This window comes from Streptomyces sp. NA02950 (assembly GCF_013364155.1).
Taxonomy (GTDB): domain Bacteria; phylum Actinomycetota; class Actinomycetes; order Streptomycetales; family Streptomycetaceae; genus Streptomyces.
Genome location: NZ_CP054916.1, coordinates 7,273,129 through 7,329,671, shown reverse-complemented (window position 1 = coordinate 7,329,671; position 56,543 = coordinate 7,273,129). Strand labels below are relative to the sequence as shown.

Here is a 56,543-nt window from a genome sequence, read left to right as displayed (position 1 = left end):
GCTGGACCTGGCGGTCCGTGCCGGCGATCTGTCGGGGGTGCACGCCCCGCAGGCCGGGGAGGAGGCCGACGGGCTGCTGGCGTTCCTGGCCACTCCGCGGGGCGTGGACGCCCAGGTGCTGTACACGGCCGGGCTGTTGCACTGGTTCCGCGCCGCGCTGCCCGAGGAGGAGGGCCAGGAGTCCTGGGCCCTGGCGGTGGTGCTGCTGATGCCGTTCTACATGAGCCGGGCGGAGGCGCTCCCCGCCCCGGTGCGCGCCTCGTTCACCCGGGCGCTCTCCCCGTCGGTGCGGCCCGCCGGGGAGGAACTGGTCCGTGCGCACGCGGAGGCCATGGGCAATCTGGCCATGCTGCTGGTGATACGGCTGGTGCGGCAGCGTGACCACCGGGCCGGGCAGGCCGGGTTGCGGCTGCTGCGGGACGCGGAGCAGGTCCTGCCGCCCGGCCATCCGTCCCGCCCTCTGGTGCTGTGCAACCTCGGCTACACCCTGGTCCTGAACGACCTCTTCGCGCACCAGGGCGAGGATCCGCCCCCGATGCCGCAGCTCGAGACAGCGATCACGGTGTTGCGCGAGGCGTTCGCCACCACCCCGCGCGCCCACCTCAACCATGCGCGGTGCGCCAACGGCCTGGCCCTGGGCTTGCGTTGCAAGGCGATACTGACCCAGGACCGGCCGCTGCTGGGCGAGTCGGTCGAGCTGCTGCGGACGGCGGTGGCCACCGCCACCGAGGTGGACGAGAACCTTCCGCAGATGTGCGCCGACCTCGGGGACGCGCTGCTGATGTGGGCGGAGTCCGGGGCCGAGCGCCCCGGCGACGTGGACACGGCCGTGCTCGACGAGGCCATCGCGATGCTGGAACGGGCGGTCATCGGGCTGCCGGACGGCAGCGAGGAACAGGACCGTGCGAAGACGGGGTTCACCCGGGCCACGATGCTGCGCGCCCCCAGCCGGGTCCGGGAGAAGCGCGATCCAAAGACCCGGAAGCATCTTGAGGTGATGGACGGCTTCGTCTCGTCGATGGTCCCCCGCCAGGGCGGGGAGGGCTCCGGCGACGGCGGCCATCCGCTGGCGTTCGTCGCCAAGCTGCTGGGCATGGTGTCCGGCGGCGGCAACAGCCGCAGCGCACAGCTGATGGACTTCGCGACGACCCTGATGCGCTACCCCGACGAGGCGGGGCTGGCGGAGGTGCACGCCAAGGCGATGGAGACGCTGGAGGCGCAGTTCAGCCATCTGCCCCCGGGCGAGCGCGAGGAAGCGATGCGGGCGTATCTGGACTCGGCCGAGGAGGCCCCGTCCCCGGCGTTCGGGCCCGCGGACACCACCGAACTCGACGCGCTGCTGGAGATCCACGAGCGGGTGCTGCGGGAGCTGCCCGAGGACCATCAGGACCGGGTCATGCTGACGTTCAACCGGCGTGGGCTGCTGCTGGCACGGCTTCAGTACGGCGGACAGGTGTCGCGGGAGAACTGGACGGAGGAGCTGGCCGAGCTGGGGCCGCTGATGACGGAGGCGGAGGGCGGGCTCCCGGCGATGCTGGGCCGGATGGGTCTGTCGCCCGACCACATGGAGTCGTGGGTGATGCTGGCCCACGCCCAGCAGTCGCCCTTCGAGGCGCTGGCCCGCACCGCGGCCGGCATCCGGCAGGGACGGCGGCGGCTGGCCGCCCTGCCGGCGGACGACCCGGCGTATCCGCAGGCCCAGAAGGCCCTGGCGCACGCGCTGTTCGCCCACTACCAGCTCGACCACGACGAGGCGCGCTACCAGGAGGCGGCCGGGCTTGCCCGCCGAGTGCTGGACACCCTTGCCGCCACCGATCCGTATCTGCCGTTCCTGCTGATGGCATGGGGCTCGGCGGTGACCAGCCGGTTGCAGCACAGCGCGCTCACCGAGGACGCGGAGACGGCTGAGCACGCCCTGCCGAGCAGCGCCGTCGCCCGGCTGGCCTCCAACTCCGCCGCCGACGCCCTGGGCTACCGGGACGCGCCCGGCGCGCTGGAGGCGCTGGAGGACGGCCGGGCGCATCTGCTGTCCGGCGCGCTCAACGCCCGGCGGGAGCTGGACCAGTTGCGCCGGACCGACGCCGGGCTCGCCGCGCGCCTGGTGGAGCTGCGCGAACAGGTGCACGACCTCCAGGCGCGGGGCGGCTTCGGACGGATGCCGCGCCCGCAGGACCTGGCCGAATACCGGGATCTCGCCGGGCAGTGGAAGGAGTTGATGGACCGGTTGCAGGGGATGCCCGGTTTCGAGCGCTTTCTGCTGCCGCTGCCGCTGGGTCTGCCGGATCTGCTCCCGGCCGCCGCCGAGGGCCCGGTGATCAGCGTGAACGTCAACCCGCGCCGCTGTGACGCCCTGGTGCTGCGCCCGGACGGGCTGGTGCCGGTCGCCCTGCCCGAGCTGCGCGCCGGGGAGCTGATCGAGCAGGCGGACGCGTTCCACGAGGCGGTCGCTGTGCTCACGCACGGCGGGGAAGGGCTGCTGGCGGGCCAGGCGCGGCAGGTGGTCCGGGAGACACTGGGCTGGCTGTGGGACGTTCTGGCCGAACCGGTGCTGGACGCCCTGGGGCTGACCGGTCCGCCGCCGCCGGACGGCTCCTGGCCCCGGCTGTGGTGGTCGCCGACCGGGCCGCTCAACTCCCTGCCGCTGCACGCCGCGGGCCATCACACCCGGCCCGGGGACTCGGTGCTGGACCGGGCCGTCTCCTCGTACACCCCGACCCTGCGCGCCCTGCTGCACAGCCGTGCCCATCCGGTGACGGCCCGGCGCACCGCGCTGGCGGTGGCGATGCCGGAGACGCCCGGCCACGCCCCGCTGCCGCGCACGGTGGACGAGGCGGGCGCCCTCGCCGCGCGGACCGGGGGCGCGGCGCCGCTGGTGGGGGCCGCGGCCACCCGGGAGGCGGTGCTCGCGGCGCTGCCCGGGGCGGCGGTGGCGCACTTCGCCTGTCACGCGGGCAGCGATCCGGCCGATCCGGCCGCCAGTCATCTGCTGCTCCACGACGGACCGTTGAGCCTGACCGCCATCAGCGCGCTGCACCTGGACGGGGCGGAGCTGGCGTATCTGTCGGCGTGCGGTACGGCGCGCGGCAGTGCCCGGCTGGCGGACGAGGCGATCCATGTGGCCTCCGCCTTCCAGCTGGCCGGGTACGCGCAGGCGGTCGCGACCCTGTGGGAGATCGGCGACGGGGTGGCGGCCGAGGTGGCCGCCGGTTTCCACGGTGCGCTGGACGGTGCGCTGGACGCCGCGGACCGGCTGCCCGGGGCGCTGGCCCTGCACACGGTGACCCGGCGGATGCGGGAGGCGATGCCGGGTGAGCCGTGGACCTGGGCGGCGCTGCTGCACGCCGGGGCGTGATGGCCGACCGGCCGGGCCGCTATCGATCCGGCACTGGTTCCCGACTGATTCCAGGCGATATTTCATCTTTCATCTATCGATGAAAAGGGAAAATGGAGGAGAGAGGTACAACGCGGGTAGGGGCCGGAGGGCCCGGCGCGGCGCCCGCGGCCGGAGGTGAGCGCATGACCGGGCAGACCCCCCTGGACGAGGCCGCTGCCGCCCGACTGCGTCTGATCGTCAAGGCAGGTGAGGAGCTGCACGGCGCCGACCTGCTGAGCTTTGTGCTCGAGCATGCGGTGACGGAGGCCGGCGGCCTCGGCGGCATGGTGCATCTGCGCGGCCACGACGGCCGGGAGCTGCTGCTCACCGCGGCTCACGGGCTGGTGCGTACCGTCGCCGGGTGCTGGGCGGAGATCCACATCGACAGTGCCACCGCCCCGGCCCGAGCCATTGCCCGCGCTCTGCCGGTGTGGGTGCCCGCCGCACCCGGCGAGAACGGCACCGGCCCGGTGCTGCCCGCCGGGACGGGGCTGCTGGCGGTGCCGCTGATCGCGGCGGACGGTGCGGCGGCAGGTGCGTTGTCGGTCCTGACCGCCGCCGAGGAACCCGACCCGAGGCGGCGGGCGGCTGTGGAGGAGCTCGCCGCGTGGACCGGACCGCGGCTGCCGGACCCCCGGGAGCGTCCGCCCGAGCCGTGGCACGGCCGGGAGAGCGCCGAGCACCGGATCGCCCCGGATTCGGTCAGCCGGGCGCTGTGGCACATGAGCGACGCGTTCTTCGCGGTCGACGCCCAGTGGCGGATCACCTTCGTCAATGTGGAGGCCGAGCGGCTGCTCGGCGCCTCGCACGCGCTGCTGGGCCGGACACTCTGGGAGTCCTTCGCCCGGCTGGGCGTCGAGGCCGCCGAACCCGGTCTCCCGGCGCGCTACCGCCGGGCCGCCGAGGGCGGCGCCCCGTCCGGTTTCGAGGTGCGCTGGCCCACCAACCAGCGCTGGTACTACATGCGGCTGGTCCCGGTGCCGGACGGGCTCGCGGTCTACGCGGCCGACATCACCGAGAGCCGGGCCCGGGAGGAGGAGCGCGCCGCCACCGAGCGCGCCGCGGCCGAGCGCAGCGCCCGGATCGGGCAGCTGACCGGCGCGCTGGCCCAGGCACTGACGATGCGGGACGTGGTGAGCGCGATCGCCGACCGGGTGCTGCCGCCGTTCGGGGCCTCGGGGTTCGTCGTCCATCTCATCGAGGGGGACGTGGTCCAGGTGGCCGGGGCAGTCGGCTATCCGCAGACGTTCCTGGAGGCGATGGACGGATCCCCGGTCGGCGACCTCTCGCCGATCTCGGAGGTTCACCGCACACGGGCGCCGATCTTCATCGACTCGATCGAGGAGTTCAACCGGCGCTACCCCACCCAGGCCGACCGCCCGCTCTCGGCCCGCAAGGCGGCCTGGGCCTTTCTGCCGCTGGTCGTCTCCGGCCGGGACATCGGGTGCTCGGTGATCTCCTTCGCCGAGCCGCGCCAGCTCACCGGTGAGGAGCGGGCCCTGCTCAGCGCGCTCAGCGGGCTGATGGCGCAGGCCATCGAGCGGGCCCGGCTGTACGACACGGAGCACACCCGGGCCAAGGAGCTCCAGCGCGGGCTGCTGCCGCGCGCCCTGCCGACGGTGCACGCGGTCACCACCGCCGCGCGCTATCTGCCCGCGAGCGAGGGCATCGAGGTCGGCGGCGACTGGTACGACGTGATCCCGCTGTCCGGCGCCCGGGTGGCGCTGGTGATCGGCGATGTGATGGGCCACGGGCTGTCCGAGGCGGCCACCATGGGGCGGCTGCGCACGGCCGTGCACACGCTGGCGGATCTGGAGTTCCCGCCCGCCGAGCTGCTCACCCGGCTCAACGACCTGGTGAGCGACTTCGGGGACAGCTTCTACGCGACCTGTCTCTACGCGGTGTACGACCCGGTCACCGCCACCTGCGCCTATGCCCGGGCCGGGCATCCGCCACCGGCCGTGGTCCGACCCGGAGAGCCGGTGCGATTCCCCGCCCACGCGCCGGATCCACCGCTGGGTGCGGCCCGACCCCCGTTCGAGACCACCGAGATCTCGCTGTCCGAGGGCAGTCTGCTGGTGCTGTACACCGACGGTCTGGTGGAGTCCGCGGCCCGGGACATCGACCGCGGGATGGAGCATCTGGCGCGCACGCTGAGCGGCGCCGCGTCCGGCCCCGGCTCCGGACCGGGGGCGCGGCACATCTGGCGGGAGCGGGCGCGCGGCGAGAGCGCGTCGCTGGAGCGGCTGTGCGACGACCTGCTGGCCGAGCTGGTGCCGGAGAAACAGGGCAGGGCGGACGACGCGGCGCTGCTCATCGCGCGCACCCACGTCATCGCCCCGGAGGACATCGCCACCTGGCCGCTCTCACCGGGCCCTGTCGCCGCGAGCGAGGCGCGCGACCACGTCCGGGAGCAGCTGCTGCGCTGGAAGCTGACACCGCTGACCACCACCGCGGAGCTGTTGGTCAGCGAGTTGGTGGGGAACGCGGTCCGGCACGGCAAGGGCCCGGTGGAGCTGCGGCTGCTGCGCGGCGAGGGGCTGATCTGCGAGGTGTCCGACGGCAGTCTGACCACCCCGCGGATCCGCCATGCCTCGGAGACCGACGAGGGCGGGCGCGGACTCCAGCTGGTCTCGGCCCTCTCCCAGCGCTGGGGGACCCGCTACACGGCGGCGGGCAAGTGCATCTGGACCGAGCAGCGGGTGCCGTGACCCCCGCGCAGGCCGCCGCGTCAGACCGCGCGGCGGGTCGGGCCGATGTCGTCGAGGTGCTCCTCGACCCAGCCGCGCAGTTGCCCCAGTGGCTCGGAGACACTGCGTCCGAGCGCGGTCAGCTCGTACTCGACATGCGGCGGGACGGCCGGATAGACGGTACGGTCCACAAATCCGGCGTCCTCCAGCCGGCGCAGCGTCTGGGTGAGCACCTTGGGGCTCACCCCCTGCAACCGCCGCTGGAGCACCCCGAACCGCTGCGGCCCTCCCTCCATCGCGCCGATCGCCAGCGCCGACCACTTGTTGGCGAGCAGGTCGAGCACCTCGCGGCAGGGACACTGCGCGGCGTAGACATCGTGCGGATCATGACGGCCCGAGTCACAGTTGGTGGTCATGGGACGCTCCTGGCGCGGCACTGACGTGGATACTTCCCAAAGGGAAGCAGGAGCCCTTGCGGGTAACTACGGGCGACTGGGTAGCTTCTGGCCACTGTTCAGGGCATGCGTTCAGGGCATGCGTTCAGGACGTTCGAGATGCCCGCGTTTTCCGAGGAGGACCCGTGTCCGCATCACCTTCCATGCGAGCCATCAGCCAGGACGAGTTCGGCGGCCCGGAGGTGCTGCGTCCGGTGGAGGTGCCCCGGCCCGAGCCGCTGCCCACCGAGGTGCTGGTGCGCGTCGTGGCCGCGGGGGTGAACCCGGTGGACCACAAGACCCGGGCCGGTGGCGGGATGGCCGGGGTCCTGGGCGAGCCGCCGTTCGTTCTCGGCTGGGACGTCTCCGGGGTGGTCGAGGAGACCGGCTTCGGGGTCCACACCCTGGCGGTGGGGGACGAGGTGTACGGCATGCCGTGGTTCCCGCGCGCCGCGGGCGGCTACGCCGAGTACGTCACCGCGCCCTCCCGGCACTTCGCCCGCAAGCCGAGGAGCCTCGGCCACGAGCGGGCCGCCGCGGTGCCGCTGGCCGCGCTCACCGCGTGGCAGATCCTCACCGACACCACGCAGGTCCGGCCCGGTGAGCGGGTGCTGATCCATGCGGCGGCGGGCGGCGTCGGCCACTTCGCGGTCCAGTTCGCCAAGCACCTGGGCGCCCATGTGATCGGCACCGCGCGCGCCGCCAAGCACGACTGGCTGCGCGAACTGGGCGCCGACGAACTGGTCGACTACACCGCCGTCCGGTTCGAGGAGGCGGTCCGCGATGTCGATGTGGTGGTGGACCTGATCGGTGACGACATCGACAGCACCAGCACCCGTTCGCTGGAGACGCTGCGCCCCGGCGGCCGGATCGTGGCGGTGCCCTCGGGTGTCTCCCCCGAGCTGATCGAGCGCGCCGAGGCCCGGGGTTTCCGCGCCTTCCCCTACCTGGTGGAGCCGGACGGCCCCGCGCTCACCAGGATCGCCGAGCTGATCGACGCCGGTGCGGTGGCGGTCGAGGTCGAGGACGTCCTGCCGCTGGACCGGGCCGCCGACGCGCACCGGCGGCTGGAGGAGGGCCGCACCCGCGGCAAGCTGGTGCTGCGGGTGGCGGGCTGACACCCCCGTATCGGTGATCGGCCATCGGTGATCGGCGGAGGCCCGGCACGGCTGGGGGGAGATTGCCGGACCTCCGCCATCGGACGTTCCGTCAGGGGGCCGAGGAACGCCGCGGGAACCGCGCTCCGTGCGACCGGGAAGCGGTTCCCGCCCTTGTCTATCCGCACTCCGCACACCCCGGCAATGATCATTTCAGGAAGCTGCCAGACCGCCTCCGCTCACGGCCGGGCCGGACGCGGTGGCCTCATGTGGCCCAGGCCCCCCTCGCCGCGGCCTCGCGGGCGCATTCGGTGAAGTCCCGGGGCGCACGGCCCAGGACCCGCTGGACACCGTCGGCCAGATGGGCGTTGCGCCCGTCCAGCAGAGTGGCGAACAGCTCGGTCAGAAACGCCACCAGCTCCCCCGGCAGCCCGTGTTCCGCCAGCGCCGCCCCGTACTCCTCGGCGGAGACCGGCACATAGCGCACCGCGCGACCGGTGACCGCCGCGAGCTCCGCCGCCGCCTCGGCGAAGGTCAGCAGCCGGGGTCCGGTGACCTCGTAGATCCGGCCCGCGTGGCCGTCCCCGGTCAGGGCCGCGGCCGCGACCTCGGCGATGTCCCCGGCGTCCACGAACGGCTCCTTGACATCCCCGGCGGGGAAGACGATCTCGCCGCCGAGCACCCCGTCCCGCAGTATGCCCTCGTCGAAGTTCTGGAAGAACCAACTGGCCCGGATGACGGTCCACTCGGCGCCGGGCACCGCCACCGCCCGCTCGGCGGGCAGTGCCGCGTCCTCGCCGCGGGCCGACAGCAGCACCAGCCGCCGTACGCCGCTCGCGACCGCCTCCTCGGCCACGGCCCGGATGACGGCGGCGGCGCCCGGGTCGCCGATGTCGGGGTAGTACGTGAGGTAGGCGGCGGCCGCACCGCGCAGCGCGGGCGCCCAGGTGGTGCGGTCCTCCCAGTCGAAGCGCACCTCGCCGGAGCGGGAGCCGATCCGCACCGGCACTCCGGAGCGGGTCAGTGCCTCCGCCACCCGGCGGCCGGTCTTGCCGGTGCCGCCGAGCACCAGTACGGGCCGGGTGGGGTTCACGGGGTCCGGGTATCGCTGTTCTGTGTCATACGGACAGTCAACTGCCGTGGTCTGAGACGGGCCATGGCCCAGAAGCTCGGCTCCATACGTCAGCGTCTAGGCTTGTCCGCATGGACGCTCTGGCGAGTCTGCTCGACGGACCGCGGGCCCGGGGGGCCTTTCTGCTCCGGGCGGTGATGGAGCCGCCCTGGTCGGTGCGGATCGAGGACCGGGCCCCGCTGTGTGTGATGACCATGGCGCGCGGCGAGGCATGGGTGGTGCCGGACACCGGCGCGGCGCTGCGGCTGCGCGCGGGGGACGTCGCGATCGCGCGCGGCCCGGACGCGTACACGGTCGCCGACGATCCGGCCACCGCGCCGCGGGCCTGGATCCTGCCCGGTGAGGTGTGCCGTACGGCCGAGGGCGAGGACCTGGCCGAGACGATGGCGCTCGGCGTCCGCACCTGGGGCAACAGCCCGGACGGCTCGGCCACCATGCTCATCGGCAGCTATCCGCTGGAGGGGGAGATCAGCGGGCGGCTGCCGGCCGCGCTGCCACCGCTGCTGGTGCTGCCCGCGGAGCAGTGGGACTGCCCGCTGATGCCCTGGCTGGCGGAGGAGATCGTCAAGGACGAGCCGGGGCAGGAGGCGGTCCTGGACCGGCTGCTGGACCTGCTGCTGATCTCGGTGTTGCGGGCCTGGTTCTCCCGGCCGGAGGCCGATGCCCCGGCCTGGTACCGGGCGTTGGGCGATCCGGTGGTGGGCCCCGCGCTGCGGCTGTTGCAGAACCATCCGGCCCACCCCTGGACGGTGGCCGGGCTGGCCGCGAAGACCGGGGTCTCCCGCGCGGCGCTGGCCCGCCGCTTCGCCGCGCTGGTGGGCGAACCGCCGATGGCGTATCTGACCGGCTGGCGGCTGGCCCTCGCCGCCGATCTGCTGCGGGACCCGGACGCCACCCTCGGATCGGTGGCCCGGCGGGTCGGCTACGGCAGCGCCTTCGCGCTCAGCGCCGCGTTCAAACGCGAACGGGGCGTCAGCCCGCGGGAGCACCGCGCTCACCACGCTGCGGCATCCGCAGACTGACCGGCGGCACCCGCAGACAGCCGTCCGGACCGCAGCTGGTGGCGCGGTCGTAGAGGTCCATCAGCCGCCGGGCGCCCCGGGCGATGTCATAGCGGTCGACCACGTCCGGCACCGGGAACCGGCGCGGGCCCGCCGCGGCGTGTTCCCGCAGGCCCTCGGTCAGACCGGCGGCGCCGGGGCCGATCCGGCGGGCGCCGGGGGCCGCGCCCGCCGGGAGTTCCTCCAGCGCCGGGCAGACGGTGTGCAGCACCGGCAGCCCGGCGGCCACCGCTTCCAGGGCCGCGAGGCCGAACGCCTCCTCGGCGGACGGGGAGACCAGCACATCCATGGCGGCCAGCAGCCCGGGCAGCCCCGCGGGCCGGTCGTCGGCCGGGGCCACCGCCCCGTCGCGCTCGCCCAGCAGCCGTACCCGCCCGGCCACCCCGAGCCGGGCCGCCAGATCCTCCAGCGCGGCCCGCTGCGGGCCCTCGCCGACCAGCAGCAGCCGGGCCCCGGGCAGTTCGGCCACGGCCCGCAGCGCGGTGTCGAAGCGCTTGCCCGCGACCAGCCGCCCCACCCCGCCCACCACAAAGGCCCGTTCGGGGATGCCCAGCCGGGCGCGGGCGGCGGTGCGGGCGGCGGGAGAGAAGCGGAAGTGGCGGGCGTCGATCCCGTTGGGCACCAGATGGATGCGCTGGTTGGGCACCCCCCACGCGCGCAGCCGGTCGGCGACGGCGGCCGAGACGGCGACGGTCGCCGCTCCCAGCCGCTCGGTGGCCAGATAGCGGGCGCGGACACCGGCGGTCAGCGGACGGCCGTCGATCTGCCGCTCCCCCAGGGCGTGCTCGGTCGCGATCACCGCCCGGACCCCCGCCAGCCGGGCGGCGGCCCGCCCCAGCACACAGGCCCGGTACAGATGGGTGTGCACCACGTCGTAACCGCCGGACCGGATGATGCGCACCAGCGAGGGCAGCGCGCTCCATCCGGGTTCGCCCCCGCCCGGGGGCAGATGGGTGACGGGAGTGCCGTCCGCCCGGATGCCGTGGGCGGTGGCACCCGGGCCGGTGAGGGCGAGGACGTCACAGCGCACCGGCAAGTGGCGCAGCAACAGCCTCAGTTGCTGCTCGGCGCCACCCGCGCCGAGGCGGGAGATGATGTGCAGAACTCTCATCGGGCGGTCGCGCCCCATCCTCCGCATTCCGCGGACTCGATTCCCGGACGACCCTGCCAGACGGCGGAATGTAAATCACGTAAGACGCGCGCTGATGGGCCGTCGGAGTGGATGTCTTTCGCACCGTCAACGGGGCGCGCCGAAAATACGATGTCCACAGTTCCGCTCCATGGGATTGTTACCTTCTCATCTCGCGCGATGACATGAAGAATGTGGTACGTCCGGGTCATCGTGGCGCGACATTCCCTTCCACTAAGCCCCCGCGGGAGTGCCCAGATGCCTGCACAGATCCCCGTCAGACATACGCGTCACCAGGCCGATGCGCCCGCCACCGCACATCGTGCGCACCCCGCACCCCCCGCCGCGCGCGCCGCCTCCGGCACCGGGCACCACCGCCCCGCCACGGTCTACGAGTACAAGCGCTACAGCGAGCTGGCGGGCCCGCTGACGGAAGCCGGTGCCGGCCGCCCGTACCGGGTGCGCACCCGCAGTCTGCTGGCCCAGGAGCCGCACCGGTACCGGGCGGCCCTGCTGCTGTGCGCGGCGCCGGTGTGCTCGGCGCTGCTGCTGCTGTGGCTGCTGCGCCCGGACCACTGGGTGCGGCGCGAGCACGTGGCGCTGTGGGAGACCGCGGCGGATCTGACCATGCTGGTCTCGATCGCGCTGATCGAGAGCTTCCGGCTGTTCACGGTGGTCTCCAACGCCCACGCCACGCTGGTGGCCCGGGATCCGGTGCCGGTGGTACCGCAGCCCGGCACCAAGGTGGCGTTCCTGACCAGCTTTGTGCCCGGCAAGGAGCCGCTGGCCATGGTCCGGGCGACACTCGAGGGCGCGGTGCGCATCCGGCACACCGGGCCGCTGGACGTCTGGCTGCTCGACGAGGGGGACGACCCGGAGGTCAAGGAGCTGTGCGCGCGGCTGGGTGTGCGCCACTTCTCCCGCAAGGGAATCGCGAAATGGAACCAGCCGAAGGGGAGTTTCCGGGCGAAGACCAAGCACGGGAATTACAACGCCTGGCTGGATGCGCACGGCGACGATTATGAATTCATGGCGTGTGTGGACACCGACCATGTTCCGCTGCCCAACTTCCTGGAGCGCATGCTCGGTTACTTCCGTGATCCCGATGTGGCGTTCGTCGTCGGTCCGCAGGTCTACGGCAATTACGACACGGCGGTCACCAAGGCCGCGGAAAGCCAGCAGTTCCTGTTCCACGCGCTGATCCAGCGGGCCGGGAACGCGTACGGCGGCCCGATGTTCGTGGGCACCAACAACGCCGTCCGGATCAGCGCGCTGCGCAGCATCGGCGGGCTGTACGACTCGATCACCGAGGACATGGCCACCGGCTTCGAACTGCACCGCCACCGCAACCCGGTGACGAGGAAGAAGTGGCGCTCGGTCTACACCCCGGACGTGCTGGCGGTCGGCGAGGGCCCGAGCACCTGGACCGACTTCTTCACCCAGCAGATGCGGTGGAGCCGGGGCACCTACGAGGCCCTGCTCAAGCAGTTCTGGAAGGGCCCGTTCACGCTCTCGCCGGGCAAGCTGCTCAACTACACGCTGATGATCACGTACTACCCGATGACCGCGCTCAACTGGGTGCTCTCCGCGCTGTCCTGCGCCCTGTTCCTGATGCTGGGCGCCTCCGGGGTGCACATCCCCGCCGAGATCTGGATGATGCTCTACAGCGACGCGGCGACGCTCCAGATCGGGCTGTACATCTGGAACCGTCGGCACAACGTCTCCCCGCACGAGCCGGAGGGCTCCGGCGGACTGGCCGGGATGCTGCTCTCCGCGCTGTCCGCCCCGATCTACGCCAAGTCGCTGTGCGACGCGGTGCTGCGCCGCACCAGCCGGTTCGTGGTCACGCCCAAGGGAGACTCCTCCAGCCCCGACCGGCTGTCCACCTTCCGGATCCATCTGCTGTGGGCGGGGGTCTTCGGCTCCTCGCTGATCGGCTCGTTCTTCTTCGGCCATGAGCACGCGGCGATGCGGACCTGGGCCTCGCTGGCGCTGGCGCTCTCCCTGGCTCCGGTGGCGATCTGGTACGGCGGGGTGCTGCGCCGCGGGCGCGGACGGCCCGCGGCGCCGGCCGTGCCCACCGCGCGGTCGGACAGCCCGTGCGCACCCGCCAAGGTGAGCATCGTGAAAAACAGGCCGCAGGACACCGCCCTGGACACCCCGCAGGACACGGGGCCGGACACGGCGGCGGAGGACAAGGAGGAGGCGGTCTGCGCGCTCTGACCGCACCGCGGGCGCCCGGCTCTCCCCAGGGGAGCCGGGCGTTTCTCATGGCCGCGGCTCCTCGGCGGACCCGGGGACCCACAGCGGATGCTCCCGGGCCGCCCACTCCGGATCCACCCGCCCGGTGCGCATCCCGCGCCGGGCCTCGGGGTCGGCCAGCGCCTTCCCGATGTGCCCGAGCAGGACGAGTCCGAGGAAGAGCGCGAGCCAGTCATGGACGAAGGTGGCGCTGGTGCGCCACACCAGCGGGGCCAGTCCGGTGAACCACATCAGCACTCCGGTGCCCGTCATCACCAGTACCGCACCGGCGAGATACGCCGCCCACAGCTTCTGCCCGGCGTTGAACTTGCCCGCCGGGCGCGCTTCGGGCCGGTGGTCACGCCGCAGCGCGGCCCGCAGCCAGCGGCGGTCGTGCGGTCCGAACCGGTTGAGGCGGCCCAGGTCGGCCCGGAACGCGCGGGAGGCGAGGCCCAGCAGCACCGGGGCGGGGGTGAGGATGCCGGACCAGGTGTGGACGGTGACGACCAGGGCCCGGCGGCCCACCAGTTCGGCCAGCTCGGGGAGGTACAGACAGGCCGCGCTGACCACGCACAGGCCCATCAGGACGGCGGTGGTGCGGTGGATCCAGCGCTCGGCCGGGGTGAAGCGCGGCACCCGCGGCCGGGCGGCGGTCCCGGCGGCGGTCTCCGCGGTGTCAGGCGGTGGGGTCATCGTCGCGTCCGTTCGACCGGCCGACCCAGGCGTCGACGTCATAGCCACGGCGCTCCCAGTAGCCGGGCAGCACCTCGTCGGTGAGGGTGATGCCGGAGAGCCACTTCGCCGACTTGTAGAAGTACATGGGCGCCACGTACAGCCGCACCGGGCCGCCGTGCGAGTGGCCGAGGGGCTTGTCCCGCATCCGCAGGGCCACCAGGACGTCCTTGCGGCGCGCCTGGTCGAGGGTCAGGCTCTCGCTGTACGCGCCGTCGAAGCAGGTGAAGCGGACCGCGGTGGCCTGCCGCCGGACCCCGGCCGCGTCGAGCAGGTCCGAGAGACGCACCCCTTCGAACGGGGTCTGCCGCACCCGCCAGCCGGTGACGCACTGGACGTCACGGACCAGGCGGTGCTGCGGCAGTGCGCGCAGCTCGTCCAGCCGGTAGCTGCCGGGCCGGTCGACCAGACCGCCGACCGTGAGCCGGTAGTTCCCGTCGTCCTTGTGCGGTACGGAGGAGGTGACGGAGTAGTAGCGGAAACCGCCGCCGTTGGGGAGGTACCCGGTGACACCGGTGGGGTCGTTCTCCGCCACCACCCCGAGGGCGCTCTCCAGCCGTGCCTGGAGCCAGGGGGCGGCGGCCATCGCGCCCGCGCCCAGCCCGAGCATTCCGAGCACGAGGCGGCGGCCGACGGGGGCGCCGGTGCGGTCGGCGTCGCCGGTGCGGTCGCCGGAGTGGGGGTCCATGTCCTCGATGAGAGCACCGGGCGGGGCCCGGCGCCATCTCCTGCGCGGATTCGTCAGACTTCCGTCAGACTTCGCGGCCGGTGCGCTACAGGCCGGGGTGACGCGGCCGGACGAGCGTCACACCACCGGGCCGGGGTCACGCCGCCGGGCCGGGGTCCCGCCGCCGGGCCGGGGTCCCGCCGCCGCGCGAGCCTCACGCCACCGCCTCGGCCGCCGCCCGGCCCGCGGTGCGCCCGGAGAACAGACAGCCTCCGAGGAAGGTGCCCTCCAGCGCGCGGTAGCCGTGCACTCCCCCGCCGCCGAAGCCCGCGACCTCGCCCGCCGCGTAGACACCGGGCAGCGGATCGCCGCCCTCGGTCAGCACCCGCGAGGACAGGTCCGTCTCCAGCCCGCCGAGCGTCTTGCGGGTCAGGATGTTCAGCCGCACGGCGATCAGCGGGCCCGCCTTGGGGTCGAGCAGCCGGTGCGGGGCGGCGGTGCGGATGACACGGTCGACGAGATAGCGGCGGGCCCCGCGCACCGCGGTGACCTGGAGGTCCTTGGTGTAGGGGTTGGCGATCTCACGGTCGCGGGCAGTGATCTCGCGACGCAGCTCCGCCTCGTCGATCAGCGGTTCCTTCGTGAGCTCGTTCATCCGGCGCACCAGCGCCGTCAGCGAGCGTTCGACCACGAAGTCGGCGCCGTGGTCCATGAACGCCCGGACCGGGCCCGGGGCCCCGCCCCCCGCGCGGCCGAACACCCCGCGGACGCTCTTGCCCGTCAGATCCGGGTTCTGCTCGGAGCCGGAGAGGGTGAACTCCTTCTCGATGATCTTCTGGGTGAGGACGAACCAGGTGTGGTCGTGGCCGGTGCGCATGATGTGCTCGAGCGTGCCGAGGGTGTCGAAACCGGGGAAGAGCGGCACCGGGAGCCGTTTGCCGCGGGCGTCCAGCCACAGCGGGGAGGGGCCGGAGAGAATCCTGATGCCGTGCCGGGGCCAGATCGGGTTCCAGTTCTCGATGCCCTCGGTGTAGTGCCACATCCGGTCGCGGTTGATGATCCGGCCACCGGCCGACTCGGTGATGCCGAGCATCCTGCCGTCCACGTGCGCGGGAACGCCGGAGATCATCCGCTCGGGCGGCCGGCCCAGCCGCTCGGGCCAGTTCTCCCGGACCAGGTCGTGGTTGCCGCCGATGCCGCCGGAGGTGATGATCACGGCCTGGGCCCGCAGTGCGAAGGCAGCGGTGACCTCGCGGCTGCTGGCGGTGCCGCGCTCGGTGTCACTGGGCTCCAGGATGTCGCCGGTGACGGTGTCGACGGCGCCCGCGCTGCGCGCGAGTCCGGTGACCCGGTGCCGGAAGCGCAGATCGACCAGACCGCGGGCGGCCGCGGCCCGCACCCGCCGCTCGAACGGGGCGACCACGCCGGGTCCGGTGCCCCAGGTGATGTGGAAGCGGGGCACGGAGTTGCCGTGCCCCGTCGCGTCGTAGCCGCCGCGCTCGGCCCAGCCGACGAGCGGGAACAGCCGCAGCCCCTGGGCATGCAGCCAGGACCGCTTCTCCCCGGCCGCGAAGTCCACGTACGCCTCGGCCCAGCGGCGCGGCCAGTGGTCCTCCTCGCGGTCGAACCCGGCCGTGCCCAGCCAGTCCTGCCAGGCCAGTTCCCGGCTGTCGCGGATGCGCAGCCGTCGCTGCTCGGGCGAGTCGACGAGGAAGAGGCCGCCGAAGGACCAGTGGGCCTGACCGCCGAGGGACTGTGCGGGCTCCTGGTCGAGCAGGATCACCTTGCGGCCCGCGTCGGCCAGTTCGGCGGTGGCCGCGAGCCCCGCGAGCCCCGCGCCGACCACGATCACATCCGCGTCGTACGCCATGGTGGTGTTCCGTTCCGGTCGGCCCGCCGACGGTGTCGTCGCTGTGATCCTCCCTACCGACCGGTATGCCGTCAACCCGCCGTGGGAGCGCTTTCCGGCCGCCCAACTCCCGGACGACACCGCCTTGTACAACAAAAGGCGACAATCGTTCACCGAGATTGGACAGCATTCGGCCAACGGTGCATCATCAACACCCATGGCTGACCGCTCCCTTGAGCACTCCGGGCCGCCGCCCCAGGCGGAACGTCGCGTGGTGAATCCGACCCTGATCACACCCGGCCCGCAGCCCGTCGAAGCCGCCGGGCCCGGCGCCGACGAGGTGCCGCAGGTGCTCCGGGGTGAGGTGGTCGGCCCCCGGCACGCCCGCCGCCGCCCGGCGGACAACCGCCGCAAGGCCGCGGCCGGGGCGATTCTGCTCTCCGCGACCGGCGCCGCCACCGCGCTGTTCCTGCTCATGGGCAAGGACGCGCGGCAGCCCGCCGCCGCGCCCGACACCTCCTCCGCCGCCCCCGACCGGCCCGACGCGCACACCGCCTCGCTTGGTGAGTCGGCGGTTGGCGACGCCCCGCTGCGCGGCTCGCGCGCGCCCGCACCGACCGCTCCGGCCGCCGCGGACCGGGCCGCCGCACCGCCGTCCGGCGGATCCGGGCAGAGCGGCACGGGTTCGTCGCCCTCCGGACAGGACCACTCCGCGACGGCCCGGCAGGACCGGCCGTCGCGGGAGCCGGGACGGTCCGGCGACTGGCAGGACGAGGCGGAGCAGCTGCGCCGCTGGGCCCGCGCGTACGCCGAGCGGCACGACGACGCGTCCGGCCAGGGCCAGGGCGGCCAGGGCCACGGCCAGCACCGGTACGACGGAGGACCCGGCGGCGGGAACGGCCAGGGGCAGGGCAACGGCCACGGCGGACCGGGCCACTGGGGCGGTGGCCACCGGCGCTGATCGCCCGCGATCTGCTTGTATGGCGGCATGCCTGATCAGGAGCCGCCTTCCGCCGACGAACTGCTGGACATCGTGGACGAGCGGGACCGCGTGGTGGGCCAGGCCCGGCGCGCCGACGCCATGGCCGACCGGCTGCGCCACCGCTGCGTTTTCGTGCTCGTACGGGACGCCCGGGGCCGGGTTTTCGTCCACCGACGCACTCCGCAGAAGATCGTCTTTCCGTCCCATTACGACATGTTCGTCGGTGGGGTGGTCGGCGCGGGCGAGAGCTACGACGACGCGGCCCTGCGCGAGGCGCGCGAGGAACTGGGCGTCACCGATCTGCCCATGCCCGAACCGCTGTTCTCCTTCCTCTACGAGACGCCGGAGCACACCTGGTGGAGCCGCGTCTACCAGGTGCGCTGCGAGCGTCCGGTCGCCCCGCAGGTCGAGGAGATCGCCTGGCACGCCTTTCTCACCGAGGAGGAGCTGACCCGCCGGCTCCCGGAGTGGGAGTGGGTGCCGGACGGGGCGGAGGCGTACCGGCGGCTGCTGGAGTGGCGCCGCGAGAGGCTCGCCCCGTGACCGGCCCCCGCCCGCCGAGGGGCACGCTCGCCGAGGTCAGGCTCTGGTTCGCCCCCGAACGCCTCCGCGAGGAGGGCCGGACCCCCGACTACCGCTTCTCGCTCGCCAACGAGCGCACCTTCCTGGCCTGGCTGCGGACGGCGATGGCGTTGGTGGGCGGCGGTTTCGCGGTCGACCAGTTCCTGACGGACACCACCCGCCCGCTGCGGCTCGCGCTGGCCCTGGTCCTGCTGGCGGGCGGCGCGCTGTGCGCCCTGCGGGCGATCAACCACTGGGTCCGCTGTGAACGGGCCATGCGCCGCGGCGCGGATCTGCCCAGCTCACGTTTTCCGGTGGTGCTGGGGCTGGCCGTCGGGGTGGTCGCGCTGGGCATGGTGCTGGTGGTCGCCTTCGGCTGGGGTGTGTGAGCCGGTGCCGGAGGGGAATGACCCGGGCGGAAGCGGAACGCGGGACCCCGGGCTCCAGCCGGAGCGCACCCGGCTGGCCTGGCGGCGTACGACGCTCGCGTGCGCGGTGGCCGCCTCGCTCGCCGGGCGCCAGACGGTGTCCTCGGGCACCGGCCCGCTCCCCCTGCTCGGCCTGGCCCTGGCCGTCCTGGCCTGGCTGACCTTCCTGGGCGTGGCACACCGCCGCATCCGGACCATGGACGCACCACGGCCGCCCGCACTGTCCCCGCGGACGGCCGTGGTCGCGGTCGGCTGCGTCCTGGCCATGGCACTCTTCGGCGCGGCGACGCTCCGCTGACGTGCCGCCGTGCGACTGTCCGCGCACGACGGCCGCCCCGAGGGCCCCGGCCCCGCCGCGGCGCACCCCCGCCCCACGCCGGTACCGCGGGGACCCCCACACCCGGCCTTGCCGGACGGCCCCCGCACCACGACCCGTGCCGCCCCACGCCGGTACCGCGGGGACCCCCGCACCCGACACCCGGCCCCGCCGCGGCGCACCCCCGCACCACGGCCAGTACCGCGGAGACCCCCACACCCGGCCTTGCCAGATGACCCCCGCACCACGACCCGTGCCGCCCCACGCCGGTACCGCATGGCGGCCGCACCCGACACCCGGCCCCGCCGCGGCGCACCCCCGCACCACGGCCGGTACCGCAGGACCCCCGCACCCGGCGGTACCGCCCGGTACCGCGGGGTCCCCGCACCCGGCGGTACCGGATGGCCCCCGCACGACGCCGGTGTCGCAGGGCGGCCCCCGGTCCGCACGTTCGGCGCGGGCCCGCGGCACTGCGCCACCGCTGCCGCGCGGGCAGCCGAACAGCAGCCGCGCGGCGTGGGCCGGACCGCCCGCCCGAGGCGACGGGCCGACCCCGCCGTGAGCCCCGGTCCTGCCACCGAGACGTGTAGTACCGCGTGGCGCCACTGGGCGATGCGTCGCAGACCGGATCCGTGTACGGTCCGGGTCCGCCCCCGCCCGGCCGCCGCGGATCACACGAGGTCCAGGAGCCCGCGGCTGCCTACCCTGCCGCCCGGGCCTAGTCCACCGTGACGGCGATCTTTCCTCGGGTGTGGCCCTCGGCGCTGAGGCGCTGGGCCTCCGCCGTTCTCGGGAGGGGGAGCACGGCGGCGAGTTCCACGCCGAGGGCGCCGCGCTCGGCGAGGTCGGTGAGGTCCTGGAGGTCGTTGGGGTCGGGGCGGACGAAGACGTAGCGGCCGCCGAGGCCCAGCACCTCCGGGTCGGCGATGGAGGCGAGCCGTCCGCCGCGGGCGAGGAGTTCCGCGGAGGCGGTGAGCGCCTGGCCGCCGACCAGGTCGAGCACCGCGTCCACCCCGCGGGGCGCAAGCTCCCGCACCCGGTCGGCGAGCCCGTCCCCGTAGGTGACGGGCTCCGCGCCCAGCGTGCGCAGATAGTCGTGGTTGCGCTCGCTCGCGGTGCCGATGACCCGCGTGCCCATGTGCCGCGCGAGCTGGACCGCCATCGAGCCCACCCCGCCCGCCGCCGCGTGCACCAGAACGGTGTCGCCCTCGGTGACCCGCAGCGCCCCGGTCAGCGCCTGGTAGGCCGTCAGCCCGGCCAGCGGGATGCCCGCGGCCTGGGCGAAGGACAGATTGCGGGGTTTGCGGGCGAGGGTGCGCAGGGGCGCGGCCACGTACTCCGCGAAGGTGCCCCGGGAGAGGAAGTCCTCGCGGACGTATCCGATCACCTCGTCACCGGGGTGGAACTCGGTCACCGCGGGGCCCGGCTGCTCCACCACCCCGGCGACGTCCCAGCCGGGGATGACGGGGAAGACCGCGTCCAGGACCGGGTCCAGATACCCGGCCTGCGCCTTCCAGTCGACGGGGTTCACGGCGGCGGCCCGGACCCGGATCAGCACGGAGTCGGGGCCGACCTTGGGGTCCGGGACCTCGCCGAAGTCGAGGACCTCGGGGCCGCCGTAGCGGTGGTAGCTGATGGCCTTCATGGTGGCGCTCCTTGCGGTTCCCTAAAGGTGCCAGGTGCCGGTTCGGTGCCGGTTCGGTGCCGGTCGGCCTCCCTTCGACGCTCCTTCTCCGGTCGCCTCCGCGCAAACCGGGGCCGCATGGGCTCCGTCACGGACCCCCGCACTGGACTACATACCGACTGGTCGGCATCATGAGTCGGAACCGTTCGCCCGTTCTCCCCCGGAGGAAGAGATTCGATGAACGCAGGCAACCCCCCAGGGCTCGACCTCGAGCGGCTCCGCGCCCATCTCGACCGCGAGCGGGCGGGGCTGGTGCGCGGGCCGCTGAGCGCCGGGCTGATCGAAGGAGGCCGGTCGAATCTCACCTACACCGTCACCGACGGCACCTCCCGCTGGGTGGTCCGCCGCCCGCCGCTGGGCCATGTGCTGGCCACCGCTCACGACATGGGGCGCGAGCACCGGGTGATCAGCGCACTGCATCCAACCAGTGTGCCGGTGCCGAAGCCGGTGCTGCTGTGCGAGGACGAGTCGGTCATCGGATCGCCGTTCTACGTCATGGAGTTCGTCGAGGGCACCCCCTACCGCACCGCCGAGGAGCTCTCCGCGATCGGCCCGGAGCGCACCCGGGGCGTGGTGCTGTCCCTGGTGGACACGCTGGTGGCGCTGCACTCGGTGGATCCGGCCGAGGTGGGGCTCGGGGACTTCGGGCGGCCCGAGGGCTTCCTCGAGCGGCAGCTGCGCCGCTGGGGCAAGCAGCTGGCCGCCTCGCGCAACCGTGACCTGCCCGGTATCGACGAACTGCACGCCCGGCTCGGCAAGGCGCTGCCCGTGTCCCCCGCGCCCACCGTGGTGCACGGCGACTACCGGCTGGACAACGTCCTGGTCGGCGCCGACGACCGGATCAAGGCGATTCTCGACTGGGAGATGTCCACCCTCGGCGATCCGCTGACCGACCTCGGTCTGATCGTGATGTACAGCAGTCATCCGACCCTCCCCGGCTCCCCGATCTCCAGCACCTCCGGCGCCCCCGGCCACCCCGGCACCGACGAGCTGGTCCAACGGTACGCCGAGGGCTCGGGCCAGGACGTCAGCGGCGTCGCCTGGTACACCGCTTTCGCCTACTTCAAGCTGGCGGTGATCCTCGAGGGCATCCACTACCGCTTCACTCTCGGACAGACCGTCGGCGCGGGCTTCGACCGCATCGGCGACATCGTGCCGGGCTTCATCGACCACGGTCTGACCACCCTCCAGGAGAACTGAGACCTCATGGACTTCGCATGCGACGCCCGTACCGAAGAGCTGCGGACCAGACTGCTCGCCTTCATGGCCGAGCATGTGCACCCGGCGGAGGCGGTCGCCGAGGAGCAGCGCGCCGCGCTCGCGTCCCCGTGGGACACCCCGGCCGTCGTCGAGGAGCTGAAGGCCGAGGCCCGCGGGCAGGGGCTGTGGAACCTGTTCCTGCCCGACGCGGAGTACGGGGCGGGGCTGACCAATCTCCAGTACGCCCCGCTCGCGGAGATCACCGGCCATAGCCCCCACCTGGCGCCCACCGCCCTGAACTGCGCCGCCCCGGACACCGGAAACATGGAGCTGCTGGCCCAGTTCGGCAGTGAGGAGCAGCGCAAGCAGTGGCTGGAGCCGCTGCTCGCGGGCGAGATCCGGTCGGCGTTCGCGATGACCGAGCCGGAGGTCGCCTCGTCGGACGCGACCAACATCGAGACCCGGATCGAGCGCGACGGCGACGACTATGTCATCAGCGGCCGCAAGTGGTACATCTCCGGGGCGATGAACCCGGAGTGCAAGATCTTCATCGTGATGGGCAAGACCGATCCCAAGGGCGCCGATGTGCGCCGCCAGCAGTCGATGGTGCTGGTGCCGCGGGACACCCCGGGGGTCGAGGTCCGCCGCGCGATGCGGGTCTACGGCTACGAGGACCACTCCCACGGCGGCCATGCCGAGGTGGTCTTCGACCGCGTCCGGGTCCCGGTGTCCAACCTCATCGGGGAGGAGGGCGGCGGCTTCGCCATCGCCCAGGCCCGGCTCGGCCCCGGCCGGATCCACCACTGCATGCGGCTGATCGGCATGGCCGAGCGTGCCATCGAGCTGATGTGCCGTCGCGCCCTGTCCCGTACCGCTTTCGGCACCACGCTGTCCCGGCAGGGCCAGGTCCACGAGTGGATCGCGGACTCGCGGGTGGCGGTGGAGCAGCTGCGGCTGCTGGTGCTGAAGACGGCCTGGCTGATGGACACCGTCGGCAACCGCCGGGCACACACCGAGATCCAGGCCATCAAGATCGCCACCCCGCGGACGGTGGTGGACATCCTGGACCGGGCGGTGCAGCTGCACGGCGCGGGCGGGGTCAGCCAGGACTTCCCGCTGGCCGAGCTGTGGGCGGCGGCGCGGACGCTGCGGCTCGCGGACGGCCCGGACGAGGTGCACCAGCGGTCGCTGGCACGGCGTGAGCTGAGGAAGTACCAGTAGTACGGACGAGCGATGGGGGCGCCCGCTCATGGAGCGGGCGCCCCCATCGCTGCGCGACCGGTCAGGGTCGCAGGGCACGCAGCAGCAGATCCGCCAGATGGTCGGCGACCTGCTGGGGACTGAGCGGTCCGCCGGGGCGGTACCAGGTGCCCAGGTGGTGGACCGAGCCGAAGTGGTAGTCCACCACCAGATCGGCCGGGGTGTCCGAGCTGAACACCCCGGACCGCTGGCCCTCCTCGATCAGCGCGCGGAACCGCTCGTGGTAGCGGCGGCGCTCGGCGCGCACCTGCTTGTGCTTCTCCGGGCTGAGGTGGTGCATCGACCGGAAGAAGATGGTGGCGTCGTCGAGGTTCTCGATGGTGGTGACCACCACGTCGGCCGCCGCGTCCCGCAGCCGCCGCTCCACCGGGGCGTCGGCGCCCGCGAAGGCGTCGAGCCGCTCCTGCTGGAGCCGCAGCACCCGGCCGTAGATCTCGTGGAGCAGATCGTCCTTGGAACCGAAGTAGTGGTAGAGCGCACCCTTGGTGACGCCCGCCGCCTCGACGATCTCCTGGACGGACGTCCGGTCGAATCCGCGCTCCGCGAAGAGGCGGGTGGCAGCGGCCAGCAGCCGCTGCGGCACCGGCTGTGCGTCGCTCTCCGTCGCTCTGGCCATCGTCGCCACCCCGATCTCTCTTATCCTCGCAGTTCCCGTCGGAGGATCTTGCCACTCGTCGTCTTCGGCAGCTCCGGCAGGATGTCCACCTCACGGGGGTACTTGTACGCCGCGAGCCGTTCCGCACAGTAGGCGGACAGCTCCTGCGGCGTGACGTCGGCCCCCGGCCGCAGGCTCACATACGCCTTGACGGTCTCCCCCCGGTACTCGTCGGGCTTGCCCACGACGGCCGCCTCGTGCACGGCGGGGTGAGTGTAGAGCACGTCCTCGACCTCACGCGGCCACACCTTGAAGCCGGATGCGTTGATCATGTCCTTCTTGCGGTCGACGACGAAGAGCCAGCCGTCGGCGTTCATGAAGCCGATGTCGCCGGTGCGCAGTTCGCCGTCGGGGAGGGCGGCCGCGGTCGCCTCGGGGCGCCGCCAGTAGCCGGGCACCACCATGGGGCCGCGCACGACGATCTCGCCGGGTTCGCCGAAGGGCACCTCCTTGCCCTCCTCATCCACGATACGGACGACGGTGTCCGCACCGGGGACACCGACCGCGAGGGTGCCGGAAACCGGGTCGACCGGGGCCCGGGTGTGGGGCGGGACACTGGCGCACGGGGCGGTGCACTCGGTGAGTCCGTAGCCGTTGTGCAGATACGGGCCCAGAGCGGACTCGAACCGCTCGACCAGCGCGGGCGGCAGCGGGGCGCCGCCGGAGGAGATGATCCGGAAGGACGAGAAGTGGTCGCGGGCGGCCTTGGGGTGGGCCATGAGCGCCATGAAGGCGGTGGAGGGGCCGACGGTGTAGGCGGGGCGGTGCTCGGCGAAGGCGTCGAGGACCACGCCGGTCTCGAAGCGGTAGGCGAGGGCCAGGGTTCCGGCGCCGGAGATACAGGAGGCGAGCTCGCAGACCATACCGGTGATGTGGAACAGCGGCGCCAATGCGAAGATCGTCGAGCCCTGGGGCAGCTCGTGCAGCAGGTGCTGGCGGTCGGCGTTGTAGGCGATGTTGCCGTGGGTGTTGACCGCTCCCTTGGGGGTGCCGCTGGTCCCGGAGGTGTAGCTGATCAGGGCGATGTCGTCACGGCCCGGGGCGGGGACGGCCGGTGGACGGGCGCCCTCGCGCGCGACCGCGAGGAGGTCGCGGGTGTCCTCGGGTACGGGTATCCGCCCGTCGCGCAGCACCCGCTCGTCGTCGCGCGACTGGAGGTCATGGGCGTCGGCGGTCAGCGCGATGCGCACCGGGGAGGCGGCCGCGGTGTCCCGGACGTACTCCTCCCAGGCGTGGCGGGAGCAGACCAGGGCGGTCACCTCGCCGTCGGTCAGGACATGGCGCAGTTCGCCCGCCTTGTACATGGGGTTGACCGGTACCACCGCACCTCCCGCCTTCCAGGTGCCGAGCAGCGCCAGGACGAACTGCGGGGTGTTCTGGAGCATGATCGCGAGCCGGTCGCCGGGGCGGAAGCCGCGTTCGGCGAGGTGGCCGGCGATGGCGTCGGAGAGTTCGTCGGTCTCGCGGTAGCTCAGCCGCCCGTCGAAGTAGGCGAGCGCCGGGTGGTCGGGGGCGGTGTGCACGGCCTCGCGGAAGGCGTGCAGCACGCTCGTCCGCGGCGTTATCGGCTCGCGCTGTTCCGGGGTGAGCTGGGACAGCCAGGGCTGGTCCTGGTAGGTGGTCATGAGGCGGCCCCTGTCGTGGATGAGGGTGGGGTGCGGAGGCGGAGCGGGGACGGAGCTGAGGGAGAGACTCCGGGCGACGGAACGGAACGGAATGAAATGGGGTAGAACGGGGCGGAAGTAAAGAGGAGATAACGGGCAGGACAGAACTGGATGAAGCGGAAGAGGGCGGCTCAGCCGACGGGCTGACCGGACGCACGCTGCCCCTCGAGCGTGCGCTGCACCCGGTTGATGCCGTCGAGCCACCGGTCGGGGTCGGTGGCCCGGGCAGCGTAATAGCGGGCCACTTCGGGGTGCGGAAGGATCAGGAACCGCTCGTCGTCGATGCCCTTCAGAACGGCCTCGGCGACCTGCTCCGGCTCGATCGCGGTGGGCGCCAGCACCAGGTCACCCGCGTCACCGGTGCTGCCCAGCATGTCGGTGCGCACGCCCTGCGGGCAGACGGCGTGGACGCCGATGCCGCGGTGGCGGTAGGTGGCCGAAAGCCATTCGGCGAAGGCGAGCGCGGCATGCTTGGTGACGCTGTACGGGGCCGAGCCGACCATGGTGAGCAGCCCGGCCGCGGACACGGTGGCCACGAACCGCCCGCTGCCCCGCTCCAGCCACTCCGGCAGCAGCGCACGGGACGCCCGGACATGGGCCATCACATTGACGTCCCAGGAGCGCTCCCACAGCGCCTCGTCGGCCTCGGGGCCGCCGGAGTGGGCGACCCCGGCGTTGGCACAGAAGATGTCGATGGTTCCGCCGAGCGCCTCACGGGCCTCGGGCACGATGCCGGAGGCGTCACCGGGGACCGCGATCGCGCCGATCTCCCCGGCCACGGACGCGGCCTTGGCGGCGTCGAGGTCGTTCACCACCACCTGGGCGCCCTCGTCGGCGAAACGGCGGGCCAGGGCGGCACCGATACCGCCACCCGCCCCGGTGACGACAACGCGCGCTCCACGCACGGTACCCACGATCGGACGCTCCTTCGGATCGACGCGGCAGGCTCGACTGCATCGGCAGACTAACCAGTCGGTATGTTGAAACGGAAGAGGTCTCACCGGCGAACATATGTCACGGAACGGATCCCGCCAGGGCCGATCGGGCCGGGAGCGCCGCCGTGGGGCCCGGGGGCGCGGCCACGCTACGCCCCGGACTTCTCCGGCCGGTCCTTGCGCATCACCCGGCGCCACCGGGCGTTCTCCCCGGCGAGCGCGCTCCACAGGACGTTCAGCGGATGGGCGGCGTCCTGGGCGGCCCGCTCCCCGGCCCGGACGAACACCCCGACCAGCACCTCGAGCTCCGGCCCGATGTCGTCCTCCAGCTCCAGCGTCCGCAGCCCGGCACCGGCCTGGAGCCGTCCGTCCGCGACCGCGTCCCCGATCCCCTGAGTGACCAGCACACAGCCGCGCAGCACACCTGAGGCCAGCAGATCCAGCCCGTACTGCACGGTGTCGATCTCGGCCGCGATATGCAGCTCCTGGCGGTAGCGGCCACCGAACCACCCGCGCAGGAAGCCCGGTATCAGCCCGTCGGCCGAGACCGCGAGCGGCAGCTCCGGCAGCCGCCCCACCGCCATCGAGGGCCCCGGCAGTTCCTCCGGGCTGAGATTGGTGACCAGCGACAGACCGCTGCGCCGCCACTCCATCACCTCGAAGCCGTCGAGCCGCCCGTCGTGGCCCGCGGGGGTCAGCACACTGCCGCAGACCAGGTCCAGTTCCTTGGAGTCCAGCCGCTCCAGCAGATCGCGGGTGCGGACGTGCTCGACCTTCAGCTCGACCCCCCGGCGGTCGAAGTCCTCGGTCACCAGCTCCACCGCGTTCAGCAGAAATCCGAGGGTGTAGCGGGTCGAACCGACCGCCAGCCGGCTGCCGAGCCGCCGACGGCAGTCGTGCACCCCCTCCTGCCAGTCCTTCAGCGTGCCGCGCGCGAGGCCGACCAGACTCTCCCCGGTCGCGGTGAAGAGCACGTTCTGACTCCGCCCCCGCTTGAGCACCAGCGGCTCCCCGCACAGCGTCCCGAAGTTCCGGTTCAGGGTGTCGAGTTGTTTCTGCACACTGGACTGCTCCCGGCCCAGCAGCCGGGCAGCACCCAGCGCGGTACCCGCCTCGTGGACCGCGAGCAGTGTGCGGAGCTGGTCCATCGTGGTGTCCAGCAGTACCGCGGGGAACCGCCACCGATCACTGAGGGGCATTCCGGCCTTCCGGTGAGAGCATTCCGTCACGCAATAACTGTTCGCAGCATAGTGCAGGGCCATCCGGAGAACTGATCGCGAGAACAGCGGGGCTATTCCGGAGATTTGTGGCCAGTAATTCAACCAACCCACGGTGCCGCGGAGGTCACACGACAGGACCACGCGCCCCGTGTGAAGATTGCTGTCGTGCTCAGTCGTGCTCAGTCGTGCTCAGGGGGACGGCTCGGCTTGGCCCGAGGGTTCGAGACACGCGGTGGGCGGACCCCTGGAGCCACGGATGTTCACGTTGCCGCATCACATCCCGGGCCGACCGCAACGGCACCTGCTACGCCTACGTCTACGACCACCGCGGACGCGTCCTGCGCGGCATCGGCCCGGACGGCATCCTCTCCGGCCGCATGCGCTACGGCGACGACGGCGGGCCGACTGGCGGTCGGAGCCTGACCGCCTCGCCCCAGGACGACCTTCTCCAGCACCGCTCCTCCACCTATCGTCCCGACGGCTCCATCACCGGGACCCGCGAACTCGACCACCCGTTCCCACGCCGTCGTCACGGACCTTGCCGGTACGCCTGCCGAGCGGGTCACCCCGGACGGCACCCTCGCCCGGCGGGCCCGTAGCACGCTCTGGGGCACTCCTCTCACCGGCCCGACCGGCAGCATCGTCCGCCCCCTTCGCTTCCCCCCTGCCACTACGCCGACCCGGATACCGGCCTCCGCTACCACCACCACCGCTACGACGATCCGGCCCGCCCGCTACCCGGAGGAAGGTGACCATGGATCGATCACGTCTGGACGCACTCGCGGCACGCTTCACCGGCGATGGATTGACCGAACGCGAAGAGGTGTTCCGAGAATTGCGTGACCTCGGAATGTCCCCCATCGAAACAATGTATGTGGCTTCCCAGGTTCTCCGCCTGCCGTTGCCGGAAACGAAAACAGCTCTCTACGAGAGCTCGCCCTGGCGGGATCAGCACGAGGGCTGGCAGAGTACTCAATCCTCCCTCGGCGACGGGCCGCAATCCGGGTAAGGCGAACGGCTGGCGGATTGATCGACGCGCGCCGTAGGTGTGTCGTATGGTCACCGGACGGGGTGGTTGGGACGATGCACGCGGATCGGACCAGCCGAGAGGAACAGCCATGACGGGGATGAAAGTGCGGCCGTACTGGGAGCTGAGATTCGATGCGGACGGGGATGTCGACACCCGGCAGCGTGACCGGCTGACCGAACAGGTCGAACAGCAGGGCATCACCGATCTGGTGGTGTTCGCCCACGGGTGGAACAACGACCGCGCGATGGCCACCGCGCTCTACGAACGCTTTTTCGCTCCCTTTCCCGGATTGCTGGGGAAGGCCGCGGGGGTGCGGCTCGGCTATGCCGGGGTGATGTGGCCGTCGATGCGGTTCACCGACGAGGCGGTGCCCGCGTTTCCGCCGACGGCGGCGGCCGGGGCGGAGCCCGGGCTCGACGAGGGCACGCGCGGCGCCCTGGAGACGGTCTTCCCCGGTCGGGGGCAGATGGTGGCGCGGCTGGCCCAGCTACTGGCCGAGCGGCCCGAACGGGCCTCGGCGCTGGACGAGTTCACGGTGCTGGTGCGCGGTCTGGCCCGGGTGCCCGAGGGGTCCGGCGCGGCGCTGTACGCACCGGATGTGGACGGGGACGAGCTCCCCGCGATGCTGGGCGAGGAGGGCACCGCCTACTGCGAGCTGTTCGCCACCGCGCTGGCCGAGGCGGAGGAGCGGGGCCCCGGGCTGTTCGGAGGCGGATTCGGCGGGCTGTGGGACGGGGCCCGGGAGCTGCTGCGGCAGACCACCTACTACGCGATGAAGCGACGGGCGGGCACGGTCGGGCGGGACGGTCTGGGCCCGGCGCTCGGCGCGGTGGCGGCCGGGCGGCCCGGGGTGCGAATCCATCTGGTGGGCCACAGTTTCGGCGGCCGTCTGGTGTCGTACGCGCTGGGCGGGCTGCCGGGGGACACCACCGTGGCGTCGCTGACCCTGCTCCAGGGGGCCTTCTCGCACTACGCGTTCGCCGAGCGGCTGCCGCACGCCGCCGACCGCGGCGGTGCGCTGCGGGCCGACCGGGGGCGGGTGCGCGGGCCGCTGGTGTCCTGTCACTCGCGCCATGACACCGCGCTGGGGGTGCTGTACCCGCTGGCGTCACGGGCGGCACGGGACGACTCCTCGCTGCTGGGCCGCGGTGACGCCCGCTGGGGGGCGATGGGCCACGGCGGGATCCAGGCCGTGGCCGGCTGTGCGCGGCTGGATCTGGCCGAGGCGCTGGAGGGGCCGTTCCCGCAGGACGGCTGTGTGAGCGTGGACGTGTCGTCCGTCGTACGGCACGGCGGGCCGCCCGCCGGTGCGCACAGCGACATCTGCCATGAGGAACTGGCGCGGGTGGTGCTCGCCGCCGGGCGGATCGCCGGACGCTGACCGGACGCCGGAACGCCCCCCCGGGCCGTGGGGCCCCGGGGGGCGGGGGTTCAGCGGTTCAGCGGTTCATCCGTCGTTTGCCGGAGCGTACGCGGCACCTCAGCGGTGTGCGGGGAACTCCACGACCTGCTGGTAGGTGGGGCGGTTCTGCCAGCTGATGGTGTGGTGGGTGATGCCGCCGACCGCCCGGTGGATGATCGCGTCGGCGCACCACTGGTCGCCCGCCTTGCAGCTGTCGTCGCCCGGATAGACCTCGGTGGCGCTCTTGGCGGCGGCCCGCTCGAGGGTGGTCAGCAGGGCGTCGCGGCAGGTGCCGAGGTCACCGCCGCCGCAGTAGGTCTTGGCCAGCGGGCCCTTGACGTCCTCGCCGAGCACCTTCCGCAGATCCTTGTCGACATAGGACCACCAGCCGTTCTGGAAGGAGGATCCGGCGTGCGATCCGGTGGGGCCGTGGCCCGCCGACGGCGGTTCGTCGATGGCCACATTGCTCTTCAGGGCGTCGTAGAGCTCGCTGCCCAGACCGGGTTTGAACGCGGACTCCACCAGCAGCGGCCACCACGCGTCCATGATCCGCACGGCGTCCGGGTGGCTGTAGGTGTGCGAACCGGCGCTGGTCTCCCGGCGCTGTGCGCCCGCGGTGCGCCAGGACTCCAGCTGCTGTACCGCCGTGGCCGCCGCCGGGTCGTCGATGGGCTTGGACCGCACCACCTTCAGCAGTTCGGGCAGGACGTCCTCACCGCGCAGATCGGTGACGGCTGCCTCGGCCATGGCGCGGGTGAGCGCGGCGCGGGTCACCCCGCCCTTCTTGACCAGTGCGCGCACCCGGTCGTCGAGGAGGTTGCCGCGGTGCACCGAGCCGTTGCCGAACCCGGCCGCGGCGTAGTCCTTGGCCAGCTTGTTGTTCCAGCTGATGTAGTAGTCCTGGTCGATGGACTGGGGATGTTCGGCGGGCGGGGTGTAGGCGGCGGTGTTGTCGGCCGGGTCGAAGTCCCGCCACTCATAGGCCGGTTCGGCCTTGACCGGCAGCGAGGAGTCGATGTCGGCGGCCCGGGCGGGGTTGAGCCCGCTGTTGTAGTACGCGGTCTGCCGGGAGTCGGCGTAGAACCAGTTGAAGGTGTAGTTGATGTTCTGGACCGCGGTCTGGAAGGACTTCGGGTCCTTCACATGTCCGGGGTCGTTGAGCATCTGGAAGCCGATGATGGAGTCGGCCTCGTGACGGTAGGTGGCGCGCAGCGAGGTGTAGGCGACGGGTTTGCCGCCGACGGTGGCGCGATGGGTCACCAGGCCGTATGCGGTGCGGTAGACCTGGAGCCGGTAGGAGCCCGCGGCGGTGGAGTCGGCCGGCGTGGGCTTCCAGGCGTTGCGCCGCTCCAGCTTCTCCATCGGTACGCAGTCGCCGTGGTAGCGGTAGTGGGTGGCGTCCTTGGTGGGGGTGCCGCCGTCCGGGGAGCACAGTTCGACCGCGTAGGTGTCGGTGATGTCCTGGCCGGAGGTGGTGGCGCTCCAGGCGTAGTCCTGGCCGCGGCCGAGCTGGACGTACATCCCGACGCCCGCGAACGAGGCGCCGCGTGCGCTGATCCCGGGCCCCTGGAGCTCCTGGAGCATCAGCAGCTGCGGGGCGAAGTAGCCGGTCTGCGGGCCGAAGACGGCGACGGGGTGGCCGCCGGCGGTGTACTTGCCGGAGACCACGAGCGCGTTGGACATGCCCTTCTTCCGGCTGAACAGATCGCGGGGCAGTACGCCGTTGTCGTAGATGCCGCGCAGCTTCTCCAGGGAGCGCGTCGGGGCCTTCACCTTGACGCGGTCCTTGGTGGCGCCGCCCGTGCGGTCGTAGACGAGCTGTTCGGGGCTGACCGAGCCGCTGTCGGGCATGGCCGTGCCCTTGGCGTCGGCCGGTTTGCCCCCGTAGGGGAAGCTGCTGCCGTCGTGGACGGTCTGCACCGCCTCGGGGTCGTTGCGCTGCCGGAAGGACTCCCACACCTTGGTGCCCTCGGCGAGGCCGTACTTCTGCTGGGCGGCGAGCAGCGAGAGCGCGCCCTGCACCTCACCGCCTCCGCCGTTGCCGAAGAGGGCGCCGACGACGGAGGCGAGGGCTATCAGATCGGTGAGTTTGAACGGCTGGATCTCACCGGCGTTGGTGATCGCGTCGATATGGCCGGTGAGCACGTACTCGCCGGGGAAGTAGCGGCCGTCCTTGGACTTCTTGGCATAGGCGTTGATGCCGTCCACATACGCCTGGGCGTCGGCCAGCGCCTGTTTCCCGCGCTCTCCGCCGTGGGCCAGGATCGAGTCGATCTGGGCCTGGTAGTCCTCCTCCTTGTAGGGCGCCTGGCGGAAGAAGTCCTGCTCCAGACCCTGGTTGGCGGCGGCGCCACCGGCGAAGGAGGTGAGTTCGCCACGGCCGACGTGGCGGAAGAGGTCCATCAGCCACAACCGGTCCTGGGCGGCGGCGTATCCGGCGCCGAACTCGGTGCCCTCGCGGGTGGTGCCCTGGATGTGGGGGACCCCGGTCTTCTTGTCCCGGGTGATGGTGACGTCGTTGCGGGGCGTGGTGACGGACGCCACCTGGTCGGCGGGGACACCGAAGGAGGAGTCGTTGAAGAAGCTGGTCAGCTTGTCATCGGTGAGGGCCGGATAGGCCCCGGCCAGGTCGTTGTACGGGCCGAGCTGGTCGGTGCTGTGCGCGGGGTGGGTGCCGAACGCCCGGTTGCCGAGGATCTCGACGAGGGTCGCGTTGCCGTTGGCCCCGGGCGGGAGGATGTCGGCGCACTGGCCGTGGCAGTAATCGGTGGCCGCCGGGGCGGCGGGGGCCGCCCGGGCCGGTTGCGGCAGGGGTGCCGCGAGCGCGGCCCCGAGGCCCAGCACGGCGGCCGCGGCTATCACGGTACTGGTGAGCTTGCCGGTCCTTGGTCGCATACTCGCTCCTCCCGGTTGCCGATGCGACGGAGGTTACCGGCGGTATGACACGGCTGGAAGATGAGCAGCCGTCAACTTCACGGTGCATTCACGGTCATTGAGGGCACGGATCGGCCTATTCGCCAACTTCCGGGGAATCCGATGGATCCGGATCGCGCTCCGTTACGTCCATTCCACAACGAGTCGGGTCCGCGATTGCGGAGGTGGTACGAAGTGGCCGGTTTCAGAGCACTCGCACGAGAAGTTCGCAATCCTCGCAGACACATCACCGCCCGGCGCACCTCGCTGCGCAAATGCCTCGAGCGGTTCGCGCCGTACGGGCACCGGGCGACCTGGCACCATCTGTGCACCAGGACGGGAATCCTCCCGGAGGACCGGGAGCCCGAACCGCTGCGCCTGATCACGGCCCTCGAGGAACTCGAGGAGGCCCGCACCCTCTGGCTCGCGTACGAGGCGGACTTCGCCGCCCGGCGACGCGAGGAGAAACTCATCGGCATCCGCCAGCCCAGCGCCGTCGACGACTGGCACCTGCACACCTGGGGCGGATGCGACATCATGCCGTGCGAGAGCCCCTCGACACACCCCGAAGGCCCGCTCCCCGATGTGCTGCGCCGACTGATATCGGCGATGGAGTCGGGGCCCGGTTCCGCCTGCCCGGTCTGCGGACAGGAGCGGCTGGCCTGGCGCGAGGACCTGGACCGCTACCCCTCGGCCGGACCGGTCTGCGGCGACTGCGGCATCGTGGTGCCGGTTCCCCTGCTGACCACCGAGGCACTGTCGGCCGCGCGGCGCGCCCGGTGCGACAGCCGGCGGTACGCCACCGTGTGACGCCCGGGCCGCCCTGAGCCCCGTCGTCACGGCGCGCTCGCCCAGGATGCCCGTACCCCTCGGGCCCGGCGGGCGCGCCTCTCCGTCCGGGCCACACCGTCCGGGCCGCGCCGATGACCGCCCTGCGGCTCCCGGCAGCCGCCGACAGAGGGAAGGACGCCGGGGCGCGTTGACACGGCGAAGGTCACCCGAGATGCTGAGCAAGCGCTTAGTAAGCTGCTCAGGAGGCATCAGCATGGCAGAGCCCAGGATTTTCACCTCGACCGATGAGCTGCGGTCCGCGATCGGCCAGGAACTCGGCCCCAGCGACTGGCTGGAGATCGACCAGAAGAGGATCGACCTGTTCGCCGACGCGACCGACGACCACCAGTGGATCCATGTGGACGCCGAGAAGGCGGCCCAGGGTCCCTTCGGCACGACGATCGCCCACGGCTATCTCACACTGTCCCTGCTGCCCGCGTTCACCCCGCAGCTGATGCGGGTCGACGGGGTGCGAATGGGGATCAACTACGGCGTGAACAAGGTCCGTTTCCCCTCCCCCGTCCCGGTCGGCTCCCGGCTGCGGGCCACCGCCCGGATCAGGGAGCTGACCGAGGTCACCGACGGCGTCCAGTTGACGCTGGTGGTCACCCTCGAACGGGAGGGCGGCGACAAGCCGGCGTGTGTGGCGGAGATCGTGGTCCGCTACTACCCCTGACGGCGGCCTTCCGGGTGGGGGCTCGTCAGCGGCCCTCGGCCCCCACCATCCGCAGGACGAGTCCGGCGTACAGCTCGCCGACCTCGTCCGGGGTGCTGCGGCCCTGAGCGTTGAACCAGCGGGCGACGTCGATGCACAGCGACAGCACCGCCACCGTGGCGCCCCGGACGTCCGCTACGTCGAACTCCCCGGCCCGCACCCCGTCCTCGAGGATCGCGCGCACCGCGCCGTCCGTCGCCTTGCGGATGGCGATGACCTCGGCGTGGTGCTCCTCGCCCAGCGCGCCCAGCTCGTACTGGACCACCCGCGCGGTCGTATGGTGCTCGGCGTGCCAGCGGACGAAGGCGTGTACGGCGTGGGTCAGCCGCTCGGCGGGGGTGCCACCGGCGTCCCGGGCCTTCTCCACGATCTCCAGGGCGCGCTCATGGCCGACCTTGCTGATCTGGTAGAGCAGCTCTTCCTTGGTCTTGTAGTGGATGTAGAGGGCGGCCGGGCTCATCCCGGCGCGGCCCGCGATGTCCCGGGTGGTGGTGGCGTGGTAGCCGCGCTCCGCGAAGGCGTGCACGGCGGCGGTCACCAGCCGCCGGGCCGCGTCCGGGGTGATACCGCCCCACACCTCGGCCGCACCCTCGTCCTTCTTCGGCTCCGCGTTCATGGCGGACACCCTACACGGAGAGTGAGCAAGCGCTTAGAGGGCGGCGGGCACTGTCCCGCCCGGCCGGGTGGAGCCCCCGTTCAGAAGGCCGAGACCCCGGTGAGGGAGCGACCGATCAACAGCTTCTGGATCTGGCTGGTGCCCTCGTAGAGGGTCATCACCCGGGCGTCCCGCAGCAGTTTGCCCACCGGGTACTCATCGATGTACCCGTAGCCGCCGAAGACCTGGAGCGCGTTGTTGGCGCAGCGCACCGCCGCCTCGCTCGCGTAGAGCTTGGCCACGGAGGACTCGGCGGTGAACGGCAGCCCCCGGTCGATATGGTCGGCCACCTGCCAGGTCAGCAGCCGGGCGGCGGCCACGTCCACCGCGATGTCCGAGATCAGCTCCTGGACCAGCTGGTGATGGGCGATGGCCCGGCCGAACTGCTCGCGCTCCCCCGCGTACCGCACCGCCGCGTCCAGTGCCGCCTGGGCGATGCCGACACATCCGGCGGCCACCGACATCCGCCCCTTGGCGAGGGCGGACATGGCGACCGAGAATCCCTTGCCCTCCGGGGCGATCCGCGCCGAGGCGGGCACCCGGACGTCGTCCAGGACCAGTTCGGCGGTGGCCTGGCCGCGCAGCCCCAGCTTGCCGTGGATCTCCCGGCGGACGAGCCCCGGGGTGTCGGTGGGCACCAGGAAGGCGCTGATCCCCCGGTGGCCTGGCTCGGCGCCGGTGCGGGCGAAGAGCAGCACCACATCCGCCCAGGTGCCGTTGGTGATGAAGGTCTTGGTACCGCTGATCACATAGTCGTCGCCGTCGCGGAGCGCGCGGGTGGTCAGCTGGGCGGCGTCCGAACCGGTCCCGGGTTCGGTGAGCCCGAAGCAGCCCACCGCCTCGCCCGAGCACAGCCGCGGCAGCCACTGGCGCTTCTGCTCCTCGCTCCCCCAGGCGGCCACCGACTTGGCGACCAGGCCGAGGGAGACGGAGACGATGCCGCGCACCGCGGAGTCACCGCGTCCCAGCTCCTCGGTGACCAGGACATAGCTGAGGTGATCACCGCCACTGCCGCCGTAACTCTCCGGGACGGTGAGCCCCAGGAAGCCGAGCGCGCCCAGTTTGCCCACGATCGCCCGGTCCACCCGTTCGGCACGGTCCCATTCGGCGGCGTACGGGGTGACCTCGCGTTCCACGAAGTCCCTGGCCAGCTGCCGTGCCGCGGTCTGCTCCTCGGTGAGCGCGAGATCCATGGGCCACCTTCCACCCTTTAATTAGCACTGCTAGTTTTACCTGCGGAGCCTCTACTATGTGCCGCATGGCCCGTCCCCGCAAGCCCCTCCTCAGCCGTGAGCGCATCGTCACGGTCGCCCTCGCGCTGGTGGACTCCGAAGGACTCACGGCGGTGTCCACCCGGCGGCTGGCCGCCGAGCTCGGGGTCAGCGGACCGTCCCTGTACAACCACTTCACGACCAAGGACGAGATCCTGGACGCGGTCGCCGACACCGTGATCGCCCAGGTCGACATCTCGATGTTCGAAGGCGGCGAGGACTGGCGTACGGCGCTGCTGGAGTGGGGCCGCTCCTACCGCGCGGCGCTCACCGCGCATCCGCACATCGTGCCGTTCCTCGCCCAGGGGCCCGGCCGCCGCCCGGCCGGGCTGCGGATGGCGGACGCCGTCTTCGGCGGCATGGTGAAGGCGGGCTGGCCGCCCGCGCACGCCACCCGGATCGGTGCCCTGATGCGCTACTTCGTCGCCGGATCGGCGCTGGGCTCCTTCGCCCGCGGCTTCGTCAACGACGCGGGCGCCTACGACCCGGCCGACTATCCGCATCTGGGCCAGGCGCATCTGCTGGCCGGGCACCAGGAGCAGGTGGACGAGGGCGCGTTCGAGACGGGCCTGCGGGCGCTGGTGGCCGGGCTGGACCAGCTGTACGGAGAAGATGCCAGGTGAGGTAGGGCCGGTGCTGGCCAAGGGCTGTCCTGTGATCCCCAGTGGATCAGCGAGCGGCGCCGGATGCGGTCATCGCAAGGCGGAGGGCCGTCCTCGTACCGGGCGTACTCGGGCGATCCCGACAACGCGGCAGGGGGCACCTCCCGGGCGAAGCCTGGGGGCGGCCGTAGCCGGCGTCGGGAGCCCGCTGAGGATGGCGGGACAGCCCTTAGGATCGGCCCCATGCCACAGCTCGTCCAGGTCAACTACACCAAGTACGACGGCACTCTGCACTGGAATCTGCGGATGCGCAGACTGGGCGAGGACGAACACGGCGTCTGGCTGGGCCTGCCCGGCGGCTCGGTGATGCGCAAGGGCCACGGCCCCGACGTCCCCCTCGCCGTCGCCCATGTGATCCTCTTCCCGCGCGGGGCGTGGTGGACCGCGGCGTTCAACGCCGCACCGCGGGAGACCGAGGTGTACTGCGACATCACCACGCCTCCCGAGTGGGTCTCCCCGGACGAGGTCACCATGGTGGACCTGGACCTCGACGTCGTGCGCAAGCGCAAGGACGGGGACACCCGGCTGGTGGACCAGGACGAGTTCGCCGAACACCAGGTGCGCTTCGGCTATCCGGCCGATGTCGTCGCCGAGGCCGAGGCGGCCGGACGGTGGCTGCTGACGGCCGTCACCCAGGGGGCCCGGCCGTTCGGCGGCGAACGCCACCGATGGCTGGACATGGTCGACGGCGCCCCGTCCTGAGCGCCGCCGTCCCGAGGCCATGGGTGGCCCCGCACCCCTCACCGGGGCGCGCCCGTCAGAACACCACGAGCGCCCGCCCGCCGCGGCCGCCGACCATCGCGTCGAACGCCGCCGGGATCCCGTCCAGCCCGATCCGCCCGGTCACCATCACCGACAGGTCGAGGCGGCCCTCGCGGATGTGCTCGGCGAGCACCGGCAGATCGCGGGCCGGGTCGCTGTTGCCGTAGACACAGCCCGAGAGCGTCCGGCCGAAGTAGAACAGCTCCAGGGCGGAGAAGGACACCTGCTGGTCCTTGCCGCCGATCCCGACGACGGTGGTCCGGCCCCCGCGCCGGGTGGCGGACCAGGCGGTGCGGATGGTCTCCGCGCGGCCGACGCACTCGATGGCCACGTCCGTCCCGTGGCCGCCGGTGAGGGAGCGGATCCGCTTGGCGGTGTCGGCATCGGCCAGCAGGAACTCGGTGGCACCCGAGGCGCGGGCCAGCTCCTCCTTCTCCGGGGAGACGTCCACCGCGATCACCGTGCCCGCGCCCGCGATCCGCGCCGCCTGGAGCACCGCGAGCCCCACCCCGCCGACACCGAAGACGGCGACCGACTCCCCGGCGCGGACCGCGGCGCTGTGGTGCACCGCGCCGTAGCCGGTGAGCACCGCACAGCCGAGCAGCGCGGCGTCGGCCAGCGGCACCCCCTCGGGCAGCGGGAGGACGGCGTGCGCGGGCACCACGGTCTCCTCGGCGAACGCGGCGGTGCCCAGGCCCGGGTACAGCTCGTCACCGCCGTCGGCCAGCTTGGCGTACGGCACGGTGGCGGCAGTGCCCGCGCCCGCGCACAGCCACGGCTCGCCGAGCCCGCAGTGGTGGCACTCCCCGCAGGACGGGGCCCAGTTGAGGACGACCCGGTCACCGGGGGCGACCGCGGTGACGCCCTCGCCCACGGCGCTGACGGTGCCCGAGCCCTCGTGGCCGAGGACGGCCGGAACGGGCTGGCGCAGGGTGCCGTTGGACAGCGACAGATCGGAGTGGCACACCCCGGCCGCCGCCAGCCGCACCCGTACCTGCCCCGGGCCGGGGGCCGGTAGGTCGATCTCGGCAAGCCGGAGCGGGGCGCCGACGGCGGGGAGTACGGCGGCTCGGGTCATGGACGGGCTCCTCTGGATGGTCGTCGGCTCGTACGTATCACGGACGGCGGCGCGGGCACACGGGCGGCGCTCATGGATCAGAACGGTCGTGGATCAGAACGGTCGCGGGTCAGAACGGTCGCGGGTCAGAACGGTCGCGGGTCAGAACGGTCGCGGGTCAGAACGGTCGCGGGTCAGAACTGGAGCGACTTGGTCTGGAGGTACTCCGCCAGTCCGTGCGCGCCCAGTTCACGCCCCACGCCCGACTGCTTGTAGCCGCCGAAGGGGGCGAGCGGGTTGAAGCGGCCACCGTTGATGTCGACCTGGCCGGTGTCCATCCGGCGGGCGAAAGCCGCCGCCGTGGCGTCGTCGGCCGCCCAGACCGCGCCCGCCAGCCCGTAGACGGTGCCGTTGGCGATCCGCAGCGCCTCCTCCTCGTCCGTGTAGCGCATCAGGGAGATGACCGGGCCGAAGATCTCCTCCTGGGCGATGGTCATGCCGGGGGTGACGTCCGCGAAGACCGTCGGGGCGATCCAGTACCCGCGCTCCCGGTCCCCGGGGGCCTCCGGGCCGCCGGCGACCAGCCGCGCGCCCTCCTCGACGCCGCGCTCGATGTAGCCGCGCACCCGGTCGCGCTGGGCGGCGCTGACGACGGGGCCGAGCCGGGTGGTCTCGTCGGCCGGATCGCCGGGGGCGTACTTCGCGGCGGCGGCCGCGGCCAGTTCCACGGCCTCGTCGTAGCGGTCGGCGTCCACCAGCATCCGGGTCCAGGCGCTGCACGTCTGGCCGGAGTTGGCGAGCACATTGGCCACTCCGACCTTGACCGCCTTGGTCAGATCGGCGCCCGGCAGGATGACGTTGGCGGACTTGCCGCCCAGTTCGAGGGCGACGCGCTTGACGGCCGCGCCCGCGGTCGCGCCGATCCGCCTGCCGACGGCGGTGGAGCCGGTGAAGGAGACCAGATCCACGTCCTCGTGTCCGGCCAGTGCCTCGCCCGCGACCGGGCCGAGCCCGGTGACCAGGTTGAACACTCCGGCCGGGAGCCCGGCCGCGTCGACCGCCTCCGCGAAGAGCTGCGCGGTCAGCGGGGTGTTCTCGGCGGGCTTGAGGACAACGGTGCATCCGGCGGCCAGGGCCGGTGCGACCTTGGCGACGATCTGGTGCAGCGGATAGTTCCACGGGGTGATCGCGCCGACGACGCCGACCGGCTCCTGCCACACCGTGGAGTTGCCGACCGTCTCCTCGAAGGCGTACGAATCCGCGAGCCGGGCGTACGTACCGGCCACGGTGATCGGCAGATCGGCGTGGACCGCGCGGGAGAAGGCCAGGGGTGCGCCGAGTTCGGCGGTGACGGTTCCGGCGATCTCCTCGCGGCGCTCGGCGAGCGCGTCGTGCAGGGCCGTGAGCCGGGCGGCGCGTTCGGCGGGCGGGGTGGCCGCCCAGGCGGGGAAGGCGGCGCGGGCGGCCCGCACGGCGGCGTCCACGTCCTCGGCCGTCCCCGTGGGCACGGTGGCGATGACCGTCTCGTCGGCCGGATTCACGACCTCGATCGTGTCGGCACCGGCGGACGGCCGCCATGCCCCGTCGATGTACATCCCGTCATGGGCCTTCATCGCACCCTCCCGCGTCGGCACTTACTGGCAGAACAACAAACTAGCGACGGTAGTTTTCGCGCGACAGAGGGGGTGCCGGGTGCCGTTTGTCACCCTGCGGGCCGGTGACACCGCACCGGCCCGGCCACGGGGGCCCTCCGGCGGTGTCGCCGCCGGTCGCCCGCGCCCCGGTGGCCTCCTCTCCCGGCCAGAGGTGCCACCGGGGCGAGCCCACCTCACCTGGCCCGATCGACCGGCTGATCGCCCGCCGTGACGTCCATCGCCGGGAGAAGACGCTGTGGGGGATGCTGTAGGAGACGTGCGCGCGGGCGGAGGAGGTCCTCGGCGTCAACGGCCCCGTGAGGTCGAAGGGCGCCGGCCTCGCACCCGGCGCCGGGGCGCCCCGCGCGAGGACTTCGCGCTGGAGAGCCCGTCCTCTGCCCCGCCTGATCAAGGGCCGCACCCGCGGACGGTGTTCGTCACCCACCGCGAGCCGGGCCCCGGCAAGGTCGTCAGCCCGCGCGACGGCTGCCCGGATACCGGACTCGCGCGGCTGCCGTACGGGCAGGCTCGCGCCATGCTCGACGCCCACACGGCACTGCCCGGCGTGCAGGACGCGGGCTGGGACCCGCACGAATGGCGCCACTCCGGGCTCACTCATCTCGGCGAGGCCGGAGCCGGCCTGCCCAGCTTGCTTGCCCCTGGAGACAGTCGGCGCCGACCTCGTCAGCGGCAGTCAAGTCGAGCGATGGCCATGGCCACCACGCGCCGGGGTTCTGGACGAGCACCTCCTGGTCGACGGGCGCGTCAGGTTCCGGCCGCGCACCGAGCGCGGCGGCCGGCCGCCGTCGCGGGGGCGGATCGAGGCCGCCCGCGCCAGTCGACCATTTACATAAACTATGAATATAAAAATGCTATGCTTCGAGCATGAGTCGTCAAGACACCACTCCGGTCTCGTCCGCCGCCATCGGGGCAGCCCTCTACAGCCTGGCCACCAGGGCCGCGAGACGCCTGCCCCGGGACATGAGCCTGACGTCCGCCGCCACCCTGGCCACCCTGGACCGGACCGGCCCGCGGCGCATCACCGATCTGGCCGCGGTCGAGGGCGTCACCCAGCCCGCGATGACCGCCCTGATCCGGGTGATGGAGGAGTCCGGCCTGGTCGAGCGGCGGGGCGACGCGTCCGACAAGCGGGTCACGCTGGTGTGCCTGACCGAGGCCGGCGCCTCCTATGTCCGGACGCGGCACCAGGCGGGCGTCCACGCGTTCGAGCGGTTGATCGGCGAGCTCACCGACGACGAGGTCGAGGCGCTGGTGGCGGCCCTTCCGGCGCTGAAGCATCTGGCAGAGCTCGAAAGCCAGGACCGCGAAGGGCCGAAGCGGTGACCGGGGAACCGGTCGGCGGGGTCGCGGTGAAGGCGCTCCCGGCGGCGCGTTCCGAGGCGCGGCTGCTGGTCCCCGCTCTGATGTTCATCGCTCTGGTCGTGGCGGCGGTCGCCAGCCTCGGGGCGCCGCTCATCACCAGCGTGGCGACCTCGTTCCACGTCTCGCTCGGCAGCGCGCAGTGGACGCTGACCGTCGCGCTGCTCAGCGGCGCCGTCGCCACGCCGGTCCTGGGCCGGCTCGGAGCCGGCCCGCACCGGCGGGCCACGATCCTCACCACGCTGGCGGTCGTCGTCGCCGGCAGCGCGCTCACCGTGCTGCCGCTGCCGTTCGCGTGGCTGCTGGCCGGCAGGGCGGCCCAGGGAGTCGGGCTCGGGCTGACGGCGCTGATGATGGGCGTGGCCCGGGACCACCTCCCCGAGGAGCGCGGGGCGGCCGTGATCGCCCTGATCTCGGTGGTCTCGATCATCGGGGCCGGCGTCGGCTACCCGCTGGCCGCACTGCTCGCCGAGTTCGGCGGGGTACGGGCCGCCTACGGCCTCGGCCTGGTCGTCACCGCCGCCGCCCTCCTGGCCGCGTGGCGTTCCATGCCCGAAGCCCCCGAAGGCCGCTCCGCCCACGTGGACGTGGCGGGCGCGGTCGTCCTGGCCGCTGCGCTGCTCCTGGCGCTGTTCCTCGCCGGCGAACGGAATCTGTGGAGCCGGCACCTCGCCGTGGCGGCGGGCCTCGCCGTCGTCGCGGTGGTGCTGCTCTGCGTCTGGGCCGTCATCGAGCTGCGCAGCACGACGCCCCTGGTCGATGTGCGGGCGGTGCGGCACCCGGCGGTCGCCGGGGCGAACCTCGCCATGTTCGTGGGCGGGATCGGCATGTACCTCCTGCTCACGCTCATCACCCGGTACGCGCAGACGCCGCACGGCGCCGGCTACGGCTTCGGGCTGACGACCTTCGTCGCCGGGCTGGTCCTCATCCCGTTCTCGGTGCTGGGGTTCGTCGCCGGCAAGCTCACGCCGCGGGTCCGGAGGCGGATCGCCGACCCCCTGCTCCTGGCCGGCAGCGCCGTCGTGGTCGGCGGCGGGTTCGCCCTGTTCGCGGCGGCCCGGTCGGACCTGGCCGAACTGTTCGCGGCGATGGCCGTGCTCGGCTTCGGCGTCGGCGGCTTCTCGGCCGCGATGCCCGGCGTCATCCTGGCCGTCACCCCCAAGAGCGAGACGTCGAGCGCCATGAGCTTCAACTACGTCGTCCGCAGCGTCGGGTACTCCCTGGGCAGCGCCATCGGCGGCCTGATCCTCGCCGCGGGCACCGGCCCCGGCCACCTCTTCCCCGACGACAGCGCCTACACCACCGCGGCGCTGGTCGGCATCGGCGCCATGGCGATCACGACGCTGACAGGCCTCGCTCTCGCCCGCCGACGCTCGTCCGAGACCAACCCGTAAGTCAGACGCACTCATCCCAACACTGGAGGTTCCATGCCCAAGGGCTACTGGGTCAGCGCCTACCGCACCGTTTCAGACCCTGAGAAGCTGGCTGCTTACAACAAGCTGGCCGGTCCGGCCGTCGCGGCCGGGGGCGGTCGGATCCTCACCCGTGGCAGTCGGGTCGTGGCGCATGACGCCGGATTCGCCGAGCGCACCGTCCTGATCGAGTTCGACAGCTTCGAGCAGGCCGTCGCGGCGCACGAGAGCGCGGCCTACCAGGAGGCGCTGGCCGCCCTCTCCGACGGCGTCGAGCGCGACTTCCGCATCGTCGAAGGCGTCGACTGACCGAGGTCCAGTCGGATCTTCGCCGAAGGACTCTGTCGGGAATCCTGAGGACGGGCAGCAGTTAACGATCGTGACGTTGCGTCAGGTCCGGTTGCGTCAGGCTCGGAGGAACATGGTGCCCATGTTCCCGGAGGAGGGCCGATATGTTCGCTATGTCCCTCCAGCCCCAGCCCGGATCGGAGATCCCGCCGCTGACCGCGCGGGTCGCCCGCGCCGGCAACCCCCACCGGCACTACCGCGATGTGGATCCGCGACCGCCTCGACGGCCTCTGGAACGACGAGGACTTCGGGGCTGGCGCGACCGGCCGGACCCAAGCCCCCTGGCCGCGCCGGGATCGCCACACCGATGGCAGGAGTCCGCGCACCGCCCAGGGCGCGGCTCTGGTGGGAGGGTCCCGAACGGGACGGAAGGGGCGGGTCAGTGGCCGGAGGTGTCCGCGTTACGGGCAGCGGGGTCGGTGGTGTCCCGTGCGAGGGAGGGGGATCCCGTCTTCCGGGCGGAGACATCCGCGGTCCCGCCCGTGCGCAGCGGGCGTATCGCGATCGCGGCCGAGACCAGCAGCAGCCCGCCCAGCATGACGAAGGGGGCGGCGGTGCCCGCGAGCCCGGCGAGCACCCCGGCGGAGGCGGGCGCCCCGACCTGGCCCAGCCGGTTGCCGGTCAGCCGCAGCGCGAGCGCGGTGCTCCCGGCTCCGTCCGGGGCGGCCTGGACGACGGTGGTCATCGACAGCGGCTGGCCGACGCCGAGGCAGAAGCCGAGCCCGGCCAGCAGCGCACCAAGCGCCCAGGCGGGCAGCGGCAGGGCGATGCCCGCGCACAACAGCGCCGCGCCCAGACAGCCGGCGGCCATCAGCGCGGTACGCCCCAGCAGCCGGATCATCGGGGTGATGGCCAGCCGGCAGCCGACGGTGGCCGCGGCGCGCAGGCTCAGCAGCAGTCCGACGACCGAGGGCGAGATCCCGCGCTGTTCGCCGACGACCGGCAGATAGGCGGTGAGGATGTCGGTCGCGGAGAGCACGGCGAGGCTGATGAAGATGCCCGAGGCCACCCCGCGGGTCGTGAGGATGGCGCGCACCGGCACCCGCCGCGCCTCCGCCGCGGACGCGGCCGCCGGCCGGGCGTCCCGGTCCCGGTGCTCGATACGCCACAGCGCGGTGACCGAACAGGCCGCCACGGCGGCGGAGACCGCCAGCGCGGCGGCACTGGTGCGGGCCATCGCGCCGTCGTGGCCGGAGACCACCAGCCCGGCCGCGACGGGCCCGATGAGCTGACCGAGCGAGGCGCCGATGGTGAAGTGGCCGAAGTTGCGGTCCTGTTCGGCCGGGGCGCTCTGCCGGGCCACGATGGACTGGGCGCCGATCACGAACGCCAGATGGCCCAGGCCCATCACCCCGCTCCACGCGGCCATGCCCGGCAGCGTTCCGGCCGTGGCGCTGAAGGCGCAGCCGGTGGCGATCAGCGCGACACCGACGGGCAGCAGCGGGGCGCACCGCCCGTGGTCGGTGCGGCGCCCCAGCGGTACGGCGGCGAACAGCGGCAGCAGGGCGTAGATCCCGGCGATCACCCCGACCGCCCGGGCGTCGGCGCCCAGCGCCAGGGCCCGGTAGGAGACGGCGGGCCGGGCCATGCTCACCGCCGCCTGTGCGAAGGAGAAGGCGATGACCAGGCGCAGCAGCCAGCCCCTACCGGGCCGTGGAGGCGTCCTGTGCACGGATCAGATGATTCCGAAGACGAGTCCGGAGGCCAACACCACCAGGGAGGTGAGCGCCGCCCACTTCACGGTGAAGCGGGTGTGGTCGCCGAACTCGACCTTGGCCATGCCGACGAGGACGTAGACGGCGGGGACCAGCGGGCTGGACATGTGCAGGGCCTGCCCGACGAGCGAGGCGCGGGCGATCTCCAGGGTGGAGACCCCGTGGGCGGCTCCGGCCTCGGCGAGGATCGGCACGATGCCGAAGTAGAAGCCGTCGTTGGACATGAAGTAGGTCAGCGGGATGGACAGCACACCGGTGACGATGGCCATGTGCGGGCCCATGCCGTCGGGCACGCCGTCGACGAGCCAGCGGGCCATGTGCTCGACCATGCCGGTGCCGGTGAGGACACCGGTGAAGACGGCGGCGGCGAAGACCATGCCGGAGACGTTGACGACGTTCTCGGCGTGGGCGGCGACCCGGGCCTTCTGGTCGTCCATGTGGGGGAAGTTGACGGTGAGGGCGATGGCGGCGCCGAGCAGGAAGAGCACCGGGATCGGCATCGTCTCCATGACCATCATGGTCAGCAGGCCGAGGGTGAGCGCCGCGTTGAACCAGTAGAGCTTGGGGCGGAGGGTGGGGCGGTGCGGGTCGAGCCCCTGGAACTCGTCGTCGGTACCGTCCTCGGTGGAGCCGGTCGAGCCGGTGGCCTGGGTGTTCTCGGCCACCTCGGCGTCCGTGCCGCCACCGGAGCCGCCGGTGGCCGTGGCGGGAGCGTGGGCGGCGGCCTTGGAGCCGCCCTTCTTCCCGGCGCCCGCCTTTCCGGCCCCGGCCTTTCCGGCACCCGCGCCGACGAGCACCTGCTCGGACTCCTCCGCCGGGGTCCCGTCGAGCGTCAGCAGCCCCAGCCGCCTGCGCTCGCGCACCCCGAGGGCGTAGGCGAGCACGAAGACGAAGAGCAGGCCGACGGCGAGGGCGGGGATCATCGGCACGAAGATGTCGCTGGCGTCGACCTTGAGCGCGGCGGCGGCGCGGGCGGTCGGTCCGCCCCAGGGCAGGGTGTTCATCACGCCGTTGGCCATGGCGGCGACGCCGGTCATCACCACCAGGCTCATCTTCAGCCGCCGGTAGAGCGGCACCATCGCCGACACGGTGATCATGAAGGTGGTGGAGCCGTCGCCGTCGAGCGAGACGATCGCCGCGAGCAGTGCGGTGCCGACGACCACCCGCATCGGATCCGCCTTGCAGAACCGCAGGATGAGCCGGACGATCGGGTCGAAGAGCCCGACGTCGATCATCACCCCGAAGTAGATGATGGCGAACATCAGCATCGCGGCCGTGGGCGCGAGGTCACCGACGCCGTCGATGACGTAGTCCCCGAGATGCGCCCCCTTCCCGACGAGGACGCAGAACAGCGCCGGGATGAGCACCAGAGCACCCATCGGGGACATCTTCTTCATCATGATCAGCACCAGGAATGTCGCGATCATGACGAATCCGAGGACTGTCAGCATGGTGGCTACCTCACGTTCGCCGGTGAACTCCCCCAGATGTGGCGGTCGAGGCGACGTTAGGTGGCGCAACTTTGCGTTAACAAGGCCTTGACGCGTGAGCAATAAGCGCAAAACCCCTGGTCAGTCCGGTAGCGGTGCGCTGGGCTCGGTGAGCGGGGCCAGCTGCACCGGGCAGCCGTTCAGCACCGCGGTGCCCGACAGCGGATCCAGCCGTGAGCCGTCGATGAGCTGGTTGGCGTTGGCCCCGGCGTGGGCCCCGGCCACCGACATCCGGGTGCCGGGGCGGCCGTGGCCCCAGCCGTGCGGCAGGCTCACCACTCCGGTGCGCACCGCGTCGGTCACCTCCACCGGCACCTCCAGCTCCCCCGCGTCGCCCTTGACCCGGGCGAGGCCGCCGTTGGCCAGGCCCAGCCGGGCGGCGTCCTCGGGGTGCACCTGGAGGGTGCAGCGGTTGCTGCCTCCCACCAGCGAGGGGACGTTGTGCATCCAGCTGTTGTTGGAGCGCAGATGGCGGCGGCCGATGAGGACCAGACCGGTGGGCCGGTCGGCCAGCGCGCGCCGCAGCCGGTCCACATCGCGCACGATCGGCTCCGGGCACAGCTCCACCGTGCCGCTGCGGGTCTTCAGCAGGGCGGGCAGCCGCGGGCGCAGCGGGCCGAGGTCGATACCGTGCGGCCGGTCCAGCACCGCCTGAAGGGTCAGCCCGTCGGGGTCGGCGCCGAATCCGTCGCCGTACGGGCCCAGCCGCAGCATCATGTCCAGCCGCCGTTCGGCGCCGGTGCGACCGGTCAGCAGCGCGGTCAGCTCGGCGGTCTCCCGTCCGTGCACCGGCGACTCCGGGTCGGCGACGGCCTTGCCGAGCGCGGCCTCGATCGCCATGGCGTCCACGGTCGCCGGGTCGGCGCCGCCGTGTCCGCTCGCGCACAGCACCAGCCGGGCCAGGATGTCGCCCTCGCTCATCCGGTCGTCGTCCAGCGGGACCGCGGGGCGCGAGTAGCGGACCTGGTTGCGCACGGCCAGGTGGTTGAAGGTGAAGTCGAAGTGCGGGCTCTGGCTGGGCGGGGGCGGCGGCAGCACAACATCGGCGTGGCGCGCGGTCTCGTTGAGGTACGGATCGACGCTGACCATGAAGTCCAGTTCGGCCAGCGCCCGTTCCAGCCGGTCGCCGTCGGGTGCGGACAGTACGGGGTTGGCGGCGATCGTCAGCAGCGCCCGGATCCGCCCCTCCCCCGGGGTCTCGATCTCCTCGGCGAGGGCGACGGACGGCAGTTCGCCCTTGGCCTCCGGATGGCCGCTGACCCGGCTGTGCCAGCGGCCCAGCGCGAACCCCTTGCCGGGGCGCGGCGTACGCTCCCGGCGCGCGGTGGCGGCGAGCGGGAACATCATGCCGCCGGGCCGGTCCAGGTTCCCGGTGAGCGCGTTGAGCACGTCGACCAGCCAGCTGGTGAGGGTGCCGAACTCGACGGTGGTGGAGCCCATCCGCCCGTAGACCACGCCCTTCGGCGCCGCGGCCAGCTCCCGGGCGAGGGCGCGGATCTCCTCCGCGGGTACGTCGCAGGCGTCGGCGACCGCCTCCGGTGGGAAGTCCGCGGCCAGCCGCCGGACCTCGGCCACCCCGCTGAGGTGGGCGTCCAGCTCCCCCGTCGCCACCAGGTCCTCGTCGAACAGCACCCGCACCATGGCGAAGAGGAGCAGGGCGTCGGTACCGGGACGTATCGCCACATGCCGGTCGGCCATCCTGGCGGTACGGGTACGCCGGGGATCGACCACGATCAGCTTGCCGCCGCGCCGCCGCAGCGCCCGCAGCCGGCCGGGGAAGTCGGGGGCGGTGCACAGACTGCCGTTGGAGTCCATCGGGTTGGCGCCGATCACCAGCAGATGGTCGGTGCGGTCGACATCGGGCACCGGCAGTGCGTTGGCGTCCCCGTAGAGCAGTCCGCTGGAGACGTGCTTGGGCATCTGGTCGAGAGTGCTGGCGGTGAACACGTTGGGGGTGCCGAGGGCACCCAGCAGCAGCGCGGGGTAGAGCCCTCCGGCCACGGTGTGGACGTTGGGGTTGCCGAGAACCACCCCCGCCGAACGCCCTCCGTGCTCGCGCAGGACCGGCCACAGCCCGGCCTCGACGGCGGCGAACGCCTCGTCCCAGTCGGCCTCCTGGAGCCGTCCGCCGCGCCGGACCAGCGGCCGCCGCAGCCGGTCGGGGTCGGCGTCCAGGTCCCCGAAGGACGCACCCTTGGGGCAGATGAAGCCGCGGCTGAAGACATCGTCGTCATCGCCGCGCGCCCGGGTGACCCTGCCCTCCTCGACGGTCAGGGTCAGCCCGCAGGTGGCCTCGCAGAGCGGGCAGATACGCAGGGCCGTACGGGCAGTGGGACTCATGGCTACTCCCTCTGTGGGGGCTCGGTCCGCCGGGACCCCTCACCATACCGACTGGTACGCATGCCCGGGAGGCGCCGGAGTGAACTCCTTCCCTCCACGGGATGGCGCTCCCCCGACAGTTCCTCCACGCGACGGCCAGTCCCTCCACGGGACGGCGGGCCGGCGGCTCAGTCCAGGACACGCGCCAGATAGGCGCGCAGCAGCTCCTTGGTCTCCGCGACGATGGCCGGATCGCCCTCGGGGTCCACCCGGAACGCCAGCCGCAGCAGGGCGTCGGCGGCCTCGACCGCCAGCAGGAAGGCGATCCGCAGCCGCTCCCCGGCCTCGCCCTCGCCGTCGGCCCCCTCCACCCCCTCACCGCGGAGCCGATCGGCGAGCAGTGTGCGCAGCCGGTCCGCCACCAAGTAGTTGGGCTGGTCGGCCACTCCGGTGGCCGGGACCGGCATCCCGAACTCGATCAGCGCGAAGCCGGGCGCCCCGCGCTTCATCCCCAGGTACTCGTCGACGACGATGTCCATCGCCTCGCGCCAGCCGCAATCCGGACCGGAGTCCGCCAGTCGCCGGGTGATCCGCTCGGCGTACTCGTCGAGATTGCGGTGGGCCAGGGCCTCGGCCATGGCCCGCTTGTTGGAGAAGAAGCGGTAGACCGAGCCGATGGGGACGTTGGCGCGCTCGGCCACCGCACGGGTGCTCAGCTGCTCGTAGCTGATCTCGTCGAGCAGTTCGGCGCAGGCGTCGAGGATCCGTCCGAGGCGCTCGGCGCTGCGGCGCTGAACCGGATTACGGCGGAGGGGCGGTATGGGCACGCCACCATCCTGCCCGATCATTGACGTTCCCGCCTTCGATTCCTATCGTCTGACATAGGAATGGTTGGGCGGCGAGGTCGAGCTTCGGGAGCGCACGATGGACGACGGCACGGGGACCGAGCAGGCACGGAAGACGGCCGAAGGGCTCGTCTACTCCTCCGGATTCGGCAATGAGCACAGCAGCGAGGCCGTGCCCGGCGCACTGCCCATCGGGCGCAACTCCCCGCAGCGCGCCCCGCTGGGGCTGTACGCGGAGCAGTTGAGCGGCACCGCCTTCACCGAGCCGCGTGCCCACAACCGCCGCTCCTGGCTGTATCGCATCCGCCCCTCGGCGGCCCACCCGCCGTATCTGCGGATCGACAACGGATCGGTGCGGGGCGCGCCGTTCACCGAGACCGTGCCGGACCCCAACCGGCTGCGCTGGGACCCGCTGCCGGAGCCGCCCGTGGGCACCGACTTCCTGTCCGGGCTGTGGACCCTCGGCGGCAACGGGGACGCCGCGGAGCGCTCGGGGATGGCCGTCCACCTCTACGCCGCCAACGCGTCCATGACCGACCGGGTGTTCAGCGACGCCGACGGCGAACTGCTGATCCTCCCCGAGCGCGGCGGGCTACTGCTGCGCACCGAGTTCGGGCTGCTGCGCGCCGAGCCGGGGCACATGGCGCTGATCCCGCGCGGGGTGCGGTTCCGGGTGGAGCTGCTGGACCCGACCGCGCGCGGCTACGTCTGCGAGAACTACGGGCGTCCGTTCGTCCTCCCCGACCTCGGCCCGATCGGCGCCAACGGACTCGCCAACCCGCGGGACTTCCTGGCACCGGTGGCCGCGTACGAGGACGTCGAGCGGCCGGTGCGGGTGGTCAGCAAGTTCTGCGGCAACCTCTGGGCGGCGACCTACGACCACTCCCCGCTGGACGTCGTCGCCTGGCACGGCAACCACGTGCCGTACGTGTACGACCTGCGCCGCTTCAATGTGCTGGGCACCATCAGCTACGACCACCCGGACCCGTCCATCTTCACCGTGCTCACCTCGCCGTCGGACACCCCGGGGCTCGCGGGCGTGGACTTCGTGGTCTTCGCGCCGCGCTGGCTGGTGGGCGAGGACACCTTCCGCCCGCCGTACTTCCACCGCAATGTGATGAGCGAGTACATGGGGCTGATCGAGGGCGCGTACGACGCCAAGACCGCGGGCCCCGGGGGGTTTGTGCCCGGCGGCGGCTCCCTGCACAACATGATGTCGGCGCACGGCCCGGACCACGAGACCTTCGAGCGCGCCAGCGCCGCCGAGCTGGCACCACGCAAGGTGGACGACGGGCTGGCCTTCATGTTCGAGACGCGCTGGCCGGTCACCGCCACCCCGCAGGCCATGGCGGCGGACCACCTCCAGACGGGCTACGACGACGTATGGCAGGGTCTGGAGCGCCACTTCCGCCCGTGACGGGCCCCGCCGCGGTGCTGCCCCGCACACCGCGGCGTCCGCCACCCGCCACCTGCCCCCAGGACCGTGACCGTGACCGCGACCGGAGACCGCGCCCCCGTGACCACCTTCGCCCCCGACTCCGTGGCCCTGAACCGCAAGCTGCCGCTGTGGTACCAGGTCTCGCAGTCGCTGCGCGCCTCGATACTCGGCCGCGGGCCGAACGACCCGCTGCGGCTGCCGACCGAGGACCGGCTCGCCGAGCACTACGGCGTCAGCGTGCTCACCATGCGGCAGGCGCTGAAGGAACTCGAGACGGAGGGCCTCATCAGCCGCCACCGGCGGCGCGGCACCTTCATCGAACCGAGCGCGCGACGCGGTTCCCCGGTACGGCTGCTGGGTTCGGTGGACGCGATCGTGGCCCAGCAGTCCGGTGAGCGGACGACGGTGCTGGACCACGGTCCGGCGGCGGTCCCGGCGGAACTGGCGGAGTACTTCCCCGGCCTGGACGAGGCGGCCGGGTACCGGCGGCTGCGCCGCGACGGGCGGAGCGACGAGCCGACCAACTGGGCGGAGAACCTGGTCCGCCCCGATCTCGCCGACCGCATCGACCTCGCCGATCTGGAGCGCTGGCCGATGACGAAGGTGCTGCGCGACGTGGTCGGGGTGCGGATCAGCCGGATCACCGACACCGTCGAGGCCCGGCTCGCGGACCCGGAGACCTCCCGCCTCCTCGAGGTCCCGCTGCTCAGCCCGATCCTGCACTACACCGGGGTGACCTACGACGAGGCCGGCCGAGTGGTGGACGTGGCACGGATCCACTACCGCGGCGACCGGTTCTCCTTCACGGTCACCCTCGAGGCGGAGTGACTGCCGTCGGCCGAGTGGTTCGTTGTCCGTCCGCCGAAGGCGGGCCGACACACGCCCCGAGCCGGGGCACGCCGGTTTGCGTGGCCGCGCGGGGCGCTACGCGGGCCGCGGCACCAGGCGCACCGCCGTCAGCCGAGTGGCGCGCCGCGGATGCGCTCACGGCGGTCCGCATCCCGCCGCCGCGGTCCGGGACGACGGCCGACGGACGCGGCAGCACGAGCGACCCGCCGCCGGCCGAGTGGTTCGTTACCCGTCCGCCGAAGGCGGGCCGACACACGCCCCGAGCCGGGGCACGCCGGTTCGCGTGGCCGCGCGGGGCGCTACGCGGGCCGCGGCACCAGGCGCACCACCGTCAGCCGAGTGGCGCGCCGCGGATGCGCTCACGGCGGTCCGCGTCCCGCCGCCGCGGTCCGGGACGACGGCCGACGGACGCGGCAGCACGAGCGACCGCGGTAGCCGCTTGGCACGCCGTGGGTGCGCCGGTGGCACGCCCACGCGCGCGCCGCGCTCGGCCCCGCCGGGAAGCGCCGGTGCGCGTTCCGGCGCGGCGGGCCGGGACGGCGGGCGCGGGCCGCGGCCCCGACGGGCGGGGGACGCGGGGTTCGGGGGTGCGTGGATACCATGCCGGGCGTGGGAGAACGGGACGTACCGCTTGGGGACCTGATGCCGTGGTCCGTGGCCCCGCTGCGGCTGGGCCGGGCGTGGGTGATGGCGCCCGACGCCGCCTCGCTCACCGCGCGGTGGGAGCGGCTGGTGGCCGCCGGGGACACGGCGGAGCGCGCCGCGCTGTTCCGGCCGTCCCGCGCCCGGTCCCTGCACACCTCCGTGGCCCAGCTGCCCGGCCAGCGGACCTCCACCGCCCGGCTGGTGCGGGCCGGCGGTCCGTGCCCGGAGCCGGTGCGGGTGGCGTACGGGCCGTTCGACCAGCAGTGGCTGATACCGGACCACCGGCTGATCGACGCCGCCCGGCCCGAACTGTGGCGGGTCGCCGACGACCAGCAGATCCATGTGGTCGAAGCGGCGGCCGGGCCCGATCCCGAGCCGGTGCTCACCTTCTCCGCGGTGCTGCCGGACGGCTGGTCCGCGGCGGGTCGTCCGGGCCGGATCCGTCCGCTCTACCGGCGGCCCGGCGGCCGGGAGCCCAATGTCGCGCCGGGGTTGCTGGACCACCTCGGCGCCCGGCTGGGCCACCCCGTCTCCGCCGCGGATCTGCTCGCCTGGACCGCCGCCACGGCGCACTCCGCGCCCTGCGCCGTTCCGCTGACGGCCGATCCGGAGGTCTGGGCGCAGGGCGTGGAGCTGGGGCGGCGTGCGCTGTGGCTGCATACGCGCGGGGCGCACAGTGGCGAGCGCCCGCGTATGCCGGGCGGCCAGCGCCCGTACGTACGCGCTCCGCTCCCCGCGCGCGGCCTGCCGGACTCCCTGGACTACGACCCGGAGACGGCGGCCCTGTGTCTGGGCGAGGGCCGGATTTCCCCGGTGCCGCGTGGCGCGTGGGAGTTCCCTGCCCACGGGGTGCGGGTGCTGGAGAGCTGGTTCGAGCGGCGTACGGCCCGGGGTGAGCCGGGGACCCTGGAGGCGGTCGTACCGGGGGTCTGGCCGTCCGCCTGGACCTCCGAACTGCTCGAGCTGATCACCGTGCTGGCGCTGCTCGCCGAACTCCGCCCTCACCGCCGCGACCTGGCCACCCGGCTGCTGGACAGCCCGCTGATCGCCGCCGCGGAGCTGCGCGAGGCGGGTGTGCTGCCGGTGCCCGCCGCGGCCCGTCGCCCGGCCTCGGTGCTCGACCACCACGAGGAGGGCCCGGAGGGCCAGTTCGCCCTGGTGTGAGGGGGCGCCCCCCGGGGTGCGGACCCGGGGAATCAGCAGGCGGCCGCGTATCCGGCCAGGACGCGGCCGAGGAGCCGGTCGAAGGTCTCGTCCGGATCGCCGGCGGCGGGGGCTGCGGCGAAGGTGCGGGAGAGGTGCGGATAGTCGCCGCTCGCGACGATCCGCGCGAGATAGCCGGCCTGGGCCGCCTGGCGCTGTTCGGCCGTGTGCTCCGAGGCCCGCCGCTGCCGGGCGGTGGCCAGCTCGGAGGAGACGTACGAGATCACCGCCCCGTTGACCATGCCGATCAGTTCGATCTTGAGGCCGTCGTCGAGGCCCGAGCCCTCCAGCGCGGCGAGGCAGAACTCCATGTACCGCAGCCCGTTGGGGCCCAGGGCGCCGGTGGGCAGGACGGCGGCGGGCAGCCAGGGGTGACGGTGCATCAGGGCGCGGCCCTGACGGGCGAGGCCGAGCATATCGGCCCGCCAGTCCCCCGACGGCTTCCCGGGCAGCTCGTACTCGCCGGCGACCCGGTCCACCATCAGATCGACCAGGTCCTCCTTCCGCGGCACGTAGTTGTAGAGCGACATCGTGCCGCAGCCGACGGCCGCGGCCACCCGGCGCATCGACACCGCGTCCATCCCCGCCTCGTCCGCGATCCGCACCGCGGCCTCGGCGATGTCGTCACGGGTGTACGCGGGGCGCGGGCCACGGCCGGTGCGCTCGGGGAGCGCCCAGATCACGTCCGGCCCGGCCGCCCGGCCACTGGCTGCCATTGATCATCACCTCGCCCACCATCCTAGTTACGTACAGCGTACGTAGTGAGCTACAGTGAGTCGCATGCCACATACGTACGCTGTACTTAGTGACAGCCTGCACAAGATCTTCGGCGATGTGCACGCCCTGCGCGGACTCGATCTCGCCGTCCCGCCCGGCACCGTCTGCGGTCTGCTCGGCCCCAACGGCGCGGGCAAGACCACCGCGGTCCGCATCCTCACCACCCTGAGCGCCCCGGACTCCGGCACGGCGCGCGTCGCGGGCCACGACGTCGTACGGAACCCCCGTGCGGTGCGCCGCCGGATCGCCGTCACCGGCCAGGACGCCTCGGTGGACGGGGATCTGACGGGCCGCGAGAACCTGCGGCTCTTCGCCCGCCTCCAGCGGCTGCGCGGAGCCGCCGCCGGGCGGCGCGCCGACGAACTGCTGGACCGCTTCGACCTGACCGAGGCGGCCGACCGCCCCGCCCGCACCTACTCCGGCGGGATGCGCCGCCGGCTGGACCTCGCCGCCTGTCTGCTCACCGAACCGGCCGTCCTCTTCCTCGACGAGCCGACGACCGGTCTGGACCCGCGCAGCCGGGGCGCGATCTGGGACGGCGTCCGCGCACTGGCCCGGGCGGGCACCACCGTGCTGCTGACCACCCAGTACCTGGAGGAGGCCGACCGGCTGGCCGACGACATCGTGGTGATCGACCAGGGCCGGACCGTCGCCACCGGCACCCCCGACCAGCTGAAGACCACGATCGGACAGCGGATCGAGGTGGTGGTCGCGGAGGCGGACGCACTCGAGGGCGCAGCCGTTGTCCTCGGCAACCTCACCGGTTCACGGCCGGAGCTCAACGCCGAACACCGCACCGTCGGCGCGGCGTCGGGCGACCCCGCCCTCACCCTGCCCCGGGTGGTCCGGGAGCTGGACGCGGCCGGGGTGCCGCTGGCCGACGCCTCGGTGCGGCGCCCCACCCTGGACGAGGTCTTCCTCCGGCTCACCCACCGCACCGCGACCCCCGAGGAGGCCGCCGTATGAGCGACACCACGATCCGCTGGGCCGCCCGCGACACCGCGGCCATGCTGGGCCGTCAGCTGACCCGGCTGCGGCACGCCCCGGCGCTGTTCACCATCACCCTGGTCGCACCGCTGATGATGCTGGTGCTCTTCGGCTATGTCTTCGGCAGCGCGATCCAGGTGCCGGGCTCGGGCGACTACCGCGAGTACCTGGTTCCGGGGCTGTTCGTCTCGATCGCGGCGGGCGGCATCCTCACCGGGATGATCGGCACCGCGCAGGACATGCAGCGCGGGGTCATCGACCGCTTCCGCACCCTGCCGATGAGTCGCGCCGCCGTACCGCTGGGCCAGGTCGCCTCGGATGTGCTGATCGCCGCCGTGGGGCTGGTGCCGCTGGCGCTGCTCGGACTCGCGGTGGGGTGGCGGATACGGGGCGGGCCGGGGGCCGCACTCGGGGCGTTCGCGCTGCTGCTGCTGTTCCGCCTGGCCACCGCCTGGATCGGGCAGTACCTGGGCATGGTGGTGGGCAAGGAGGAGGCCGCGGGCCAGCTCTCCAGCCTCACCTTCTCGCTGCCGATGGTGTCCAACACCTATGTGCCGACCGACGGGATGCCCGGCTGGCTGCGCTGTGTCGCCGACTGGAATCCGATCAGCGCGGTGGTGGCCGCCTGCCGTGATCTGTTCGGGAACGTGGCGGCGGACCCGGACGCGGCCTGGCCGCTCGCACACCCGGTGGCGGCGTCGATCGGCTGGTCGCTGCTGCTGGTGGCGGTGTTCATGCCGCTCACCGTCCGCCGCTACGCGCGCGGCGGACGGTGAGCCGGAGCGTCATCCTTCGTCGGCATCCCGGAACGGCCCGGGTGTGCGGTGCCTCACAGCACGGCCACACCGGCTGGAGCGGGCCGGGTGTTCTCGTGCCTGCCCGGGATGCGGACG

The 56,543-nt window shown here is 72.8% G+C and carries 47 protein-coding genes (1 of these 47 running past the window's edge); 26 read left to right on the top strand and 21 right to left on the bottom strand.

Features of this window, described 5'->3' with window-relative positions:
• A protein-coding gene (locus HUT19_RS32245; RefSeq protein WP_176183829.1) for a CHAT domain-containing protein crosses the window boundary here: on the top strand, positions 1-3,352 show its 3' portion. 35 nt of this gene lie to the left of the window's left edge; 3,352 of the gene's 3,387 nt are visible here — the last part of the coding sequence; its start codon lies off the left edge, out of view; it ends in the stop codon at positions 3,350-3,352.
• Positions 3,353-3,516: 164 nt separating this feature from the next.
• On the top strand, positions 3,517-6,084 hold the full coding sequence (locus HUT19_RS32240) for a SpoIIE family protein phosphatase (RefSeq protein WP_176183828.1): 2,568 nt from the start codon (positions 3,517-3,519) through the stop codon (positions 6,082-6,084).
• Between the two features lie 20 nt (positions 6,085-6,104).
• Here HUT19_RS32240 and HUT19_RS32235 read toward each other — a convergent pair whose 3' ends face one another.
• Positions 6,105-6,479 (bottom strand): helix-turn-helix domain-containing protein, encoded by a 375-nt coding sequence (locus tag HUT19_RS32235; RefSeq protein ID WP_176183827.1) that lies wholly within the window; start codon positions 6,477-6,479, stop codon positions 6,105-6,107.
• 182 nt (positions 6,480-6,661) lie between these two features.
• On the opposite strand from HUT19_RS32235, the gene HUT19_RS32230 reads away from it, so the two are divergent.
• On the top strand, positions 6,662-7,615 hold the full coding sequence (locus HUT19_RS32230) for an NADP-dependent oxidoreductase (RefSeq protein ID WP_176187550.1): 954 nt from the start codon (positions 6,662-6,664) through the stop codon (positions 7,613-7,615).
• 244 nt (positions 7,616-7,859) lie between these two features.
• On the opposite strand, the gene HUT19_RS32225 is transcribed toward HUT19_RS32230, so the two are convergent.
• A complete protein-coding gene (locus HUT19_RS32225; RefSeq protein ID WP_176183826.1) occupies positions 7,860-8,687 on the bottom strand; it encodes an NAD(P)H-binding protein in 828 nt (275 codons plus the stop codon).
• A gap of 110 nt (positions 8,688-8,797) precedes the next feature.
• Here HUT19_RS32225 and HUT19_RS32220 point away from each other — a divergent pair, with 110 nt between their 5' ends.
• Positions 8,798-9,748: an AraC family transcriptional regulator gene (locus tag HUT19_RS32220; protein WP_176183825.1), complete on the top strand. Its 951-nt coding sequence runs from the start codon at positions 8,798-8,800 to the stop codon at positions 9,746-9,748.
• Here the strand turns inward: HUT19_RS32220 and HUT19_RS32215 are convergent.
• On the bottom strand, positions 9,699-10,898 hold the full coding sequence (locus HUT19_RS32215) for a glycosyltransferase (RefSeq protein WP_176183824.1): 1,200 nt from the start codon (positions 10,896-10,898) through the stop codon (positions 9,699-9,701). The genes HUT19_RS32220 and HUT19_RS32215 overlap by 50 nt on opposite strands.
• Positions 10,899-11,174: 276 nt before the next feature.
• On the opposite strand from HUT19_RS32215, the gene HUT19_RS32210 reads away from it, so the two are divergent.
• On the top strand, positions 11,175-13,139 hold the full coding sequence (locus HUT19_RS32210; RefSeq protein WP_176183823.1) for a glycosyltransferase family 2 protein: 1,965 nt from the start codon (positions 11,175-11,177) through the stop codon (positions 13,137-13,139).
• 45 nt (positions 13,140-13,184) lie between these two features.
• Here the strand turns inward: HUT19_RS32210 and HUT19_RS32205 are convergent, their stop codons facing one another.
• The 3 genes from HUT19_RS32205 to HUT19_RS32195 form a co-directional block, all read right to left on the bottom strand.
• Positions 13,185-13,850, bottom strand: coding sequence for a cytochrome b/b6 domain-containing protein (locus HUT19_RS32205; protein ID WP_176183822.1), 666 nt, complete (start codon positions 13,848-13,850; stop codon positions 13,185-13,187).
• The gene (locus tag HUT19_RS32200; protein WP_176183821.1) at positions 13,834-14,577 is read right to left on the bottom strand and encodes a molybdopterin-dependent oxidoreductase; all 744 of its coding nucleotides are present in this window, start codon (positions 14,575-14,577) and stop codon (positions 13,834-13,836) included. Before HUT19_RS32200 ends, HUT19_RS32205 begins: the two co-directional genes overlap by 17 nt.
• A 193-nt stretch (positions 14,578-14,770) precedes the next feature.
• Positions 14,771-16,426: an FAD-binding dehydrogenase gene (locus HUT19_RS32195; protein ID WP_176183820.1), complete on the bottom strand. Its 1,656-nt coding sequence runs from the start codon at positions 16,424-16,426 to the stop codon at positions 14,771-14,773.
• A gap of 196 nt (positions 16,427-16,622) precedes the next feature.
• Between HUT19_RS32195 and HUT19_RS32190 the strand changes: the two genes are divergently transcribed.
• From HUT19_RS32190 to HUT19_RS32175, 4 genes are read left to right on the top strand one after another with little or no spacing between them, the layout of a single operon-like run.
• Positions 16,623-17,366: a hypothetical protein gene (locus HUT19_RS32190; RefSeq protein WP_176183819.1), complete on the top strand. Its 744-nt coding sequence runs from the start codon at positions 16,623-16,625 to the stop codon at positions 17,364-17,366.
• Between the two features lie 27 nt (positions 17,367-17,393).
• On the top strand, positions 17,394-17,930 hold the full coding sequence (locus HUT19_RS32185) for an NUDIX hydrolase (protein ID WP_176183818.1): 537 nt from the start codon (positions 17,394-17,396) through the stop codon (positions 17,928-17,930).
• A complete protein-coding gene (locus HUT19_RS32180; RefSeq protein ID WP_176183817.1) occupies positions 17,927-18,337 on the top strand; it encodes a YidH family protein in 411 nt (136 codons plus the stop codon). The genes HUT19_RS32185 and HUT19_RS32180 overlap by 4 nt, the downstream gene beginning before the upstream one ends.
• Positions 18,338-18,341: 4 nt before the next feature.
• Positions 18,342-18,674: a DUF202 domain-containing protein gene (locus HUT19_RS32175; protein WP_176183816.1), complete on the top strand. Its 333-nt coding sequence runs from the start codon at positions 18,342-18,344 to the stop codon at positions 18,672-18,674.
• Positions 18,675-19,410: 736 nt separating this feature from the next.
• On the opposite strand, the gene HUT19_RS32170 is transcribed toward HUT19_RS32175, so the two are convergent.
• Positions 19,411-20,337 carry an NADP-dependent oxidoreductase gene (locus tag HUT19_RS32170; protein WP_176183815.1) on the bottom strand — a complete coding sequence of 309 codons (927 nt, stop codon included), beginning with the start codon at positions 20,335-20,337 and terminating at the stop codon, positions 19,411-19,413.
• Positions 20,338-20,553: 216 nt separating this feature from the next.
• Between HUT19_RS32170 and HUT19_RS32165 the strand changes: the two genes are divergently transcribed.
• Both HUT19_RS32165 and HUT19_RS32160 read left to right on the top strand, forming a co-directional pair.
• Entirely contained in the window at positions 20,554-21,576 is a 1,023-nt protein-coding gene (locus HUT19_RS32165; protein ID WP_176183814.1) for a phosphotransferase family protein, read from the top strand.
• A 6-nt stretch (positions 21,577-21,582) separates the two neighbouring features.
• Positions 21,583-22,797 (top strand): acyl-CoA dehydrogenase family protein, encoded by a 1,215-nt coding sequence (locus HUT19_RS32160; protein WP_176183813.1) that lies wholly within the window; start codon positions 21,583-21,585, stop codon positions 22,795-22,797.
• A gap of 61 nt (positions 22,798-22,858) precedes the next feature.
• Here HUT19_RS32160 and HUT19_RS32155 read toward each other — a convergent pair whose 3' ends face one another.
• The 4 genes from HUT19_RS32155 to HUT19_RS32140 all read right to left on the bottom strand — a co-directional run bounded on the left by HUT19_RS32155 (position 22,859) and on the right by HUT19_RS32140 (position 27,289).
• Entirely contained in the window at positions 22,859-23,452 is a 594-nt protein-coding gene (locus HUT19_RS32155; RefSeq protein WP_176183812.1) for a TetR/AcrR family transcriptional regulator, read from the bottom strand.
• 20 nt (positions 23,453-23,472) lie between these two features.
• The gene (locus HUT19_RS32150) at positions 23,473-25,116 is read right to left on the bottom strand and encodes an AMP-binding protein (protein WP_176183811.1); all 1,644 of its coding nucleotides are present in this window, start codon (positions 25,114-25,116) and stop codon (positions 23,473-23,475) included.
• Between the two features lie 170 nt (positions 25,117-25,286).
• Positions 25,287-26,069 carry an SDR family oxidoreductase gene (locus HUT19_RS32145; protein ID WP_176183810.1) on the bottom strand — a complete coding sequence of 261 codons (783 nt, stop codon included), beginning with the start codon at positions 26,067-26,069 and terminating at the stop codon, positions 25,287-25,289.
• A gap of 170 nt (positions 26,070-26,239) precedes the next feature.
• Entirely contained in the window at positions 26,240-27,289 is a 1,050-nt protein-coding gene (locus HUT19_RS32140; protein WP_176183809.1) for a LysR family transcriptional regulator, read from the bottom strand.
• Between the two features lie 775 nt (positions 27,290-28,064).
• Here HUT19_RS32140 and HUT19_RS32135 point away from each other — a divergent pair.
• Positions 28,065-28,319, top strand: a complete 255-nt coding sequence (locus HUT19_RS32135; protein WP_176183808.1) for a hypothetical protein — start codon at positions 28,065-28,067, stop codon at positions 28,317-28,319.
• A gap of 109 nt (positions 28,320-28,428) precedes the next feature.
• Positions 28,429-29,721, top strand: a complete 1,293-nt coding sequence (locus HUT19_RS32130) for a serine-threonine protein kinase (protein WP_176183807.1) — start codon at positions 28,429-28,431, stop codon at positions 29,719-29,721.
• A 99-nt stretch (positions 29,722-29,820) separates the two neighbouring features.
• Here the strand turns inward: HUT19_RS32130 and HUT19_RS32125 are convergent, their stop codons facing one another.
• Positions 29,821-32,637, bottom strand: a complete 2,817-nt coding sequence (locus HUT19_RS32125) for a penicillin acylase family protein (protein WP_176183806.1) — start codon at positions 32,635-32,637, stop codon at positions 29,821-29,823.
• Positions 32,638-32,850: 213 nt separating this feature from the next.
• Here HUT19_RS32125 and HUT19_RS32120 point away from each other — a divergent pair, with 213 nt between their 5' ends.
• Both HUT19_RS32120 and HUT19_RS32115 read left to right on the top strand, forming a co-directional pair.
• On the top strand, positions 32,851-33,465 hold the full coding sequence (locus HUT19_RS32120; protein WP_176183805.1) for a hypothetical protein: 615 nt from the start codon (positions 32,851-32,853) through the stop codon (positions 33,463-33,465).
• A 235-nt stretch (positions 33,466-33,700) separates the two neighbouring features.
• Positions 33,701-34,162, top strand: a complete 462-nt coding sequence (locus tag HUT19_RS32115; protein ID WP_176183804.1) for a MaoC family dehydratase — start codon at positions 33,701-33,703, stop codon at positions 34,160-34,162.
• Between the two features lie 25 nt (positions 34,163-34,187).
• On the opposite strand, the gene HUT19_RS32110 is transcribed toward HUT19_RS32115, so the two are convergent.
• Both HUT19_RS32110 and HUT19_RS32105 read right to left on the bottom strand, forming a co-directional pair.
• Complete coding sequence (locus HUT19_RS32110) at positions 34,188-34,817, bottom strand: TetR family transcriptional regulator (protein WP_176183803.1); 630 nt, start codon at positions 34,815-34,817, stop codon at positions 34,188-34,190.
• An 80-nt stretch (positions 34,818-34,897) separates the two neighbouring features.
• Complete coding sequence (locus tag HUT19_RS32105; protein WP_176183802.1) at positions 34,898-36,049, bottom strand: acyl-CoA dehydrogenase family protein; 1,152 nt, start codon at positions 36,047-36,049, stop codon at positions 34,898-34,900.
• 65 nt (positions 36,050-36,114) lie between these two features.
• On the opposite strand from HUT19_RS32105, the gene HUT19_RS32100 reads away from it, so the two are divergent.
• Together HUT19_RS32100 and HUT19_RS32095 are read left to right on the top strand one after the other, a co-directional pair.
• The gene (locus HUT19_RS32100) at positions 36,115-36,750 is read left to right on the top strand and encodes a TetR/AcrR family transcriptional regulator (RefSeq protein ID WP_176183801.1); all 636 of its coding nucleotides are present in this window, start codon (positions 36,115-36,117) and stop codon (positions 36,748-36,750) included.
• A 222-nt stretch (positions 36,751-36,972) separates the two neighbouring features.
• Positions 36,973-37,491 (top strand): DUF402 domain-containing protein, encoded by a 519-nt coding sequence (locus HUT19_RS32095; RefSeq protein ID WP_176183800.1) that lies wholly within the window; start codon positions 36,973-36,975, stop codon positions 37,489-37,491.
• A 55-nt stretch (positions 37,492-37,546) separates the two neighbouring features.
• Here HUT19_RS32095 and HUT19_RS32090 read toward each other — a convergent pair whose 3' ends face one another.
• Both HUT19_RS32090 and HUT19_RS32085 read right to left on the bottom strand, forming a co-directional pair.
• A complete protein-coding gene (locus HUT19_RS32090) occupies positions 37,547-38,629 on the bottom strand; it encodes a zinc-binding dehydrogenase (RefSeq protein WP_176183799.1) in 1,083 nt (360 codons plus the stop codon).
• A gap of 173 nt (positions 38,630-38,802) precedes the next feature.
• Positions 38,803-40,221 (bottom strand): aldehyde dehydrogenase family protein, encoded by a 1,419-nt coding sequence (locus HUT19_RS32085; protein ID WP_176183798.1) that lies wholly within the window; start codon positions 40,219-40,221, stop codon positions 38,803-38,805.
• Between the two features lie 104 nt (positions 40,222-40,325).
• Here HUT19_RS32085 and HUT19_RS32080 point away from each other — a divergent pair, with 104 nt between their 5' ends.
• From HUT19_RS32080 to HUT19_RS32060, 4 genes are all read left to right on the top strand, one after another.
• The gene (locus HUT19_RS32080; protein WP_176178461.1) at positions 40,326-40,514 is read left to right on the top strand and encodes a hypothetical protein; all 189 of its coding nucleotides are present in this window, start codon (positions 40,326-40,328) and stop codon (positions 40,512-40,514) included.
• 709 nt (positions 40,515-41,223) lie between these two features.
• On the top strand, positions 41,224-41,586 hold the full coding sequence (locus HUT19_RS32070) for a MarR family winged helix-turn-helix transcriptional regulator (protein WP_176187548.1): 363 nt from the start codon (positions 41,224-41,226) through the stop codon (positions 41,584-41,586).
• Positions 41,583-43,016 (top strand): MFS transporter, encoded by a 1,434-nt coding sequence (locus tag HUT19_RS32065; RefSeq protein ID WP_176183797.1) that lies wholly within the window; start codon positions 41,583-41,585, stop codon positions 43,014-43,016. Before HUT19_RS32070 ends, HUT19_RS32065 begins: the two co-directional genes overlap by 4 nt.
• Positions 43,017-43,049: 33 nt before the next feature.
• The gene (locus tag HUT19_RS32060; RefSeq protein WP_176183796.1) at positions 43,050-43,343 is read left to right on the top strand and encodes a DUF1330 domain-containing protein; all 294 of its coding nucleotides are present in this window, start codon (positions 43,050-43,052) and stop codon (positions 43,341-43,343) included.
• 418 nt (positions 43,344-43,761) lie between these two features.
• Here the strand turns inward: HUT19_RS32060 and HUT19_RS32055 are convergent, their stop codons facing one another.
• The 4 genes from HUT19_RS32055 to HUT19_RS32040 all read right to left on the bottom strand — a co-directional run bounded on the left by HUT19_RS32055 (position 43,762) and on the right by HUT19_RS32040 (position 49,754).
• Positions 43,762-44,970 carry an MFS transporter gene (locus tag HUT19_RS32055; RefSeq protein ID WP_254886256.1) on the bottom strand — a complete coding sequence of 403 codons (1,209 nt, stop codon included), beginning with the start codon at positions 44,968-44,970 and terminating at the stop codon, positions 43,762-43,764.
• An 87-nt stretch (positions 44,971-45,057) separates the two neighbouring features.
• Complete coding sequence (locus tag HUT19_RS32050; RefSeq protein ID WP_176183795.1) at positions 45,058-46,548, bottom strand: CitMHS family transporter; 1,491 nt, start codon at positions 46,546-46,548, stop codon at positions 45,058-45,060.
• Between the two features lie 120 nt (positions 46,549-46,668).
• Positions 46,669-48,927 (bottom strand): molybdopterin-dependent oxidoreductase, encoded by a 2,259-nt coding sequence (locus tag HUT19_RS32045; RefSeq protein ID WP_176183794.1) that lies wholly within the window; start codon positions 48,925-48,927, stop codon positions 46,669-46,671.
• 167 nt (positions 48,928-49,094) lie between these two features.
• Positions 49,095-49,754, bottom strand: a complete 660-nt coding sequence (locus tag HUT19_RS32040) for a TetR/AcrR family transcriptional regulator (RefSeq protein WP_176183793.1) — start codon at positions 49,752-49,754, stop codon at positions 49,095-49,097.
• A 76-nt stretch (positions 49,755-49,830) separates the two neighbouring features.
• On the opposite strand from HUT19_RS32040, the gene hmgA reads away from it, so the two are divergent.
• From hmgA to HUT19_RS32025, 3 genes are all read left to right on the top strand, one after another.
• A complete protein-coding gene (gene hmgA / locus HUT19_RS32035; protein WP_176183792.1) occupies positions 49,831-51,168 on the top strand; it encodes a homogentisate 1,2-dioxygenase in 1,338 nt (445 codons plus the stop codon).
• Between the two features lie 99 nt (positions 51,169-51,267).
• The gene (locus tag HUT19_RS32030; protein ID WP_176187544.1) at positions 51,268-52,017 is read left to right on the top strand and encodes a GntR family transcriptional regulator; all 750 of its coding nucleotides are present in this window, start codon (positions 51,268-51,270) and stop codon (positions 52,015-52,017) included.
• A 621-nt stretch (positions 52,018-52,638) separates the two neighbouring features.
• Positions 52,639-53,847: a type ISP restriction/modification enzyme gene (locus HUT19_RS32025; protein WP_176183791.1), complete on the top strand. Its 1,209-nt coding sequence runs from the start codon at positions 52,639-52,641 to the stop codon at positions 53,845-53,847.
• A gap of 32 nt (positions 53,848-53,879) precedes the next feature.
• Here HUT19_RS32025 and HUT19_RS32020 read toward each other — a convergent pair whose 3' ends face one another.
• Positions 53,880-54,602, bottom strand: coding sequence for a TetR/AcrR family transcriptional regulator (locus tag HUT19_RS32020; protein ID WP_176183790.1), 723 nt, complete (start codon positions 54,600-54,602; stop codon positions 53,880-53,882).
• A 64-nt stretch (positions 54,603-54,666) separates the two neighbouring features.
• On the opposite strand from HUT19_RS32020, the gene HUT19_RS32015 reads away from it, so the two are divergent.
• Together HUT19_RS32015 and HUT19_RS32010 are read left to right on the top strand one after the other, a co-directional pair.
• On the top strand, positions 54,667-55,629 hold the full coding sequence (locus HUT19_RS32015; RefSeq protein WP_176183789.1) for an ATP-binding cassette domain-containing protein: 963 nt from the start codon (positions 54,667-54,669) through the stop codon (positions 55,627-55,629).
• Positions 55,626-56,426 (top strand): ABC transporter permease, encoded by an 801-nt coding sequence (locus HUT19_RS32010; protein WP_176183788.1) that lies wholly within the window; start codon positions 55,626-55,628, stop codon positions 56,424-56,426. The genes HUT19_RS32015 and HUT19_RS32010 overlap by 4 nt, the downstream gene beginning before the upstream one ends.
• The last annotated feature ends 117 nt before the right edge of the window (positions 56,427-56,543 follow it).

What these genes read in the sequence shown, in the direction of transcription:
- HUT19_RS32240 (WP_176183828.1), top strand. Translation starts at nt 3,517, where the DNA reads ATGACCGGGCAGACCCCCCTGGACGAGGCCGCTGCCGCCCGACTGCGT.
- HUT19_RS32235 (WP_176183827.1), bottom strand. Translation starts at nt 6,479, where the DNA reads ATGACCACCAACTGTGACTCGGGCCGTCATGATCCGCACGATGTCTAC.
- HUT19_RS32230 (WP_176187550.1), top strand. Translation starts at nt 6,662, where the DNA reads ATGCGAGCCATCAGCCAGGACGAGTTCGGCGGCCCGGAGGTGCTGCGT.
- HUT19_RS32220 (WP_176183825.1), top strand. Translation starts at nt 8,798, where the DNA reads ATGGACGCTCTGGCGAGTCTGCTCGACGGACCGCGGGCCCGGGGGGCC.
- HUT19_RS32215 (WP_176183824.1), bottom strand. Translation starts at nt 10,898, where the DNA reads ATGAGAGTTCTGCACATCATCTCCCGCCTCGGCGCGGGTGGCGCCGAG.
- HUT19_RS32210 (WP_176183823.1), top strand. Translation starts at nt 11,175, where the DNA reads ATGCCTGCACAGATCCCCGTCAGACATACGCGTCACCAGGCCGATGCG.
- HUT19_RS32205 (WP_176183822.1), bottom strand. Translation starts at nt 13,850, where the DNA reads ATGACCCCACCGCCTGACACCGCGGAGACCGCCGCCGGGACCGCCGCC.
- HUT19_RS32200 (WP_176183821.1), bottom strand. Translation starts at nt 14,577, where the DNA reads ATGGACCCCCACTCCGGCGACCGCACCGGCGACGCCGACCGCACCGGC.
- HUT19_RS32195 (WP_176183820.1), bottom strand. Translation starts at nt 16,426, where the DNA reads ATGGCGTACGACGCGGATGTGATCGTGGTCGGCGCGGGGCTCGCGGGG.
- HUT19_RS32190 (WP_176183819.1), top strand. Translation starts at nt 16,623, where the DNA reads ATGGCTGACCGCTCCCTTGAGCACTCCGGGCCGCCGCCCCAGGCGGAA.
- HUT19_RS32185 (WP_176183818.1), top strand. Translation starts at nt 17,394, where the DNA reads ATGCCTGATCAGGAGCCGCCTTCCGCCGACGAACTGCTGGACATCGTG.
- HUT19_RS32170 (WP_176183815.1), bottom strand. Translation starts at nt 20,337, where the DNA reads ATGAAGGCCATCAGCTACCACCGCTACGGCGGCCCCGAGGTCCTCGAC.
- HUT19_RS32165 (WP_176183814.1), top strand. Translation starts at nt 20,554, where the DNA reads ATGAACGCAGGCAACCCCCCAGGGCTCGACCTCGAGCGGCTCCGCGCC.
- HUT19_RS32160 (WP_176183813.1), top strand. Translation starts at nt 21,583, where the DNA reads ATGGACTTCGCATGCGACGCCCGTACCGAAGAGCTGCGGACCAGACTG.
- HUT19_RS32155 (WP_176183812.1), bottom strand. Translation starts at nt 23,452, where the DNA reads ATGGCCAGAGCGACGGAGAGCGACGCACAGCCGGTGCCGCAGCGGCTG.
- HUT19_RS32150 (WP_176183811.1), bottom strand. Translation starts at nt 25,116, where the DNA reads ATGACCACCTACCAGGACCAGCCCTGGCTGTCCCAGCTCACCCCGGAA.
- HUT19_RS32140 (WP_176183809.1), bottom strand. Translation starts at nt 27,289, where the DNA reads ATGCCCCTCAGTGATCGGTGGCGGTTCCCCGCGGTACTGCTGGACACC.
- HUT19_RS32135 (WP_176183808.1), top strand. Translation starts at nt 28,065, where the DNA reads ATGGATCGATCACGTCTGGACGCACTCGCGGCACGCTTCACCGGCGAT.
- HUT19_RS32130 (WP_176183807.1), top strand. Translation starts at nt 28,429, where the DNA reads ATGACGGGGATGAAAGTGCGGCCGTACTGGGAGCTGAGATTCGATGCG.
- HUT19_RS32125 (WP_176183806.1), bottom strand. Translation starts at nt 32,637, where the DNA reads ATGCGACCAAGGACCGGCAAGCTCACCAGTACCGTGATAGCCGCGGCC.
- HUT19_RS32115 (WP_176183804.1), top strand. Translation starts at nt 33,701, where the DNA reads ATGGCAGAGCCCAGGATTTTCACCTCGACCGATGAGCTGCGGTCCGCG.
- HUT19_RS32110 (WP_176183803.1), bottom strand. Translation starts at nt 34,817, where the DNA reads ATGAACGCGGAGCCGAAGAAGGACGAGGGTGCGGCCGAGGTGTGGGGC.
- HUT19_RS32105 (WP_176183802.1), bottom strand. Translation starts at nt 36,049, where the DNA reads ATGGATCTCGCGCTCACCGAGGAGCAGACCGCGGCACGGCAGCTGGCC.
- HUT19_RS32100 (WP_176183801.1), top strand. Translation starts at nt 36,115, where the DNA reads ATGGCCCGTCCCCGCAAGCCCCTCCTCAGCCGTGAGCGCATCGTCACG.
- HUT19_RS32095 (WP_176183800.1), top strand. Translation starts at nt 36,973, where the DNA reads ATGCCACAGCTCGTCCAGGTCAACTACACCAAGTACGACGGCACTCTG.
- HUT19_RS32090 (WP_176183799.1), bottom strand. Translation starts at nt 38,629, where the DNA reads ATGACCCGAGCCGCCGTACTCCCCGCCGTCGGCGCCCCGCTCCGGCTT.
- HUT19_RS32085 (WP_176183798.1), bottom strand. Translation starts at nt 40,221, where the DNA reads ATGAAGGCCCATGACGGGATGTACATCGACGGGGCATGGCGGCCGTCC.
- HUT19_RS32070 (WP_176187548.1), top strand. Translation starts at nt 41,224, where the DNA reads ATGAGCCTGACGTCCGCCGCCACCCTGGCCACCCTGGACCGGACCGGC.
- HUT19_RS32060 (WP_176183796.1), top strand. Translation starts at nt 43,050, where the DNA reads ATGCCCAAGGGCTACTGGGTCAGCGCCTACCGCACCGTTTCAGACCCT.
- HUT19_RS32055 (WP_254886256.1), bottom strand. Translation starts at nt 44,970, where the DNA reads ATGGCCCGGCCCGCCGTCTCCTACCGGGCCCTGGCGCTGGGCGCCGAC.
- HUT19_RS32050 (WP_176183795.1), bottom strand. Translation starts at nt 46,548, where the DNA reads ATGCTGACAGTCCTCGGATTCGTCATGATCGCGACATTCCTGGTGCTG.
- HUT19_RS32045 (WP_176183794.1), bottom strand. Translation starts at nt 48,927, where the DNA reads ATGAGTCCCACTGCCCGTACGGCCCTGCGTATCTGCCCGCTCTGCGAG.
- HUT19_RS32040 (WP_176183793.1), bottom strand. Translation starts at nt 49,754, where the DNA reads ATGATCGGGCAGGATGGTGGCGTGCCCATACCGCCCCTCCGCCGTAAT.
- hmgA (WP_176183792.1), top strand. Translation starts at nt 49,831, where the DNA reads ATGGACGACGGCACGGGGACCGAGCAGGCACGGAAGACGGCCGAAGGG.
- HUT19_RS32025 (WP_176183791.1), top strand. Translation starts at nt 52,639, where the DNA reads ATGCCGGGCGTGGGAGAACGGGACGTACCGCTTGGGGACCTGATGCCG.
- HUT19_RS32020 (WP_176183790.1), bottom strand. Translation starts at nt 54,602, where the DNA reads ATGGCAGCCAGTGGCCGGGCGGCCGGGCCGGACGTGATCTGGGCGCTC.
- HUT19_RS32015 (WP_176183789.1), top strand. Translation starts at nt 54,667, where the DNA reads ATGCCACATACGTACGCTGTACTTAGTGACAGCCTGCACAAGATCTTC.
- HUT19_RS32010 (WP_176183788.1), top strand. Translation starts at nt 55,626, where the DNA reads ATGAGCGACACCACGATCCGCTGGGCCGCCCGCGACACCGCGGCCATG.